Here is a 56444-nt window from a genome sequence, read left to right on the forward strand (position 1 = left end):
CGCCGCGCTGCTCATCCAGGTCGCCTACGGCGGCGGTGCCGGTCCGACGGTCGGTTTCGCGCTCGCCCGCGACTGACTGCGGCTTCGCCCTCGGGTCGGGAAACGCGCCACCCTGGCCGTATGGTGGACGGGTGTCGTGCGTGCCGTGTCCGGCAGGACGGACGCATCCGTTTAAACCCGAGGAGTTCTAGTGACCGTCACTCTGACCGCCGACAGCGCCGGATCGGTCAGCGACTTCAAGGTCGCCGACCTGTCCCTGGCGACCTTCGGTCGCAAGGAGATCGAGCTCGCCGAGCACGAGATGCCCGGGCTGATGGCACTGCGCCGTGAGTACGCCGCCCAGCAGCCGTTCAAGGGCCGCAAGATCGCCGGATCGCTGCACATGACTGTGCAGACGGCGGTGCTGATCGAGACGTTGACCGCGCTCGGGGCCGACGTGCGCTGGGTCTCCTGCAACATCTTCTCCACCCAGGACCAGGCCGCCGCGGCGGTCGTCGTGGGCCCGAACGGCACGGTCGACAACCCGCAGGGTGTCGCGGTGTACGCCTGGAAGGGTGAGACGCTCGACGAGTACTGGTGGTGCACCGAGCAGATGCTCACCTGGCCGGACGGCAGCGGACCGGACTCGATCGTCGACGACGGCGGCGACGTGACCCTGCTGATCCACCTCGGCAAGCAGTTCGAGGAGGCCGGCGCGGTGCCCTCCACCTCGGAAACCGACTCGGTCGAGTACGGCATCATCCTGGAGACGCTGCGCCGCTCGCTGGCCGCGAACCCGACCAAGTACACCGAGATGGCCAAGCCGATCATCGGGGTCTCCGAGGAGACCACCACCGGTGTGAACCGCCTCTACGAGCTGGCCCGCGAGGGCAACCTGCTCTTCCCGGCGATCAACGTCAACGACTCGGTCACCAAGAGCAAGTTCGACAACAAGTACGGCATCCGCCACTCGCTGGTCGACGGGATCAACCGGGGCACCGACGTGATGATCGCCGGCAAGCTCGCGGTGATCTGCGGCTACGGCGACGTCGGCAAGGGTGCCGTGGAGTCGCTGCGCGGCCAGGGGGCCCGGATCGTGGTGACCGAGATCGACCCGATCTGTGCGCTGCAGGCGGCGATGGACGGTCTCGACGTGGTGACCCTGGACGACGTCGTCGAGCGGGGTGACATCTTCATCACCACCACCGGTAACAAGGACATCATCCTGGCCGACCACATGGCGAGGATGAAGCACAACGCGATCGTCGGCAACGTCGGGCACTTCGACAACGAGATCGACATGGCCGGCCTGGCGAAGCTGCCGGGGATCGAGAAGGTCAACGTCAAGCCGCAGGTGGACGAGTGGCGTTTCCCGGACGGCCACTCGGTGATCGTGCTCTCCGAGGGGCGGCTGCTGAACCTCGGCAACGCGACCGGTCACCCGAGCTTCGTGATGTCGACGTCGTTCTCCAACCAGGTCATCGCCCAGGTTGAGCTGTACGCCAAGATCGGCGAGTACGGCAAGCAGGTGTACGTGCTGCCCAAGCACCTCGACGAGAAGGTGGCCCGGCTGCACCTGGACGCGTTCGGCGCCAAGCTGACCGTGCTCACCAAGGCCCAGGCGGACTACATTGGCGTCGACGTGGCCGGCCCGTACAAGCCGGAGCACTACCGCTACTGACCCACGGCCGTCGGAGCGCACCGCGAAACGGTGTGCTCCGACGGCGTACTCAGGCGGCCAGGCCGAGGGCCTCGGCGGCGGCCCGGCCATTGGCGTGACTCGCACCGTAGGTGGTGACGAAGGCACGCACCCCGGCCGGGCGCCAGGCCGATGGCCAGCCCATCTCCACCACCGCGACCGGGTGCCGGGCGGCCAGCCGTTCGATCAGGTCACCGGCACCGGGCACCCGGTGCAGGTGCCGGCCGACCAGCACCAACGGCCGGCCGTCGGCGGCCGTCGCGACCTGCTCGGCGGTCACCTCGGCCGGTGCCACCCGCAGCTGCCGGGCGTGGCCGAGGTGCGGTCCGAGGCCCCACGGCACCCGACCCTCGGCGATCGTCGAGCCGGCGGTCAGCTGCACCACCAGTGCGTCGGCCAGCCCGTCGAGGGTGCCTTCCACCCGGACGGCGCGGCGGGCGGCGGCGTACCCCAGGTCGGCCGGGCCGGCGGTTCCATCCGCCGCCGGCCGGACCACGGCGGCCAGCGCGGTCACCCGGTCGGCCGCCTGCTCGACCCGGCCGACCGGCAGTGTCCCGTCGCCGATCGCGGCGACGATGCCCGCCGCGACCCGTTCGACCAGTGCGTGGTCGACGCGGGCGCCGATGCAGAGCAGGTCGGCACCGGCGGCCAGGGCGGCGACCGCCGCCGGCACGATCCCACCGGCGGCCAGCGTGGCGCCGCGCATCTCCAGCGCGTCGGTGACGATCACCCCGGCGAAGCCGTACTCGTCGCGGAGCAGGCCGGTCAGCGCGGCCCGGCTGAAGGTGGCCGGCGCGTCGCCGGTCAACGCCGGGACCCGGATGTGCGCGGTCATGATCGCCGGGGTGCCGGCTTCGACCACGGCGGCGAACGGCGGCAGGTCCCGCCGGCGCAGCACCGCCATCGGTACGTCGACAGTGGGCAGTTCGAGGTGCGAGTCGGTGACCGTGGCGCCGTGGCCGGGGAAGTGCTTGGCGCAGCCGGCGACCCCGGCGTCGGCCAGCCCGGCGACGGCCGCCGCCGCATGCGTGGCGACCAGCGCCGGATCGGCCCCGAACGACCGGGTGCCGATGATCGGGTTGTCGTCGGCGGTGTTCACGTCGACGGTCGGTGCCAGATCGAGGTTCGCCCCGCAGGTGGCGAGCTCGTCGCCGATCGCCCGGTAGACCTGCCGGGTCAGCGCCGGGTCGTCGACCGCGCCGAGCGCCGCGTTGCCGGGGTACGGGCTGCCGGTGGCGTGCGCCAGCCGGGTCACGTCGCCGCCCTCCTCGTCGATGGCGACCAGCACGTCGGCCCGGGCGGCCCGCAGCGCGTCGGTGGCGGCCCGCAACTGCCCGGGTCGGTCCACGTTGCCGCCGAACAGGGTGTGTCCGGCGAGCCCGTCGCCGACCAGGTCCACCGCCCACTGCGGGACGGTGGTGCCGGGGTAGGCGGCGAGCAGGGTGCGCAGCGCCAGTCGCCGCAGAGCCTGGTCGTTCGGCATGTTCTCCCCCTCCGTGGCGTCTCCGCGGTCCGAGTGACGCACCGGGGAGGCACTGTTCGTTGCCGGTGAGTGCCGGGTCGTCCGACCGCCGAGGGTGTCACCGGCGACTACGCTACGGCTACTTCCGTTGCGGATGCCAAGATAATAGTTAACTTTCCTAAATGCTAGAGGACGACCACATGGGTTCCCCGCGCCTGCCCGGCACACCCCGGCTGCTGCGAGCGCTCAACGACCGGGCGGCGCTGGAGCTGCTCATCGCCCGCGGACCACTCACCCGGGCGCAACTCGGCGAGCTGACCGGACTGTCCAAAGTGACGGCGTCGCAGCTGGTCGAGCGACTGGAAGGGCGCGGGCTGGTCACCCGGGTCGGCGAGCAGGCCGGAGGCCGGGGCCCCAACGCCCAGCTGTACGCCGTACAGCCGGCCAGCGCGCACGTCGTCGGAGTCGACGTCGGACCGGACCGGGTGGTGGCCGCCTGCGCCGACATCACCGGATCGGTGATCGGCCGGGTCGAACAGTCCACCAGGGACACCGACGACCCGGTCGGTGTGGTGCACAACGCGGTCGTGCAGGCCGCCAGCAGCGCCGAGACCCAGCTGGCCAGCGTACGGCGGGTGGTGCTGGGCACCCCCGGCCTGGTCGACCCGGCCAACGGCGACATCACCTTCGCGTACAACCTGCCGCGCTGGCACCGCGGCCTGCTCGCCGCCCTGCGCGAGGACCTGGACACCACCGTCGTGTTCGAAAACGACGTCAACCTCGCCGCAGTCGCCGAGGCACACGCCGGCGCCGCCCGCGACGTGCCCGACTTCGTGCTGGTCTGGGCCGGCGTCGGGGTCGGCCTGGCGATCATGCTCGGCGGCCGGCTGCACCACGGCAGCACCGGCGCGGCCGGTGAGATCGGCTACCTGCCGGTGCCCGGCGCACCGATCACGCGCGACGTCTCCCGCCGCGCCAAGCCGGCCTTCCAGCAGCTCGCCGGTGCCGACGCGGTCCGGGCGGTGGCCCGCGAACACGGGTTCCGGGCGGCCAGCGCGGGCGACACGGTGCGGGCCGCGATCGCCGCCGGCACCCGGGGCGGGCCGTTGCTCGACGAGCTGGCCCGCCGGCTCGCGCTCGGCGTCGCCAGCAGCTGCGTGGTGCTCGACCCGCCGCTGGTCGTGCTGACCGGCGAGGTCGGCCAGGCCGGTGGCAGCGCCCTGGCCGAACGGGTGCAGCACGAAGTCGCCGCGATCACCCTGGTCGCCCCCCGGGTCGTGGTCACCGAGCTGACCGAGGAGCCGGTGCTGCAGGGTGCCCTGCGGACCGCCCTCGACGCCGCCCGCGACGAGGTCTTCGGATCCACCGTGGCCTGACCCCGGGGACACCCGTCGGGTGGTGCCGGCCACCCCGGCACGGCCAGGTGGGGCGGCACCACCCACGGCGTGATTGGATGGTCCGGTGCCTACCGTTGCTGACGACCTGGTGATCGAGCTCGACTCAGTGGGCGTGACCCGCTCCGGCACGGCCCTGCTGCAGGACATCACCCTGCGGGTGCAGCCCGACCAGCGGTGGGTGGTGCTCGGCCCGAACGGTGCCGGCAAGACCACCCTGCTCAGCCTCGCCGCCGGCCGGCTGCACCCGACGACCGGCACCGTCCGGGTCCTCGACGAGCAGTTGGGGCGCACCGACCTGGCGGAGCTGCGGACCCGGATCGGGCTGACCACCGCCGCGCTCGCCGAGCGGATCCCCGGCACCGAGCGGGTGCTCGACGTGGTGCTGACCGCCGCCTGGTCGGTGGTCGGCCGGTGGCGGGAGCGCTACGACGAGCTCGACGTGGGCCGGGCGCAGGAGCTGCTCGGCCAGTTCGGCGTGGCCGGGCTGGCGCAGCGCGAGTACGGGACCCTCTCCGAAGGCGAACGCAAGCGGGTGCAGATCGCCCGGGCGCTGATGACCGATCCGGAGCTGCTGCTGCTCGACGAGCCGGCGGCCGGGCTCGACCTCGGTGCCCGCGAGGAGCTGGTCGGCCGGCTCGGGGTCCTCGCCCAGGACCCGGATTCCCCGGCGTTGATGCTCGTCACCCACCACGTGGAGGAGATCCCGCCGGGCTTCACCCACGCCCTGCTGCTGCGCGGCGGCACCGTCGTCGCGGCCGGCGAGTTGGCGGCCACGATCACCGGCGAACACCTGTCGGAGACGTTCGGTGTGCAGCTGGTCGTCGAGCGGGCGGGCCAGCGGTTCACCGCCCGGGCCGGCTGAGCGGAGGACGTGGTGACAGCGCCGCGGATCGCGGTGGTGGGCAGCGCGAACATGGACCTGGTCGCGACCGCGCCGAGACTGCCGTCGCCGGGGGAGACTCTGCTCGGCACCGACTTCGTCACGGTGCCCGGCGGCAAGGGCGCCAACCAGGCGATCGCGGCGGCCCGCGCCGGTGGCGACTGCGTGTTCCTCGGCGCGGTCGGCTCGGACGCGTTCGGCGTCACCCTGACCGGCCGGATCGCCCGGTCCGGGGTGGACACGAGCCAGCTGCGGGTGGTGTACGGGCCGTCCGGCGTCGCGGTCGTGATGGTCAACGCGGCCGGCGAGAACGCGATCGTCGTCACCCCGGGCGCCAACGCGGCGTTCCGTGGGCTCACCGAGCCGGAGCTGGCGGCGGTGCGCGACGCCGACGTGCTGGTGGCGCAGTTGGAGATCCCGCTGGAGACGGTGCTGGCCGCCGCGGCGGCGGCTCGCGGTGCGGGCACCAGGGTGATCCTCAACGCCGCCCCGGCGCGCGAGCTGCCGGCCGAACTGCTCGACGCGGTGGATCTGCTGGTGGTCAACGATGCCGAGGCGCGGGCGGTCGTCGGCGCCGGGCGGGAGGACCCGGCGGCGCTGCTGACGGTGGTCCGTCGGGCGGTGCTCACCCTGGGTGCCGAGGGTGCCTGGTTCGCCGACCGCGACGGTACGGTGCACCACGTGCCGGCCTTCCCGGTCGAGACGGTGGACTCCACCGCCGCCGGTGACGCGTTCACCGGCGCGCTCGCGGTCGCCTGGGGCGAGGGGCGGGACCTGGTGTCCGCGGTCCGGTGGGCGTCGGCGGCCGGTGCGGCCTGCGTACGCCGGTTGGGGGCCTCGGTGTCGTTGCCGCAGCGCGCCGAGATCGACGCCCTGGCCGGCTGACCGCCCGCCCGCCCGGCCACGCCTGGTCGGTCTACCAACAGACCGCTGATCACGAACCGCCGGTGCCGGGTGGCGCGGATGCGGGATCATCGAGACATGCGAGTCATTCTCAACCTGCTCTGGCTCATCTTCGGCGGCGGCATCGTGCTCGGCCTCGGGTACGCGGTGGCAGCCCTCGTCTGCTTCGTGCTGATCGTCACGATCCCGTTCGGGGTGGCGTCGCTGCGGTTGGCCTACTACTCCCTCTGGCCGTTCGGCCGGACGCTGGTCGCGAAGCCGGGGGCGGGGATCGGCTCCGGGCTGGCGAACATCCTCTGGGTGGTGCTGGCCGGCTGGTGGCTGGCGCTCACCCACATCGTCACCGGCGTGACGCTCTGTCTGACGATCATCGGCATTCCGTTCGGCATCGCCAACTTCAAGCTGGTGCCGGCGGCGTTCTGGCCGCTGGGCCGGGAGGTCGTCGACGTCGAGGACCTGCGTCGACCGGTGCTGGTCCACGCCTGACCCAGCCGGCCAGCGAGTCCCTGCCCGGTGCCGGTCAGGCGATCGGCACCGGCGCTGACCCGCACTGATCAGTCGGCTTCGCCGGCCGGACCGCTGCGTCCGGCGAGTCGTTCGTAGCGCTGCCGGGCAGCCTGCGCGGTGCCCAGGCCGAGCCCGAAGGCGATCGCCTGCCAGGTGAGTCCCCGGCTCCGGGCGGCCTCCAGCAGGCCCAGTTCGACGGCGTCGAGGTCGGCGCGGACCGGGGCGACCAGGGTCAGTGCCGCGATCAGGTCGCTGACGTCCAGCTCCGGCTCGTCCGGGTCGGCCTTGGCGCCGCCACTGGCCAGGCTGAGTGCCAGCCGTACCGCCTCGTACGGGTCGACCACCTGCGGGTGCAGATGGCGGTGCCGCCGCGCGGTGGTGTCGGCGTGCCGCTCAGCGATCCGGAGCAGGGCAGCGTGCCGGCGGTGCGCCCGCGACTGCGCCGCGTCGGGCGGGGTGAACAGGTCGTCGGTGGTCACAGTGTCGACTCAAGCACGCCAACGCACCGATGTCAACTCAACGTTTTCAACAGAACGTTTAGCAATCGTGTTGCTCCGGTCAGGGGGTCGGGCGGCCGGTCAGGACCCGGGGACCGGACGGTGTGATGGCGACGGTGTGTTCGGAGTGGGCGGTACGGGAGCCGTCAGCGGAGCGGATCGTCCAGCCGTCCTCGTCGTACCTGATCTTGTTGGTGGAGTGGCAGAACCAGGGCTCGATCGCGATGGTCAGGCCGGGGTCGAGCCGCATACCACGGCCGGCGCGGCCGGTGTTGGCGACGTGCGGGTCCTCGTGCATCGTGCGGCCGATGCCGTGACCGCCGAACTCGCCGTTGACGCCGTAGCCGTACGAACCGGCGACGTCGCCGATCGCGGCGCAGACGTCGCCGAGCCGGCCGCCGGGCTGGGCGGCGGCGATCGCCGCCGCGAGGGCGACCTCGGTCGCCTCGATCAGCCGCAGATCGGCCGGATCGGGGGTGCCGGCGATGACGGAGACCGCGGAGTCGGCCACCCAGCCGTCGATGCCGACCGCCATGTCGATGCTGAGCAGGTCACCGTCGCGCAGCACGTAGTCGTGCGGGAGGCCGTGCAGCACCGCGTCGTTGACCGACAGGCACAGCACGTTGCGGAACGGACCGCGGCCGAACGACGGGGCGTAGTCCCAGTAGCAGGACTCGGCGCCGCGTTCGGCGATCCGCCGCCGGGCGTGGTGTTCGATGTCCATCAGGTTGACGCCGACTGCGGCGACACCGCTCAGCTCGGCGAGCAGTTCGCCGACGAACTGGCCGGTGATCGCCATCCGGTCGATCTCCTGGGCGGACTTGAGCTCGATCACGACAGACTCCCTCTCCCTCTGTGGTATTTTTATACCACGCCGAATCGAGGGCGCTCCGGAGGGCTATCCTGCTGGGCATGGTTCGCCAACCACTCACCGCCGAACAGATCGCCGCAGGCCAGCGACTCGGCGCCGCGCTGCGGGTCGCGCGGGCCGGCCGCAGCCTCGTCGAGGTGGCGCTGGCGGCCGGGATCTCCCCCGAGACGCTGCGCAAGATCGAAGCGGGCCGGCTTCCGGCACCGGCGTTCGGCACCGTGGTCCGGCTCAGCCAGGCCCTCGACGTCCCCCTCGGTGACCTGGCCGACGTCTGGCTGGCCGAGATGCCCGTCCGCCAGGCGTCCTAGCGCTGGCCTGGCGCTCACTCACCCGACGGCAGGGCCTCGTCCTCACCGAGCCGGTCCGCTCCCCGGCGGCGCAACATCCGCAGACCTGGGATGCCGGCCACCGCCAACTTCAGGTCCCGGGTCACCTCCAGCAGGTCGTGGATGTCCGGCCCGACCCGGTCCAGGGTGGCCAGGATCGGCAGCACGTCGGCCTTGAGGTGCTGGGTCAGCCGGGGCAGCTCGTCGACCAGCCGGACCGCCGCGTCCACCTCGTCCTCGCTCAACTGCTCGACGAAGTGCCGGGCCATCGGGGCACCCCGGCGCAGCGCCGGCTCGTACTCGCCGATCAGCTCGACCGACCGGTCGGCGATCTCCTCGCTGCGCCCCACCACCCGACTGGCCCCCACCGCTACCCGGTCGGCATCGGTGAGCAGCGTCTGCGCGGCGGCCGCCACCCGGGTCGCGGCCGCCACCGCGTCGGTCGCCGCCGTGGCGATCGCCTCCACCCGTAGCGTCGCCTCCTCCGCCTCCGCGACCACCCGCTCACTGCGGTCGAGCAGCACCTCGACCCGGTCGACCACGGTGCCGACCCGTTGCACCAGAGCCTCGATCTCATCCAGTACGGCGAACGCGCGCGACGGCACGGCGGCGTACTCGGAGGTGAGCCGGCCCATCCAGGTCGCCACCTCACCGGCCTGGCCGGTGGCCCGTCCGGCCGCGCCGGTCACCGCACCGGCGACCTGCCCGACGGTGGATCTGGTCAGTGCGATGAGACTCGCCGGAGACGGCAGCGGGAGCGGCATCTCCCTATTGTGCGGTGCGCCGGCCACCACCGCTGGCGCGCCGGTCGGCACCGCCGGGCGTGGGCCGGGGTAGCGCCCGGCGGGCCGGAGCGGCCCGGACCGGAGCAGGCGCTTGCGACGCCAGTGCGGCCTCGACCGCACGGCGCAGCGCGCGATGGATGCGTCCCACCCGCAGCGCGTCCCGGTCGGACACCAGCAGCACCGGAGCGCCCCGTACGTCGGCCCAGAGTTCGAGCAGGTGCGCGCCCCGGTCGTAGGAGTCGTCGAGCAGCCCGAGCAGCAGGTCCGCGATCGGGATGATGACCAGCCCGACCAGGATCGATCCGCCGATCAGCGCGATGGTGACGGTCGGCGAGGCGTCGATGGTCAGCGCGGTGACCAGGCCGAGGAGCGCGGTCGCCACCGGGGCCAGGAAGGCGACGCCGACCATGCCCCGGCCGGCCAGGGCGCTCCACGAGCGGGCACCCCGCCGCTGCCAGATCCGGTGCACCTGGGTGAGCGGATGTCGGTGCTGGTCCACCCGGATCTCTGTGGAGGTGATCCGTACGGATTTGTCATCGTAGTAGGTGGTCATCCGCCTGCCCTCCCTCACGTTGTGGATCACGTTACCCACTCTCCGGTGTTCCCCGTAGGCTGTCCCAGAACGCGACGTCGATGGGGAGGTCCGCCGTGCCGGAGTTGGTGCTGGTCGAGGTCGAGCAGGGGATTGCCACCATCCGGCTGGCCCGGCCGCCGATGAACGCGCTCAACGCGGCGGTGCAGGAGGAGTTGCGCGAGGCCGCGCGTACCGTCGCCGACGACGAGCGGGTGCGCGCCGTCGTGGTCTACGGCGGTGAGAAGGTCTTCGCCGCCGGGGCCGACATCAAAGAGATGGCCGACATGTCGTACGTGGACATGGCGGCCCGCGCGGCGCAGCTGTCCAGCGCGTTCGACGCGGTCGCCCGGATCCCGAAACCGGTGGTCGCCGCGATCACCGGCTACGCCCTCGGCGGCGGCTGTGAGCTGGCCCTGGCCTGCGACTGGCGGGTGGTCGCCGAGGACGCCAAACTCGGCCAGCCGGAGATCAAGCTGGGGGTCATCCCCGGTGCCGGCGGCACCCAGCGGTTGGCTCGGCTGGTCGGCCCGGCCCGCGCCAAGGACATCATCCTGTCCGGACGGATGGTCGCCGCCGCGGAGGCCGAGCGGATCGGCCTGGCCGACCGCGTCGTCCCGGCCGACCAGGTGTACATGGCGGCACTCGACATGGTGCGACCGTTCGTCACCGGCCCGGCCCAGGCTGTCAGGGCGGCCAAGCTGGCCATCGACGGGGGCCTGGAGATGGACCTCGCCTCCGGCCTGGCCTGGGAGAGCCAGCTGTTCGCCGGCCTGTTCGCCACCGACGACCGCACCGAGGGGATGGCGGCGTTCGTCGCCAAGCGCAAGCCCGACTTCACCGGTCGCTAGCCCGTACCGGCCCTCGACCGACCCCTCCGCCGTACCCCGACCGGCTTGGTGTCGGCGGTGCCGGACGCGCGTGGGTGCCGGGCTAAGTGACTGAGCGGTAACCTGCTCGGGGGTGCGCCGGCCGGGCGGGCCCGGGGCGACGGGAGGCATCGACGATGGTGGAACGGATCGAGGGACACGGCGGGACGTTGGCACTGGCCGCCGCGCAGGCGTACGGCGTACGTGAGCTGTTCACCCTCTCCGGTGGCCACATCTTCCCGCTGTACGACGCCGCGCACGCCGCCGACTTCCCGATCTACGACGTACGGCACGAGCAGACCGCCGTCTTCGCCGCCGAGGCGGTGGCGAAACTGCAGCGCCGCCCCGGGCTCGCCGCACTCACCGCGGGCCCCGGCGTCACCAACGGCATCTCCGGTCTGACCAGCGCCTTCTTCAACGCCGCGCCGGTGTTGGTGCTCGGTGGCCGGGCACCGGCGTTCCGCTGGGGGTCGGGCAGCCTGCAGGAGATCGACCACGTACCGCTGGTCGCCCCGGTCACCAAGCACGCCGCCACGGTCGCCGCGACGGACGACGTACCGGCCGCGGTCGGTGCCGCGCTGTCCGCCGCGCTCGCCCCGCACCGCGGCCCGGCCTTTCTCGACCTGCCGCTGGAGGTGATCTTCTCGACCGCCGAGGTGACCGCGCCGACCGCCGCCGCGGTGCCGGTGGTCGAGCCCGACCCGGACGAGGTCGCCCGCGCGGCCCGGCTGATCGCCGCCGCCGACCGTCCGGTGATCGTCGCCGGCTCCGACGTGTACGCCGGGGACGCCGTCGCGGCGTTGCGGGAGGCCGCCGAGGCGCTGCAGGTGCCGGTCTTCACCAACGGCATGGGGCGTGGGTCGCTGCCGCCGGGGCACCCGCTGGCCTTCGCGAAGGCGCGGCGGGTCGCGTTCGGCCGGGCCGACGTGGTGGTCGTGATCGGCACCCCGCTGGACTTCCGGCTCAGTTTCGGTGACTTCGGCACCGCCCAGGTGGTGCACGTCGTCGACGCGCCGGGCCAGCGGGCGACCCACGTGCAGCCGGCCGTTTCGCCCGCCGGTGACCTGCGGCTGATCCTGTCCGCGTTCGCCGACCACACCGGCGACCGGGCCGACCACACCGGCTGGCTGGCCGACCTGCGCGCCGCCGAGGAGCAGGCCCGGGCGCGGGACGCGGCCGAGCTCGCCGCCGGGTCCGACCCGATCCGCCCGTCGCGGATCTACGGCGAGCTGCGGGCGGTGCTCGACCCGGACGCCGTGACCATCGGCGACGGTGGTGACTTCGTCTCGTACGCCGGCCGTTACCTGGAGCCGTCGGTGCCGGGCAGCTGGCTCGACCCCGGCCCGTACGGCTGCCTGGGCACCGGGATGGGCTACGCGATGGGTGCTCGGCTCACCTACCCGGACCGGCAGGTCTGCGTGCTGATGGGCGACGGTGCAGCCGGCTTCTCGCTGATGGACGTCGAGTCGCTGGCCCGGCAGAAGTTGCCGGTGGTGATCGTGGTCGGTAACAACGGCATCTGGGGGCTGGAGAAGCACCCGATGCGCGCCATGTACGGCTACGATGTCGCCGCCGACCTGCAGCCGGGGCTGCGCTACGACGAGATAGTCGGGGCGCTGGGCGGCGCGGGGGAGACGGTGACCAAGGCCGGCGACATCGGTCCGGCGCTGCGCCGGGCCTTCGACGCCGGGGTGCCGTACCTGGTCAATGTGGTGACCGACCCGGAGGACGCCTATCCGCGTTCGTCGAACCTGGCCTGACCCCTGGTCGGAGTTGGCCTGAGCGCTGGTCGGACCTGGCTCTGAGAGGTCGCCGACCCCGGTCTGGTCGGCAAATGCTTGGCGGAATGTCGGTCCTGTCGTTCATTGTGGGTCTGCAGACAAACGACAGGAGTGAGGATGTCGCACGCGATCTGGGCCGAGGGCCTGGTCAAGCGGTTCGGCGCGACGACCGCGTTGGCCGGGGTGGATCTCGCGGTCCGTACCGGCACCGTGTTCGGCCTGCTCGGTCCGAACGGTGCCGGCAAGACGACTGCGGTCCGGGTGCTCGCGACCCTGCTGCGGCCGGACGCCGGGCACGCCCGGGTACTGGGCTTCGATGTGGTCGGCCGGGCTCACCAGGTCCGTCAGTCGATCGGACTGACCGGGCAGTACGCCTCGGTCGACGAGACGCTGACCGGCGTGGAAAACCTGATCATGATCGGTCGGTTGCTGGGGTCGTCCCGGCGGGACGCGCGCTCCCGTGCCCGGCAACTGCTGGCCGAGTTCCAACTCACCGACGCCGCCGATCGCGCGGCCAAGACCTATTCGGGCGGTATGCGCCGCCGGCTCGACCTGGCGGCCAGCCTGGTGGGACGGCCACAGGTGCTGTTCCTCGACGAACCGACCACCGGGCTGGACCCGCGCAGCCGCAACGAGCTGTGGGAGCTGGTCCGTGGGCTGGTCGCCGGTGGCGTGACGGTGCTGCTCACCACCCAGTACCTGGAGGAGGCCGACCAGCTGGCCGACGAGTTGGCCGTGGTCGACCACGGTCGGGTGATCGCCGGCGGTACGCCGGAGGAGCTGAAGGCCAAGACCGGTGCCCAGGTCCTCGCGGTGCGCCCGACCGATCCGAAACAGTTGCCGACGGTGCTGACCGCGCTGCGGGAGCTGTCCGGCAACGAGCCGTCGTTGGCTCAGACCACGGTGACGGTGAGCACCGCCGATGCGGACCTGCTGCCGGCGGTGGTCCGCCGACTCGACGAGTCCGGGGTGAAGGTGGGTGAGCTGGCGTTGCGCAGCTCAAGCCTGGACGAGGTCTTCCTGTCGCTCACCGGCCACCGGGCCGATCCGGGCTCCGGCGGATCGCCGACCGGCACCGGTTCTGCGACCGGCCCCGGCGGCTCGGAGACCGGCTCCGGCGAGCGCCCGACACCGGCGACCGGGCCGGCCGGTACGGGAGCACAGCCGACCGCCGACACCATGGAGGGAATCCGTTGACCGCCACCACCGCCACCACGTCCGAGCTGTCCGGGCGGCACCAGTGGGTCAGCCCGGTGGCCGGGCTGCGGCACACCCGCACCCTGGCCTGGCGGAGCCTGGTGCAGATCAAGCACAATCCATTGGAGCTGCTCGATCTCAGCGTCCAGCCGCTGATGTTCCTGCTGCTGTTCACTTACGTGTTCGGCGGCGCGATCGCCGGCACGCCGGGGGACTATCTGACCTTCGCGTTGCCGGGAATCATCGTGCAGAACGCCCTTTTCGCGACGATGACCACGGGGTTCGGGCTGAACACCGACCTCACCAAGGGGGTGTTCGACCGGTTGCGGTCGTTGCCGATCGCCCGGTGGGCGCCGCTGGCCGGGCGGATCCTGGCCGACACCGTCAAGCAGGCCTGGTCGGTGCTGCTGCTGCTGGGTGTCGGGATGATCCTCGGCTACCGGGTCGAAGGTGGTCCGGTCGGCCTGCTCGGCGCGTTCGCGCTGATCCTGGCCTTCACCCTGGCCGCGTCGTGGATCTCGGTGCTGGTCGGGGTGATGGTCAGCGAGCCGGAGAAGGTGCAGATCTTCGGCTTCATGGTGATCTTTCCGCTGACCTTCACCAGTAACGCATTCGTGCCGACCGAGACTATGCCGGGCTGGCTTCAGGCCTGGGTCGAGGTCAACCCGGTGACGATCCTCGCCGACGGCCTGCGTGGCCTGCTCAGTGGCGCGCCCGCCGCCGGCCCGGTCGGCTTCTCGCTGCTCTGGGCAGCCGGCATCGCGGCGGTGTTCGCGCCGCTGGCGCTCGCCCGGTTCAAGCGCCGGGTCTGACCTGACCACCCTCCGGGCGGGCCGCTCGGGTTGCCCGGGTCAGGCGCCTGACTCGGGCCGGCGGTCCTCCCGGGGGTCTGCGGCGTCCCGGCGGCGCAGGTCGTCCTCCCGGCGGCGCAGGTCCTCCTCCCACCGTTCGAAGAGCTCGCGATCCTGCTTCGACCTTTCGGCGTCGAGCGCGCGCAGGAACTCGGGATCGTCGTCGGGGGCCGTCGGACGGTTGCGCGGTGGCGGGGTACCGGTCGGTCTGGGGACGCCGCCGAGCGGTGACGGGCTGCCGAAGCCGGGCCGGCGGCTGAGGAACCAGGCGGCCGGCCCGAGGAGTGGGATGACGATGATGACCGGCACCCAGAGCAGGCGCGGCAGGGCGCGGACGTCACCTTTCTCCGCTGAGAGGCAGCTGATCAGCGCCACCGCCATGAGCACGACGTGGAGCATGAAGAGCAGGATGAACACGCGGGCCATCCCGCAATGATGCCCCGCCTGGCGGGCTCAGCCTAGTCAGCTGAGGATCAGGATGGCGCCGAGCGCCGCGTAACCGGCGGTGACCAGCCCCAGCAGGGGCACCTCCGTGCTGATCTGTCCGGCTGCCGGACGTCGTGGGCCGCTGGCGTGCCGGTAGGCGTGGCCGATCAGCCCGGCCCAACCGATCACCGCGAACAGACCGAGCAGCGTGGCGGCTCCGCCCCGCTCGACGGCCAGCCGCATGGTGAGCGCCACCACCAGGGTGAGCGCCAGAGCCGACCGCCGCCAGGCCAGCCGGGTCCGTTCGGGCTGCAGACCGGGGTCCCGGGCCGGCGGTCCGTGCTCGCGGGCCGGCGGGTCGGTGGGATCAGCCACTGGCCGCCTCGACCAGCACGACGATGGTCAACGCGGTGGCACCGACACCGACACACATCGCGAGGAACGCCGGAAACCGGGACGCCGGTAGGTCGGTGCCCAACCGCATGGCCCGCTCGGTACGGGACCAGTGGTCGACCGCCCGCAGCGCGACGGTCCCGCCGAGCAGCAGCAGGGTCACCGCCAGCCCTTCCCGAAGGTGGGCCACGGACAGCTCAGGCAGGAACTGCGCGATGGCCAGCCCGCCGGCGACCAACGCCAGGGCGGTCCGGATCCAGGCCAGGAAGGTCCGCTCGTTCGCCAGCGAGAACCGGTAGTCGGGCGCGGTGCCGACCCGGCGCAGCTGCTGGGGATCGAACCACCGGCGCAGCGCACTCCACACGTGGATCATTATCGCCGACTAGACTCACCGTCTGTGGCCGAGCTGACCGATGACGAGCGCAGCACACTGAAGACCGGTGCTTTCGGTGCCGTCTACCTGGTGTCGGCTGCGGACCCGGGGCTGGTGTCGATGGTCCGGGAGAGCTTCGCTGCCTCGGACGTGTTCGCCGGGACGTCGGGTCTGGTGAACGACGTGCTGACCAGCGGCGAGTTGCCCAAGTTGGCACGGGACACGCCGGAGGCGGTGGAGCAGTTGGTGCTGCCGGCGCTGCGGCAGTCGGTGGCGGTGCTCACCGCGAAGGCCCCGCACGACCTGGAGCACTACCGGTCGGCGGTGACCGAGGCGGTCGACCGGGTAGCGCGGGCCGCGTCCGGGGTCGACCCGGCGGAGACGGCGATGATCTCCAAGATCAGGCAGGCGTTGGCCACTCCCTCCTGACCGGTCCGTCCCCCTGCTGACCAGGGCGGTCGTACGGTCCGGCCGGCCCGTCGGTGGGGCCGTTTGGCCCTTGGCTACTTGCGGGTAACATGGCGGGTGGGGCATTCCACAGCGGTGCTCGGTTGACCGATCGTTAAGGAAAGCGGCAGGCTGCGCCGAGAGTGGTAGAGCAGCACCACCTACAGGAGGGGTGTCGAAGCGCGATGAACATCGTCGTACTCGTCAAGCAGGTGCCCGATTCCGGCGCGGAACGCGCCCTGCGCGGTGACGACAACACCGTCGACCGCGGGTCGGCCAACAACGTGATCAATGAGATGGACGAGTACGCGATCGAGGAGGCGCTGCGGCTGCGGGAGGCCAACGGCGGTGAGGTGACCATCCTCACCATGGGCCCGGACCGCGCGGCCGAGTCGATCCGCAAGGCGCTGTCGATGGGGCCGGACAAGGCGGTGCACGTCGTCGACGACGCCCTGCACGGCTCCTGCGCGGTCGCCACCTCCAAGGTCCTCGCCGCGGCGCTCGGCACCCTCGGGGCGGATCTGATCCTCTGCGGTGCCGAGTCCACCGACGGGCGGGTGCAGGTGATGCCGCACATGCTCGCCGAACGGCTCGGCATCGCCGCCCTGACTGGCGCCCGCAAGCTGACCGTCGACGGCGGCACGCTCACCGTCGAACGGCAGAGCGAAGAGGGCTACGAGGTGGTCAGCGCCGCCACCCCGGCGGTGGTCTCGGTGTGGGACACCATCAACGAGCCGCGCTACCCCTCGTTCAAGGGGATCATGGCGGCGAAGAAGAAGCCGGTGCAGAGCCTGTCCCTGGCCGATCTGGGGGTGGCCGCCAGCGAGGTCGGCTTCGACGGGGCGACCAGTGAGGTCGTCGAGCACCACAAGCGCCCACCACGGTCGGCGGGGCAGAAGGTCGTCGACGACGGCGAGGCCGGCGTACGGCTGGTCGAGTTCCTGGCGTCCGAGAAGTTCGTGTGAGCGGGGAGGTTGACATGGCTGAGGTTCTCGTTGTCGTCGAGGCCACCGGTGAGTTCGGCGTCAAGAAGGTCACCCTGGAACTGCTGACCCTGGCCCGTAAGCTGGGCGGCGAGGTGTCCGCGGTGGTGCTCGGCGGGCCGGGTGCGGCCGCCGCGATGACCGACAAGCTCGGTGAGTACGGCGCCAGCAAGGTGTACGCCGCCGAGAGCGAGGAGATCGACGGCTACCTGGTCGCTCCGAAGGTGACCGTGCTGGCCGAGCTGATCGGCCGGGTGCAGCCCGGCGCGGTGCTGCTCGCCTCCTCGCAGGAGGGCAAGGAGATCGCCGGTCGGCTCGCCGTACGGCTGGACAACGGCCTGCTGACCGACGTGGTCGACCTGGCCGCCGACGGCACGGCGACCCAGATCGCGTTCGCCGGCGCCACCATCGTCACTTCCCGGGTCACCCGGGGCCTGCCGTTGGTGACGCTGCGGCCCAACTCGGTGGCGCCCGAGCCGGCCCCGGCCACCCCGCAGGTGGAGCAGGTGCAGGTGCAGGTCGCCGACTCCGACAAGCTGGCCAAGGTGGTCGAGCGGGTCGCCGAGCAGTCCGGCTCCCGGCCGGAGCTCACCGAGGCGTCCGTGGTCGTCTCGGGCGGGCGCGGTGTCGGCAGCGGCGACAACTTCAAACTGGTCGAGGAGCTCGCCGACCTGCTCGGCGGCGCGGTGGGCGCCTCCCGGGCCGCGGTCGACTCCGGGTTCTATCCGCATCAGTTCCAGGTGGGGCAGACCGGCAAGACCGTCTCCCCACAGCTGTACGTGGCGCTGGGCATCTCCGGGGCGATCCAGCACCGGGCCGGGATGCAGACCGCGAAGACCATCGTGGCGGTCAACAAGGACGGTGAGGCGCCGATCTTCGAGCTCGCCGACTTCGGTGTGGTTGGTGACCTGAACAAGGTGGTCCCGCAGGCGGCCGAGGAGATCCGCAAGCGCAAGTGAGGTGACCGTCCCGCAGGGCGTCGCGGCCACCGCCGTACCGACCTGACTGATCGGGTCCGGCCGCCTATCCGCCGGACCCGACCCGGCGGATAGGCTTGCTGGTGATGGCTTATCTCGACCACGCCGCGACCACGCCGATGCTCGACGAGGCGGTGGAGACCTACGTCGCCACCGCCCGCCGGGTCGGTAACGCGTCGTCACTGCACGCCGCCGGACGGGCGGCCCGGCGTACGGTCGAGGAGGCCCGGGAGCGGGTCGCCGCCGCCCTCGGCGCCCGGCCGTCCGAGGTGATCTTTACCGCCGGCGGCACGGAGAGCGACAACCTCGCGGTCAAGGGAATCTTCTGGGCACGTTCGGCGGCGGATCCTGCCCGGCGGCGGATCCTGGCCAGCACCGTCGAGCACCACGCCGTGCTCGACGCCGTGCAGTGGCTCGCCGAGCACGGGCAGGCCCAGGTGACCTGGCTGCCGGTGGACGCTACCGGTCGGGTCGACGACGCCACCGTGCAGGCCGAGCTGGACGCCGCCGCCGACGAGCTGGCCCTGGTCACCGTCATGTGGGCGAACAACGAGGTCGGCACAGTGCAACCGGTCGCCGCCGTCGCGGCAATGGCCGCGCGGGCCGGCGTACCGCTGCACACCGACGCGGTCCAGGCGGTCGGTCAGGTTCCGGTCGACTTCGCCGCCAGTGGCGCCGCCGCGCTGACCGTCAGCGGTCACAAGCTCGGCGGCCCCGCCGGCGTGGGCGCCCTGCTGCTCGGCCGGGACGTCACTTGCACCCCGCTGCTGCACGGTGGTGGCCAGGAGCGCGACGTCCGCTCCGGCACGGTCGACACCGCCGGGATCGCCGCGTTCGCGGTCGCCGTGGAGGTGGCGGTGAAACGCCAGGCCGAGCACGCGGCGCGGGTCGGTGCGCTCCGCGACGACCTGGTCCGACGGGTACGCCAGGTGGTACCGGACGTGATCTACAACGGTGACCCGGCCGACCGGCTCCCGGGCAACGCGCACTTCTCGTTCCCCGGCTGCGAAGGCGACGCACTGTTGCTGCTGCTCGACGCCCAGGGCATCGCCTGTTCGACCGGCTCGGCCTGTTCGGCCGGGGTCGCGCAGCCGTCGCACGTGCTGCTGGCGATGGCCGACGACGACGAGCGAGCCCGCTCGTCCCTGCGGTTCAGCCTGGGCCACGACTCCACCCGGGCCGAGGTCGACGCGCTGGTGGCGGCCCTGCCCGGTGCGGTCGAGCGGGCCCGCCGGGCCGGCGCGGTCCGCGGCACGAAGGCGACGCCGCCCGCCGCCGGCTGACCCGGGGCCGCTGCGGGACGATTACCCTCGAACCGAGGCGACGATCAGGCAGGAGATGGGTACGGTGCGAGTGCTGGCGGCGATGTCCGGCGGGGTCGACTCGGCGGTGGCGGCGGCTCGGGCGGTGGCCGCCGGGCACGACGTGACCGGTGTGCACCTGGCGCTGTCGCGCAACCCGCAGACGTACCGCACCGGGGCCCGTGGCTGCTGCACCGTCGAGGACGCCCGGGACGCCCGGCGGGCCGCCGACGTGATCGGCATCCCGTTCTACGTCTGGGACATGGCCGAGCAGTTCCACAGCGACGTGGTGGACGACTTCGTCGCCGAGTACGCCGCCGGGCGTACCCCCAATCCGTGCCTGCGCTGCAACGAGAAGATCAAGTTCGCGGCGGTGCTGGACCGCGCGGTGGCGTTGGGGTTCGACGCGGTGGTCACCGGCCACCACGCCCGGCTCGGCCCCGACGGTCTGCTGCGGCGCAGCGTCGACCTGGCCAAGGACCAGTCGTACGTGCTCGCCGTGCTCAACCGGGCCCAGCTGGACCGGGCGATGTTCCCGCTCGGCGACTCGACCAAGGCGCAGGTCCGGGCCGAGGCGGCGCGGTACGGGCTCGCGGTGGCCGACAAGCCCGACTCACACGACATCTGCTTCATCGCCGACGGCGACACCCGTGGATTCCTCGCCGACCGGCTCGGCAACGTCCCGGGCGACGTGATCGACGCGACGACCGGCGCGGTTGTCGGCCGCCACGACGGGGCGTACGCGTTCACCGTCGGCCAGCGGCGTGGCCTGGGCATCGGGGTGCCCGCGCCGGACGGTCGACCCCGCTACGTGCTGTCGATCACACCGACGAGCAACACGGTGACCGTAGGCCCGGCCGAGGCGCTGGACGTCGACGCGGTGACCGGTGTCCGCCCGGTGTGGATCGGCGGGGACCGGCCAACCGGTCCGGTCGAGGCGATGCTCCAGGTGCGCGCGCACGGGTCGACCACCCCGGCGGTGGTCGAGCTGACCGATGCCGGCATGCACGCCCAGCTGCACCGGCCGGTCCGGGGGGTCGCCGCCGGCCAGGCGATGGTCGCCTACCGGCCCGATCCGGCCGGCGACGTGGTGCTCGGCTCGGCGACCATCGCCGGCTGACCGGTAGAGTCGGCGGACGTGACCGACGCGAGTGACCTGACGTGACCGACCCGCGTAGTCCGTCCAGCCCGGAGCCGGCCGTCCCTGCGACGGACTCACCGTGGCCCTGGCCGCCAGGTGCCGCCAGCGGGATCGGTTCGCTGCCCGGCACCGACGTCGCCGAGGCGCAACGGATCGTCCTCGGTGAACTGCCGGGCCTGCCGCACCTGCCCGAACTGCCGGCCCGGGGGCCGGGGGCAGAGATGATCGGACGCGGCGCCACCTTCCTGGTGGACCTGCCGGTCGAGCTGTACGCCGGTCGGTGGCGGGTCGCCGCCCGACCCGGCCGGGACCTGCGCCGCGCACTCGACCTGCGGGAACGGGACCTCGACCAGCTGACCGAGCAGGCCGACGGCTACACCGGGCCGGTCAAGCTGCAGGCCGCCGGGGTGTGGACGCTGGCCGCCGCTCTCGACGTCGGCCTCGGTGGGCGGCTGGTCCGCGACCACGGCGCCGTACGTGACCTCGCCGCGTCGCTCACCGAAGGCCTGCGGGAGCACGTCGCGGAGGTGTCACGCCGGGTGCCGGGCGCGCGGCTGCTGCTCCAACTCGACGAGCCCTCGCTGCCCGCCGTGCTGGCCGGGACGCTGCGCACCGACAGCGGTCTGCACACCTACCGGGCGGTCGTCGCCGGCACCGTCCGGGACCTGCTCGCCGAGGTGATCTCCGGAGTCGGCGTGCCGGTAGTGGTGCACTGCTGCGCCCCCGGTGTACCGGTGGGTCTGCTGCGGGCCGCCGGAGCCGTCGCGATCGCCGCCGACCTGGAGCTGCTCACCGACCTGGACCCGGTCGGTGAGGCGATCGACGCCGGGATGGGGCTGTTCGCCGGGGTGGTGCCGGCGACCGGGGAAGCGACCGGCGCGGCGGCACCGGCCTCGGCGCGGGCGGCGGGACAGGTCCGTACCCTCTGGTCGAAGCTGGGGTTCCCGGCGGAGCGGGCCGCCGCCCAGGTGGTGGTGACCCCGGCGTGCGGGCTGGCCGGGGCGGCCGTGCCGTACGCCCGGGCCGCGCTGGCCGCCTGCCGCGACGCTGGCCGGCGGCTGGCCGAGGGCTGAACCCGGCCGGCGGCCGGCGGTGGAGTGCGGTGGGGTCCGGCCGGTGGAACAGTGCCGCCCGGGGTGTGCCTACGGTTACCGTTGGCGGCGATGAGCTACCACGGTGACAGCGACGGTGACCCGGCCGCCGGTCGGCGCGGCTGGTGGCGGGTGTACCGCGGGTTGATCGTCGCCGTGCTGGTGGTGGTCTCCGTGCTGTGCTTCCTGTGGTGCGCCGGGGTGGCCGTGTTCAACCTCGTCCAAGGCGAGTGACCGGGCCGCCACGCGAGTGACCGGGTCGGTCCGCCAGGCGGGTGACTGCGGTCGGTCCGTCGGCCGGTATCCGCGAATGTCGGTGCCGACCGATACGGTGCGCAGGTAGATCCGAACACGGAGGTCAGCCGGTGTCCGAGGAAGTCGTTCCGCAGCAGGTCAGCGCCGCCGGGCAGGCGCAGGCCGGTGAGGAGCCCGACGCGGCCGCCCGGGAGCGGCACGCCACGCTCGCCGAGGAGATCGATCGCCACCAGTTCCGCTATCACGTCCTCGACGCGCCGGAGATCTCCGACGGGCAGTACGACCTGCTGATCCGGGAGCTGAACCAGCTGGAGGAGCGACACCCGTCGCTGCGCACACCGGATTCGCCCAGCCAGCGGGTGGGCTACGCCTACGCCACCCAGTTCGCCCCGGTGAACCACGCCGAGCGGATGATGAGCCTGGACAACGCCTTCGACGACGACGAGCTCACCGCCTGGGTCGACCGGGTCGAGCGCGACGCCGGTGGCCCGGTCAACTACCTGTGCGAGCTGAAGGTCGACGGCCTCGCGGTCAACCTCACCTACGAGCGGGGCGTGCTGACCCGGGCGGCCACCCGGGGCGACGGCCGGGTCGGCGAGGACATCACCCCCAACGTGCGAACCATCCGGCAGATCCCGGAGCGGCTGGCCGGCGAGGCGCCCGAGCTGCTGGAGGTCCGTGGCGAGATCTACTTCCCGGTGGCGGCGTTCGACGAGCTCAACGCCAGCCTGGTCGCCCAGGAGAAGGCGCCGTTCGCCAACCCGCGCAACGCCGCCGCCGGCTCCCTGCGGCAGAAGGACCCCCGGATCACCGCCGGGCGCGGGCTGCGCATGGTGGTGCACGGTCTGGGGGCGCGCAAGGGCTTCGAGCCGGTACGCCAGTCCGACGCGTACCGGCAGCTGGCCGACTGGGGGCTGCCGATCAGCCAACGCTGGCAGGTGGTCGGCGACCGCGACGGGGTGCGTGAGTTCATCGCCCACTTCGCCTCGCACCGCCACGAGGTGGAGCACGAGATCGACGGCGTGGTGGTCAAGATCGACGAGGTGTCGGTCCAGCGCCGTCTCGGCTCCACCAGCCGCGCCCCGCGCTGGGCGATCGCCTACAAGTACCCGCCGGAGGAGGTCAACACCCGGCTGCTCGACATCAAGGTCAACGTCGGGCGGACCGGGCGGGTCACCCCGTACGCGGTGCTCGACCCGGTCAAGGTGGCCGGTTCGACGGTCGGCTTCGCCACCCTGCACAACGCCGGAGAGGTGGCCCGCAAAGGGGTGCTGATCGGCGACATGGTGGTCCTGCGGAAAGCGGGCGACGTCATTCCCGAAGTGGTCAGCCCGGTCGTCGATCTGCGGACCGGCACCGAGCGCGAGTTCGTGATGCCGACCGAGTGCCCGGAGTGCGGCACCGAGCTGCGCTACGAAAAAGAAGGGGACGCCGATATCCGGTGTCCGAATCTCGACTGCCCGGCGCAGTTGACCCGCAAGCTGGAGTACATTGCCGGCCGCAGCGTTCTCGACATCGAGGCGCTGGGTGAGCGGTCCGCGATCGCCCTGGTCGATTCCGGTGCCGTGCAGAGCATCGGCGACCTTTTCGATCTTGACGCCGACCGGTTGTCCGGAGTCAAGTTCTTCTGCAACCAGAGCGGTGAGCTGACCGAGAACGCGAAGAAACTGTTGGCCAACCTCGCCGAGGCCAGGCAACGGCCGCTGTGGCGGATCATCGTCGCGTTCTCCATCCGGCACGTCGGCCCGGTCGCCGCCCAGGCGCTGGCCCGCGAGTTCCGCTCGATCGACGCGATCGCCGCCGCGAGTCAGGAGCAGCTGGTCGACGTCGACGGGGTCGGCCCGGTGATCGCCGCGGCCGCCGCCGACTGGCTCGCCGCCGGGCACGCTCAGGAGGTGGTTCGGCGCTGGCGCGCGGCGGGCGTACGGATGGTCGAGGAAGCCGGTGACGACCAGGCGCCGCGCCCGTTGGCTGGCGTCACCGTCGTGATCACCGGTTCACTCACCGGCTACTCCCGTGACGAGGCGGCCGAGGCGGTGCAGTCCCGCGGCGGCAAAGTCAGCGGGTCGGTGTCGAAGAAGACCGGCTTCGTGGTGGTCGGCGACAGCCCGGGATCGAAGTACGACAAGGCCATCGCACTGCGTGTCCCGGTGCTCGACGAGGCAGGCTTCGGCGCGCTTCTCGAGGAGGGGCAGGACGCGGCCCGGGCGGTCGCCGTCAACGAACCGGACCAGCCGGCCGAGTCCGCCGGTACCGCCGATCCTGTCCAGCCTGCCGATACGGCCGAGCCCGCCGCCGCCAGCTAGCGGCGACCCGGCGTCGGTCGACCCGGACCCTCGCCGGAGCCCCGACAATTGGCGGACGCCATTTCCCGACGCGGTCAGGAATCCCGCGTGGGGCATTCGCCGACCGCGTCTCAAATCAGTCACGACCGCGCTTCGCTCCTGACCTGCGGGCCGTCCGTCCTTAAGGTGTAGGACGTCGGCGGGACGCCCGGCTCATGCCGAGCCGGCGAAGCGGGCCACGGGAGCGCGACGGGAGGGCAGATGGAGGCCGCGGCATTGCGGAACTCCGTTCCTTCGGAACGCGCCCCTGGGTTCTTCGGCTTTGTCGGCGGCGTGACCGCCGCCGCGCTCGCCGTCTGTGCCGTACCGTTGCTGGACCTGCCCGCCCAGATTCTCGACCTGCCGGCGGCATTCTGGCTGATGGCCCTGCTCGCGGTGGTCGGCGACGCCCGACCGTTCACCCCACCGGGCCGGCGGCGCCGGTCCGAAGTCTTTCCGTCGGTCTGTTTCACCTTCGCCATCCTGCTCGCCTGGGGCCTCGGCCCGGCGGTCGCGGTGCAGGCCGTCGCGGTGGCGGTCTTCGCCTGGCGGGCCCGGCACGTGCCGTGGCGGGCCCTGTTCAACAGTTCGCAGTACGCGCTGGCGCTCGCCGCCGCAGCGGCGGTGGCCGGGCTGGCCGGGCCGGGCGCCTTCGCCGGCACCGCGGAGCTGGCCTGGAGCGACGTCGCAGTGGCGGTCGGCGCGGCGGCGGCCTGGTCGGCGGTCAACTACGGCACGGTCACCCTGGCGATCCGGCTGCGCTTCGGCGGCCGGTGGTGGCGGTCAGCCCGCCGTGGCATCGGCTTCGAGCTGTCCTCCACCGGATCGCTGCTGCTGCTCGGGCCGGTGCTGGTGGTCGCCGCACAGGTCGACCCGGCGCTGATCCCCCTCGTGCTGGTGCCGCTGTACGCGGTCTACCGGATGGCCGCGCTGGCCAGCGAGCAGGAACGGTCGGCCCGGCTGGACCCGTTGACCGGGCTGGCCAACCGCAAGGCGCTGATCGTCGAGATCGCTGACCAGGTGCCGGCACACGCCGACGCGCTGCGGCGCGGAGCGCCGGACTCCCGGATGGCGCTGCTGCTGCTTGACCTGGACCGGTTCAAACGGGTCAACGACGCACTCGGGCATCTGGTCGGCGACCGGCTGCTGGTCGAGGTGGGGCTGCGGCTGGCCATGGTGGTCCGGCCGCAGGACCTGGTGGTCCGGCTCGGCGGCGACGAGTTCGCCATCCTGGCCACCCGGCTCACCGGCGCGGACGAGGCGCGGGAGATCGCCGATCAGGTGGTGACCGCGCTCGCCGAGCCGGTCGCCCTGGACGGGCTGCCGCTGGACGTCGGCGGCTCGGTGGGCATCGCCCTCTACCCCGAGCACGGTGGGGATTTCGCCACCCTGCTGCAGCACGCCGACGTCGCGATGTACGACGCCAAGGACACCGGTGACGGCACCGCCGTCTACGCGGCCGAGTCGGACCACAACACGCCGGAACGGCTCAGCCTCCTCGCCGACCTGCGTCGCGTACTCGACGTCAACGGCGCGCACGCGGCCGACTCCGGTCGGGAGGTCGACGACGTCGGCGAGATCACCATGTACTACCAGCCGCAGGTGGAGATCGCGACCGGCGAGGTGGTCGGGGTGGAGGCGCTGCTGCGCTGGCGGCATCCGCGCCGGGGCATGGTCGACCCGGAAGAGTTGATCAAGGTCGCCGAGCAGAGCGCCGTGATGCGCCTGCTCACCCGCCGGGTCGTCGACGACGTCGTCGAGCAGATCGCCAAGTGGGCCGCCGCCGGGATCACCCTGCGGGCAGCGGTCAACGTCAGCGTCCGGGACCTGCACACCGGCGAGATCGCCGAGCAGATCTCCGACCGGCTCACCCGCTTCAACCTGTCACCGGAGCAACTCCAGTTGGAGATCACCGAGGGGGCGCTGATGGCCGACCCCCGGCGGGTGCTGGCTACCATCTCCCGGCTGGACGCGATCGGGGTGGCGATCGCCTTGGACGACTTCGGCACCGGCTACTCGTCCATGCAGCACCTGCGCCGGCTGCCGCTGTCCGAAGTCAAGATCGACCGCTCGTTCGTCCTCGGCATGGCCGCCGACACCGACGACGCGGCCATCGTCCGCTCGGTGATCGAGCTGGCCCGGGCGCTCGGGCTGCGGGTCGTCGCCGAAGGCGTCGAGGACGACGCGTCCTGGCGACGGTTGTCCGCGCTCGGCTGCCACGTCGCCCAGGGCTGGTTCTACGCCCGGCCGATGCCCGCCGACGAGCTGGTCAGCTGGCTGGCCCGGTACCGTCCACTGGTCCCCGGCCCGCGCGCCGTCCCGGCCGGCGTGCCCGATGACTCGGCTGACCCGCCGGAGAAATAGACTCGTCGGGTCCGGCCCGCTGAGCCACGCTGAGCGAGGATCCCGGGCCAACCGTTCGATCACCGTACGAAGGGGGCGCAGATGGCCGCCATCTCCCGCGAAGAGGTCGCGCACCTGGCGCGACTGTCGCGGCTGGCCGTGACCGAGGACGAACTGGCGACGTTCGCCGGCCAGCTCGACGTCATCCTGCAGTCCGTGGCCCGGATCGGCGAGGTCGCCGCCGACGACATCCCGCCCACCTCGCACTCGGTGCCGCTGACCAACGTGCTGCGCGACGACGTCGTCATCCCCGGCCTGGACCGCGACGCCGCGCTCGCCGCCGCCCCGGACGCCGAGGACGGCCGGTTCCGGGTGCCGCGCATCCTGGACGAGGAGGTCTGAACCATGTCCGAACTCACCGGGATGACCGCCGCGCAGCTGGCCGGGCTGATCGCCGCCGGCGACACCAGCGCCGTCGAAGTGACCCGCGCCCACCTGGACCGGATCGCCGGCGTCGACGAGCGGGTGCACGCCTACCTGCACGTCGACGCCGACGGGGCGCTCGCCGCCGCGCAGGCCGTCGACACCGCCCGCGCCGCCGGGCAGCCGCTCGGCCCGCTGGCCGGCGTACCGATCGCGGTCAAGGACGTCGTCACCACCAAGGGCGTACCGACCACCGCCGGGTCGAAGATCCTCGACGGCTGGCGGCCACCGTACGACGCGACGATCGTCGCCCGGCTGCGCGCCGCCGGCATGCCGATCCTCGGCAAGACCAACATGGACGAGTTCGCGATGGGCTCGTCGACCGAGTACTCGGCGTACGGGCCGACGTACAACCCGTGGGACCTGACCCGGATCCCGGGCGGATCCGGCGGTGGCAGCGCGGCCGCGGTCGCCGGGTACGAAGCTCCACTGGCGATCGGCACCGACACCGGCGGCTCGATCCGCCAACCGGGCGCGGTCACCGGCACCGTCGGCGCCAAGCCGACCTACGGCGGCACCTCCCGGTACGGGCTGATCGCCTTCTCCTCCTCGCTGGACACCCCTGGCCCGTGCGCCCGGACGGTGCTCGACGCGGCGCTGCTGCACGAGGCGATCGCCGGCCACGACCCGCATGACTCCACCTCGATCCCGGCCGCCGTGCCGCCGGTCGTCGAGGCGGCCCGTGCCGGTGCCTCCGGTGACCTGACCGGGGTGCGCCTCGGCCTGGTCACCCAGTTCGCCACCGGCGAGGGCGTCGAGCCGGGCGTCCTGGCCGCGTTCCGCGACGCGGTCGACGCGCTGACCAAGCTCGGGGCCGAGGTCGTCGAGGTCTCCTGCCCGCACTTCGACTACGCGCTACCGGCGTACTACCTGATCGCGCCGAGCGAATGCTCGTCCAACCTGGCCCGCTACGACGGCGTCCGGTACGGGCTGCGCAGCGGCGACGACGGCAACCGGTCGCTGGAAGAGGTCATGTCGCTGACCCGCGACCAGGGCTTCGGGCCGGAGGTCAAGCGGCGGATCATGCTCGGCACCTACGCGCTGTCCAGCGGCTACTACGACGCCTACTACGGGCAGGCGCAGAAGGTCCGTACCTTGATCACCCGCGACTTCACCGCCGCGTTCGAGCAGGTCGACGTGCTGATCTCGCCGACCACGCCGTTCGTGGCGTTCCCACTCGGGGCGCGCACCGCCGACCCGTACCAGATGTACCTGGCCGACCTGTTCACCATCCCGACCAACCTGTACGGCGGCCCGGCCATCTCGGTGCCGTGCGGGCTGGCCGACGGGCTGCCGGTCGGGTTGCAGATGATGGCGCCCACGATGGCCGACGACCGGATGTACCGGGTCGCGGCGGCCCTGGAGTCGGCGGTCGGCACCCTCACCCCGCCGGAGCTCTGAGCCGCGACGTGCTGACCCGGATCGAGATCGACGGCTTCAAGTCGTTCCGCGACTTCACGCTGGACGTGCCGCCGTTTCTCGTGATCATCGGGCGGAACGCGGCCGGCAAGTCGAACCTGTTCGACGCGATCCAGTTCCTGTCCCGGCTCGCCGATGATGGGCTGCTGGAGGCCGCTCAGCAGATGCGCGGGGAAGTACCCGATCTGTTCCATCGGCACACCGACGGCACCCAGATGCCGGTGATGACCTTCGCCGTCGAGGTGCTGCTGGGGTCGTCGGTGACCGACGCATTCGGTGATACGGCCGAAGTGAATCACTCTCGGCTGCGTTACGAGCTTGCGGTCGAGCTACGACTCACCAGCAGCAGCGGGACCCGTCGGCCGTACGTGGTACGGGAGGCGGCGTACCGGATCCCTAAGTCCGACGACGCTGCGTTGCGGGCACTGATCCCGCGATGGAAGCAGGTAACCAGCTATCGCGGGGGCGGTCGGGAACTGCTGGAGACCGAGCGCGATGAGCAGGGGCGTGCGATTTTCAGCATCCGGCAGCAGGGCAACCAGGGCCGCAAACGGAAACTGCCGGCGACAGCGGCGACCGCAACCGTGCTGTCCAGCCTGACCACCGCCACGGACTTCCCGCTGCTGTACGCGCTCAAGCGGGAGCTTCAGTCGTGGCGACTGCTGCACCTCGATCCCAGCGCGCTGCGTACCCCGGATTCCTATGACGACCCGGACAGCCTCGCGCCCAACGGTGCCCACCTGGCCAACACGCTGCGTTACCTGGCCGCCGCGACGGGCACCGAGGACCGGCCGGAGGGCGCGTTGAACGACCTTTCCGCCGACGTATCCGAAGTGATACCGGGAGTGGTCCGGGTCCGGCTCGCCGAGGACGAGGCACGCCGGCAGCGGCAGGTCGAGGTCGTCACCCGCGACGAGGCACCGTTCTCGGCCCGGGTCGCGTCCGACGGGACGCTGCGCGCGATCGCGTTGCTCGCAGCACTCTACGACCCCCGTGGTGCCGGGCTGATCTGCTTCGAGGAGCCGGAGAACGGCATCTTCCCGCAACGGCTCGCCCAGTTCGTGCGGTACCTGCGGGCCCTGGTCGAACGGTCGTTGGAGTCGCGCGACGAAGCAGACGGCAATCGATTGACCCAGTTGATCCTGAGCAGCCACTCGCCTGCGATCTTGCGGGCGTTGGAACGCGGCGAGGACGGGGGACGGCTCCATGCGGTCTACCTGGACGTGGTGACCCGGGTGCGCAGGGGCGAACCGCGCAGCCGGATCACCCGTAGCCGCCTGATCGGTGGTGATCAGCTTGCGTTGGATCTCGAAGATCCCAGCGGTGTGGTCACCAAGGCAGAGATTGCCGAATTCGAGGTCCTGGAGACGCTGGATCGCTGATGCGCTACCTCTCGACCGCACTGATCTCCGAAGGCCTCAGCGATGACCGCTTCCTGCCCCGGCTGCTGGCACGCTCACTGGAAGGACTGTGCCTGACCGAGTTCGATGAAACGGTGTACGTAGCCGACGTACAACCGTTGCGGGCCCGGTCCGGCCCGGCAGGTATCGGTGATGTGATCAGCTTGGCCGACCGCAGCGACGGCGCCTTCACGATTGTCTTCTTTCACCGAGACCAGGGTGCGAACGCTGAACGGGTACACCGGGAGTGGCTGGAACCGCTCCGGAAGCGTTGGGCCGACCGCCGGGAGCAACTCGTCGCGGTCGTCCCGGTCCGGGAGACCGAGGCCTGGCTGCTCGCCGACGGGCAGGCACTGCGCAACGCCCTCGGTGTCCAGTGGACCGATGTCGAGATGGGGCTCCCCGGGAGCCCTCGTCAGGTGGAGCAGATCGCCGACCCGAAGAAAGTGCTCAACGACGTGACGCGCCGGGTCAGCCGGTCAGTCGGGGACCACCTCGGCCAGCTTGGCGAGCTGGTGGATCTGGAAAGGCTGCAGCAGGTACCGGCGTACCGGCGGTGGTGGGACGACACCCGGCAGGCTCTCGTGGCACTCGGTTACCGGCCGGGTCGATGAGCGGAACCCAGGTGGACACTAGGCTGGTGCGGTCGGTGCCGCGCCGAGAGTTGGAGCTGTGAGATGAGCACGACCGCGTTGCCCACGTACGAGGATGTCGTCGCCCGCTACGAGCCGGTGATCGGCCTGGAGACGCACGTCGAGCTGGGCACCAACACGAAGATGTTCTGCGGCTGCCCGACCGGGTTCGGCGCCGAGCCGAACACCCAGGTCTGCCCGGTCTGCCTGGGCCTGCCCGGCTCGTTGCCGGTGGCGAACAAGGCGGCGATCGAGGCGACGATCCGCATAGGGCTGGCACTGAACTGCTCGATCGCCGACTGGTGCCGGTTCGCCCGGAAGAACTACTTCTACCCGGACATGCCGAAGAACTACCAGATCAGCCAGTACGACGAGCCGCTGTGCGTGGACGGCTGGCTCGACGTCGAGGTCGACGGCGAGCTGGTGCGGATCGGCATCGAGCGGGTGCATCTGGAGGAGGACACCGGCAAGACGCTGCACGTCGGCGGCGCGACCGGGCGCATTCACGGTGCGACCGAGTCGCTTGTCGACTACAACCGGGCGGGTATCCCGCTGGTGGAGATCGTCACCAAGCCGATCCCCGGCACCGGGGACCGGGCACCGCAAGTGGCCCGCGCGTACGTCACCGAGCTGCGGGACGTGATCCGCTCGTTGGGCGTGTCCGACGTACGGATGGAGCAGGGTTCGCTGCGCTGCGACGTGAACACCTCGCTGACCCCGGTCGGGCAGACCGAGTGGGGCACCCGCACCGAGACCAAGAACGTCAACTCGCTGCGGTCGGTGGAGCGGGCGGTACGCGCGGAGATGCTGCGCCAGGCGTCGGTGCTCGACGCCGGTGGCCGGATCGTGCAGGAGACCCGGCACTTCCACGAGGACAGCGGCGACACCACGTCCGGCCGGTCCAAGGAGACCGCCACCGACTACCGCTACTTCCCGGAGCCGGACCTGGTGCCGCTCGCCCCGGACGCCGCCTGGGTGGCCGAGCTGAAGGCGGCCCTGCCGGAGCTGCCCCGGGTGCACCGCAAGCGGCTGCAGGAGCAGTGGGGGCTGACCGACCACGACATGCAGTCGGTGGTCAACGCCGGGGCGGTCGAGCTGATCGAGCAGACCATCGCCGCCGGCACCACCCCGGCCGGCGCCCGCAAGTGGTGGCTGGGTGAGCTGGCCCGCCGGGCCAACGAGTCCGGTGTGGAGCTGGCCGCGCTCGGGGTTACCCCGGCGCACGTGGCCGAACTGCAGGGGCTGGTCGACTCGGGCAAGCTCAACGACAAGCTGGCCCGTACCGTCCTGGAGGCGGTGGCCGCCGGGGAAGGCACGCCGACCGAGGTGATGACCGCGCGCGGCCTGGAGGTGGTCTCCGACACCGGTGCGTTGACCGCCGCCGTCGACGAGGCGATCGCCGCCAACCCGGACATCGCGGCGAAGGTCCGCGACGGCAAGGTCGCGGCGGCCGGTGCGCTGGTCGGCGCGGTGATGAAGACGACCCGGGGCCAGGCGGACGCGCGTACCGTCCGGGAGCTGATCCTGTCCCGCCTCGGCGCACAGGGCTGAGGCAGGTGCGCGGCCAACCACAGCGGACGAGCCGTGTCGGGCACTGCCCGACGCGGCTCGCGTCATCTACCGCTGATGGTGGTCGACGAAGGTCCGCCAGGCGGTGGGGGAGAAGGTGAGGGTGCCGCCGGTGCGGTCCTTGCTGTCGCGGACCAGGACCCGGCCGGGCAGGTTGTCGGCGACTTCGACACAGGCGCCGCCGGTGCCGTTGCTGCGGCTGCTGGTCCGCCAGGCCGGTCGAGGATCGGTCGTCATGCCCATCTGTCGGCTGCCTCCTGCATCAACGCCACGGACTGCTCGCTGGGCAGAGCGTACTCCCGCAGCGACTCCCAGGCATGCTCCAGTCTGGTCAGATCGGCCTCCAACTCGATGGTCTGGCCCTCCAACGGCCCGTCTACGAAGCCGGCCGCCCGGCCGTCCAGGCTGGCCAGAATGAACGGGCCGTTCAGCCCCGGGTAGGCACCGACCCCGGCCGGCACCACCTGGATCGAGACGTTGGGCCGGTCGCAGGCGGCGATCAGCGCCAGGACCTGCTCACGCATCACCGCCGGGCCGCCGACCGCCCGGGTCAGCACCGCCTCGTCGATCACCCCGACGAAGCGGCACGGCCGCTCGGCCCGGTGCAGGATCTCCTGCCGGCCGAGCCGGTCGCCGACGGTGGTGTCGACGTCGTCGATCGCCACTCCGGCATGGGTGAGGACGACGCGGGCGTACGCCTCGGTCTGCAGCAGGCCGGGCACCAGCAGCGGCTCGTACCAGCGCAGCATGATCGCCTCCCGCTCGTGCTCCAGCCACGGGCGCAGCCAGACCGGGGCCCGCTCGGTGCGCAGCAGCAGCTCCCAGAGGGTCGAGTAGTCGCAGTTGAAGACCCGGTCGATGGTGGCCAGGTAGTCGAGCCGGATCGGCCGGGCACCGCGCTCGACCGCGCTGACGTGCTGGGCCGACCAGTGCAGGGCGGCGCCCCACTGCTCCTGGGTGAGCCCGGCCAACTCGCGGCGGCGGCGGAGCTCCGCTATCAGATATGCGCTCGCTGCTCCAGACATTCGTTTCCTCCAGCTCTCTACAGAATTGCTTTGTGGTGGGCAGAGGTTGCCCCGTGACGGATGTTGCTGCTACGAGGACAAAGCCCATCTTCCATATGTGAGGCGGGGAAGTCCAGGGTGGAGGAGTGGGAAATTCGAGAAGGCGTCCATTGTTGTCCCGATGGGGGACGCATGGCGCAAAAATGAATGAGAAAGATCAATTGCGCCGGCACGGCGTACTCGGCTGGATGTCGGTGCCGACCGGCAGCGCCGTGCCCGGCTACGTCAACCACCCGGTGATCGCCCGCGCCCGGCACCTGGCCGCGATGCACCTGCCCGACCCGGTGACCGGGTGTCCGCGCTGCGGCACGATCGTCTGTCCGGGGCTGCGGCTCGCGGTGGCCTACCTGGACCGGTACGACGGTGACGCCGCCCGGACCATTCGTCGGCTGCTCGCCTCGGTCGGCATCTGGCTCACCGCTGACCCGACCACCGGGGCAGGTGGCGATGACTGAGTCGACAAGATCGCCGCTGGTGCAGCCGTGGGACGTCATCGAGATCGGCGGGTCCGACTATCTCAACGGAGACGGAGCGCTGCGGCTGCGGGTCATCCACGTCCGCGCCGAGGCCGCCCACCCGAACATCGAATGGATTCACCTGCTCGGCATCCGACTGCACGGCAACCGGGACGGCCAGATGATGATGGTGATGGTCCGCGCGGCGGCGCTGCGCCGCCCCGGCGCGGTCATCCGGCCAGGGCCGGCTCCCGGGACCAAGGTGCCCTTTCACGACCTGATGCCACAGGTGCACCAAGATGCACCTCCGGCATCAAGCTCCACTGGTACCTCAGCCTCGATCCACCGATGAAGGTCGGACCGGCAGGACCCCGGCTATAGAAAGTGCCCTCTGAACTGGAAGGATAGGAGTTCTGACGCTTCTATCGCTCGGTTCGAGAGGGCACCTCGCAGGTGAGAATACGCCAGGACGCGCCGGTGGTGCGCGCGACGTTCGACGATCCGAATCTGGTGTCGTGTGCCGGTCTCGTTCCGGTGATGCGCCTGGCCGAGCAGGCCGGTCTGCATGACGCGGTCGCCGACCGGGTGCGGCTGCCGACGGACAAGGGCGCGAACCCCGCCGGGAAGGTCGCCACGGTCGTGGCGGGGATGCTCGCGGGCGCGGACAGCATCGACGACCTCGACATCGCCCGGCACGGTGGCATGCGGTCGCTGTTCGGCAGCGTGTACGCGCCGTCGACGCTCGGGTCGTTCCTGCGTACGTTCACCCACGGGCACGTACGGCAGTTACAGGCCGCCGCCCGCGACACCCTGATCGGTCTGACCGGCCGGGCACCGATCCTGACCGGCGCCGACACCCTGTGCTTCGTGGACATCGACTCCATGCTGCGGCGGGTGTACGGCAAGCAGAAGCAGGGCATCGGGTTCGGCCACGCCAAGGTCGGCGGCTACAACGTCTACCTGCGCGGCTACAACCCCCTGGTCGCGACGCTGTCCACCCCGCTGTCCGCGCCGGTGATCGCCGCCACGAGGCTGCGGTCGGGTAACGCCGGCTCGTCCCGGGGCGCCGCCACCATGATCGCCGAGGCCATCACGACCGCCCGGGCATGCGGCGCTTCGGGGGAGATCATGGTGCGAGCGGACTCGGCGTTCTACGCCAAGACGGTGATCAGCGGCTGCCGGCGTCGTGGCGTGCGGTTCTCGGTCACCTGCCGCATCGACCCGAAGATCCGCGCCGCGTGCGACGGCATCGCCGCCGACCAGTGGGTCGACATCACCTATCCGCAGGCCGTCCGGGACGAAGACGCCGGCCGGTGGATCTCCGACGCGCAGATCGCCGAAACCACGTACACCGCGTTCGCCGGCACCCGACACGAGGCGACCGCCCGGCTGATCGTGCGCCGCGTCCGCCGCGACGACCCGCAACAGATCCCCGGCCAGGACGAACTCCTACCGACCTACCGGTACCACGCCGTGTTCACCGACAGCCCGTACACCCTCGTACAGGCCGAAGCCCAGCACCGGCAACACGCGATCATCGAGCAGGTCAACGCCGACCTGATCGCCGGCCCCCTCGCCCACCTGCCCTCCGGACACTTCAGCGCCAACGACGCCTGGCTGACCTGCGCCGCGATCACGCACAACCTCACCCGCGCCGCCGGACACCTCGCCGCGGGCACCTGGTCGACCGCCAGACCCGCCACCATCCGGACCCGGATCATCACCGTCGCAGCCCGCCTCGCCCACCGGGCCCGCACCATCCACCTACACCTGCCCGAGTACTGGCCCTGGCAGGCGGCGTTCGACAACCTGTTCACCGCCGTCCAGCCGGCACCCGGCTGACCACACCCCACCAGCCGAAACCAGGCGGCCCGACCACAGGCCACAATCCCGTTCCACCCCGAACACTCACCCTCGGAGCAAGCCGATCACGTGATCGGCGACTCCCTCACGCCCGCCGCACCACCCAATACAGAAATGATCGACCAACATTCAGCGGCAACCGCGTCGGTGGATCGAGGCTCAGGCCCAAACGAATAGGCCGCGCGATCCTGGCTGGCGGCGCGGGCCGGGGTGCCGGTGAGGCTCTGCCGGGGGTGGGCGCGGGCTCAGGACGGGCTGGGTGCCGGGGTCGCGGACTGAGTGGTAGTCGGGGTCGCGGACGGACCGGCGGTAGGAATCGGCGATGGCGACGGGTCTGGCTCCGGTTCCGGGCCGGCGATGACGTGCCGTTCCAGGGTGACCTGGGCCTGGCCGGTGCCCCCGATCCGGATGTCGTCGTGCGCCTGCAACTGGTGTTCGGCGTCGAAGTACAGCACCGTCATCGCCAGTGGCGTCGGCTCCTCGCCCTCCAGGCCGCGCAGTCCGGCTCCGCCGGTCGAACCCTCCACCATCAGGCGGGTCGGCTGCTCCCCGGGAATCTCGGCGAGCATCCGGACCTCCCGGTTGTGGGTGTGCCCGGCCAGCACCAGCGGCGTGGTGCCGGACAGCGGCCCGGCGGACACCGGGTCGTGCACCAGGGCGATGTCGACCGGCTCGTCGGTGCCCCGGATCGTCGCGGCAAGTTGCTCGCCGACCCCGATGACCTGGTCGGTGGCCGGCTTGGACAGGCCGCCCTCGGCCGGGCTGGTCTGCTTGTCCGGGGTGAACCGGGGGTCGCCGATACCGGCGATGGTCAGCCCAGCGACCTCGGTGACCTCGTTGTCCAGCACGACCGCGTTCGGCTGGCTGGCCACCGCCTCCTGGGTGCGGACTGAGTCGTGGTTGCCGCGGATGAACACGTACGGCACCTCCAGCAGCCCGATCGAGGCGACGTAGTTCGCCTCCGGCTCGCTGCCCCAGTCGGTGATGTCCCCGGTGTCGATCACCACGTCGATGTCGAACTGCTCGACCACGGTACGGATCACCGACCAGCCGGTCGGGTTGAGGTGCATGTCCGACACGTGCAGCACCCGGGTGGTGCCCTCGGCCGCCTGGTAGACGGGCAGCGTCGACACGGTGGTGTAGATCCGGCTGACGTTGCTGACGATGTGCTGCAGCTGTTCGGCGTACTGGCTGTAGTTGGTGGCGATCCGCTGCACGTCACCGACCACCGCCGGGGCGTTGACCAGCAGACCCTCGTACCGAGGCTCCTCGATCGACTCCGGCCGGATGGTCGCCGCCGCGACGCCGATGCTGCCGCCGGTGATCAGCAGCGCCAGAGTGCCGGACCAGGCGACCCGGCGGGTGTCGCGGAAGACCAGCGCGGCGAGGATCAAGGTGGTGAGCACGGCGACCGCGATGGTACGGATACCGAGCCGCAGCACCCCCTCGGTGACGTCGCCGACCACGGTCTGACTGGCCCGGGTGATCGCGTTCGGGTCGTCGAGCAGGGCGAGGGTGCGGACCTGGTCGAGGGAGCCGAGCCGGATGGAGAGCTGGACCGGCCCTTCGTGGCTGTCCACGTGCAGCGCGCCGAGCGGCGGGATGGCCATGGTGGTGCCGCCGTCCACCGCCGGGGTCACCGACATCTCGGCCCGGAACGGGCCGATGTCGACGTCGGCGCGGGCCCCGAGCAGGACGCCGATGACGACCCCGGCCAGACTGACCGCGACGACCGCGAGCGCCACGCCGATCCGCCGGGTCGCCCGGGACCGCGCGGCCCGCCCGAATCCGCGACCAGCGGTACGGCTGACCGAGCCGAGCCGCCGCCCGGCGCGCGCCAGCCGTCGCCCGGGGCGGCCCGGCTGCTGATCCGGACGGCCCGGCTGCTGGCCGGGACGGCTCCGGTCGGCCGTCTGCTCGTCGCTCATGGTGAGATGATGCCTGTCTGATCGAGGGTGGGGAGGCGGGTAAGTCAGCTGCGCCCGGCTCCGCCGTCGGCGAAGACCAGCCGAAGGATACGGTCATCCTCCGGGGCCGGTTCGCCCCGGCCGTCCTGGTTCGAGGTGGTCACCCAGACCGAGCCGTCCGGTGCCTGCACGACGGTGCGTAGTCGACCGTACTCTCCGGTGAGCAACGCGCGGGGCTGGCCGAAGACCGTACCGGACTCGGTCAGCTCAACCAGCCATAGCCGTTCGCCGCGCAGACAGGCGGCGGCGAGGATCCGGTCCACCACGGCCGCCCCTGAGCAGGAGGACTCCTCGGTCGGCCAGACGACCAGCGGGTCGACGAATTGTCCGTCCCCGCCTTCACCCTCGACCTGTGGCCAACCGTAGTTTTCGCCCGGCTCGATCAGGTTGATCTCGTCCCAGGAGTTCTGGCCGAACTCGGTGGCGTACAGCCGGTCCTGAGCGTCCCAGGCGATGCCCTGCACGTTGCGGTGGCCCAGAGACCAGACCAGCGAGTCGGGGAACGGGTTGTCGGGGGCCGGCTCGCCGTCCGTTGTCATCCGCAGAATCTTGCCGCCGAGGCTCTCCTGGTCCTGGGACAGGCCGGTGTCCGAGGCGTCACCGGTGGTGGCGTACAGGAAGCCGTCCGGCCCGAAGGCGAGCCGGCCGCCGTTGTGGATGCCGGAGAGCGGAATGCCGGTGACGATCGGTTCCGGTTCGCCGCCCAGGGTCAGCCGGGCGATCCGGTTGTCCTCGGCGGTGGAGTAGTAGATGAACACCGTCTCGTCGGTGGCGTACTCGGGGGAGACGGTGATGCCGAGTAGCCCGCCCTCACCGCCGCCGTCGACCTGGTCGATGATCTGCACCTCGGTGACGTCCAGCCCGTCCGGGGTCGAACCGGGCCCGACCTGCAGAATCCTGGCGCTGTCCCGTTCGGTGACCAGCGCGGCACCGTCCGGCAGGAACGTCACCCCCCACGGCACCGCCAGTCCGCTGGCCAGCACGGTGACGGCCACCTGCTGATCGACGCCGCCGCCGGTCGGTGTCTCGGTCGGGGCGGGGAAAGTTGGGGGCGCGCCGGCCTGGTCCGGCTCCGGCTCGCCGAACGCGCAGCCGCCGGCGAGCAGCAGGGCGGTCAGGCTGGCGGCGGCGGTCGCTGTGGTCGCGGCGGTAGGGCGGCGCGACGAGCGGCGGTACGGCGGGCAAGCGTTCACCCGCACCAGACTAGCCCGCTGCCGGACATCCGCATCCGACGGCATCCCCGGAGCACTTAGGTAAGGGTAGCCAAATGGCATCGGGCGGTGTTAGGTAAGGGTTTCCAAAATTGCGAGAATTGAATACGCGCCATATATTCTGTCGTAGTGGACTACAGTTCTCCACAGTGACGACGACGCCACTGCCGGATGCTGCCGAGCTAGGAGGACCACCATGACCGCGATGATGGAGATGCCCCGGGTGCAGGAGTGCACCGCCGTGGAGTGCGCGTACAACCAGCACGAGGGCTGTCACGCCTTCGCCATCACGATCGGCACCGAGGCGGACAGCGCCAGCTGCACCACCTTTTTCGACATCTCGTCCAAGGGTGGCCTCGACGCGGTGATCGCCCAGGTTGGCGCCTGCAAGCGTGCCGACTGCCGGTTCAATGCCGAGCTGGAGTGTCGGGCGCCGGCGATCCGGGTCGGGCCGAGCCGGGAGACGGCCGACTGCATGACCTACGAACCGGCCTGACCGCCGTGCCACTTTCCTGCCCATTCACCCGTGCCGTCGTAAGGCGTGCATCCGGGAGCCAGGATTCGAACAAGAACATTGAACGATGTGGTCTGATCGACAAGGCGGCGTCGAACGAGTAACATACTCGCAAGTAGTGAGCCGCTGCCTTGCGGGGCCTCGTACCGGATGATCATGTGATGTCCGGCCTGGGCGGGCCGGACCCGGAAGGCCCGCTATCGTCGGACCGGTGAAAGTCTGGATCCCCCACGCACACGGCCGACAACTACTCGGCCGGCTGCCTGACGAGGTGACCGTCGAGGTCGCCGCCGACATCACTCAGCTGCCGTCCGACCCCGCCGGCGTGCGGTTCTGGGTGCCTCCGTTCCTGGCCCGGCCCGGAGCGGCGGAGCTGGCCGGCAAGATGCCGGACCTTCAGGTGGTGCAGTTGCTGTCCGCGGGTGCCGATGCCTGGGTGGGGCGGCTGCCGCAGCATTTGACGCTCTGCGACGCGCGCGGGGTGCACGACTCGTCGACGGCGGAGTGGATTGCCGCCGCGATCCTCACCCACGTCCGCGACTTCGCCGGCTTCATCCGGGCCCAGACCCGAGGGGAATGGTCGTACGAGCGGTTCGCCCCGACCGACGAGCTGGCCGGCAAGCGGGTCCTCATCGTCGGTGCCGGATCGATCGGTGCCGCGCTGCGCGCCCGACTGACCCCGTTCGAGGTGGAGTTCACACTGGTGGCTCGTACCGCCCGGCCGGCGGAACAGGTGCACGGCGTCGACGAGCTGCCAGCCCTGTTGCCGTACGCCGACATCGTGGTGCTGATCGTTCCGCTGACCGACCGGACCCGGGGGATGGTCGACGCGGCCACGCTGGCCGCGATGCGTGACGGTGCGCTGCTCGTCAACGCCGCCCGTGGCCCGGTGGTCGACACCACGGCGCTCACCGCCGAGCTGTCGACCGGCCGGATCTGCGCGGTACTCGACGTGACGGACCCCGAACCGCTGCCCGCAGACCATCCGCTATGGAGGTTTCCGAACGTGGTGATCAGTCCACACATCGCCGGGTCGGTACGCGGTCTGCTGCCCCGCGCGTACGCCCTGGCAGGTCGGCAGGTCACCCGGCTGGTCGCGGGCGAGCCGCTGGACAACGTGGTGGTGGACGGCTATTGAGTCGGCGTGGCCGGTTCGTCGGTCGGTGGTGCCGCTGGCGGTGGTGTCGCCGGGGCCAGCGGTTGTCCGCTGGCAGCGATCAGCCGGGGCAGGTCGGCTGCCCGCACAGCGGGCAGCCGTACCTGCTCGCCGTCGGTGAGCAGGGCCACCGCCCGGCCTTGCGGGTCGGGCGCGAGCTCGGCCACCCGCGACCAGCCGATCCGGCGCTGGCCGATCAGTGCCCGCACCCGGAGCCCGGCCGGGTCGGCATCGGTTCCGGAGCGGACCGCCCAGATCGCGATCGCCAGCGGCAGCAGCAGGACCGGCAGCAGATACCAGCGGGCACCGGCCAGCGGCAGCGACCCGACGAACGCGATCACCGCCGCCAGCATGATCGCCTGGTGCGGCCGGAACCGGACAGTTACCCTGCGACTCATCCGACAATCCTGGCATCCTGCCGGTGAGTGTCGGCTGCCGGGTAGGCCAGGTGGCACCGGCGGGTGCGCGCCGCGAGACCCGGCCGGGTACACCGGGGCGGAAATCCGACGGAAATCTTCGGTGACCGCCCCGTAACCCGGCGCCAGGCTGGTTCGTTGTGACCGGCACAGAGGGCCGACCCGGCCCAGCTGTGCCCCGACCCCTTCCGTGGAGGCGACGGCCACCGTGCCTGAGGCGTTCCCCGAACCACCCCGTACCCGTCCCCGCCCCCACCGGGCCGAACCCCCCGGCTGGACCCTGCCCGCACAGGTCGGCGCCGCCGCGCTGCTGCTGACCGCAGGCACCGTTGGCCTGCTGACCGTCCCGGTCGCGGTGCTCGGCGCGGTGCTGTTCGGCGTCGGCATGCCCGGTTGGCGGCTGTCGCGGATGGCCGTCACCGCGCACGCCCGTACCGGGGAATACCGGGACTGTCGCGGAACCGGCCTGCTCGCCGTGACCAGCGTCGGCGGCGCCACCGCAGTCTGCGTCGCCGCCTTCAGCCCGCCGGCGGCCCGGACCGGCCTGGCGCTCAGCGGGCTCATCCTCGCCCTGGCCGGTCACCTCGCGGCGATTCTGCTGCTGCCGGGCATCGCCGAGACCTGGCGGCTGCGCCTTCGGCGGGTGGTCGACGGGCTGAGCCTGGGGATCAGTCTGATCTTCGCCGGATGGCTGCTGTCGCCGGTCGACACCGTGCCGTCGGCCGTGCTCTTCGTCGAGCTGAGCGTGATCGGGGCCGGATCGATCATCGCGGTCACCGCCCTGGCGGTATGGCGGCAACGCCCGGCGGTGCTGTACTGCGGCGGCGGCTCCGGCGCGGTGCTCATCGGACTGGCCGCCCCGACGGTCTGTTTCGCGTACGGCACCGCGGGCTGGCTCTGGTGCCTGGCGATGGCCCCGGCGCTCGGCGGCATGCTGCTGCTGGTCATCGGGGCGCAGCGGGCGCAGCGCGCGGGTTCGCGGCCGGTCACCCCGGTGCGCGGCCGGCTCACCGCGTATCCACTGGTGACAGTTCCGGCGGTGGTGGCCGCGCTGGCGGCCGTATACCACGTGGCGGCCCAGGGGTCGTTCGACCGTACGTCGGTCCTGCTCGGCCTCGCGGTGATCCCGACGCTGGTGATCCGGGAGATGATGGCCGCGGCCGACGTGCGGTCCTACGCCCGGCGACTGAGCATCCAGGAGGCGCACTTCCGGTCGTTGGTCTCCGGCGGCAACGATCTCACCCTGACCCTCGGCGACGACCTGCGGGTGCGGTGGCAGTCACCGGCCGCCGCCCGGCTGTTCGGGCTGGCCGACGCGCAGGTGCTCGGCCGACCATTCATCGAGCTGATGCATCCCGAGGACGTCCCCGAGGTGATCATGGTGCTGACCGGGGTGGTGACCGGCCGGCTGGTACCGACCGGCCGGACCCCGCTGGTCACCGCCCGGCTACGGGACGGCCACGGCCGGTGGCGGGACACCGAGTCCACCGTGTCCGATCAGCGGACGGTGCCTGAGGTCGGAGCGCTCGTGGTGCACGTACGCGACGTGGGGGAGCGGGTGCACCTGGAGCGGCGGCTGTACAAGCTCGGCTTCACCGACCAGTTGACCGGGTTGGCGAACCGCCGGGAGCTGATGCGCCAGATCGCCAACCAGCGGGACCTGCCCGGCCACCCCGGTGCGTTGCTGATCATCGACCTGCACGGCCTGGTCGGCGTCAACGAGCAGTACGGGCGGGAGGCCAGCGACGCGGTGCTGGTCGAGGTGGGGCGGCGGCTGCGGGACACAGTGGAGCCGGACGATGTGGTCGCCCGGCTCAGCGGCGACGAGTTCGCGGTGATCACCGTCGCCGGCCCGATGCTGGCGTACGGCACCGGGGCGCGGCTGGTCGCGGCGCTGCGCGAGCCGTGCCAGCTGCCCGGCGCGGTGGTTGCGCTGCAGACCAGCATCGGCATGGCCGAGGTGGCCGGCGGCGCCGGGGCGGACGATGTGCTGCGCCGGGCGGATCTGGCTCGCCGCCGGGCCCGCCAGCTCGGTCGCAACCGGGTCGAGTGGTACGACTCCTACCTGGAGCAACAGCTCGTTCGGCGGCTGGATCTGGAGCGGGAGCTGCCGGGTGCGGCCGAGCGGGGCGAGTTGGACGTGGTGTACCAGCCGGTGGTGGACCTGGTCGACGGCAAACCGGTGGGGGTCGAGGCGCTGCTGCGCTGGCGCAGCCCGGTGCTCGGCACGGTGCTGCCGGCCGAGCTGCTCGCCGTGGCCCGGGAACTGTCGCTGCTGGGCCACATCGGCCGGTGGGCGCGGGCTACCGCCTGCCGGCAGTTGGCGTCCTGGTCACGGGAGGGGCACGGGCTGTGGCTGTCGGTCAACGTCGCCCCGGCCGAGATGGCCGCGACCACCTTCGTAGCCGACCTGTTGGCCATGCTGGCCGCACAGGGTGTCGGGCCGGAGCGGCTCGTCGTCGAGGTGGCCGAGTCGCTGGTCGCCGAGGAGTTGGCGGCCGCCGAGAATCCGCAGATCCTCGCGCAGTTGGCGAACCTGCGGGCGCACGGGGTGCGGATCGCGTTGGACGACTTCGGCGCCGGTCAGGCGTCGATCGCCCAACTGCGGCGGCTGCCGCTGGACGTCGTCAAGATCGACCGGTCGCTGGTCGCCGGCGCCGGTGCCGGCCCGGACAGCGTCCACCCGATGCTGGAGGCGGTGGCTGGGCTCGGCCGGCGGTTCGGGCTGGAAATCGTTGCTGAAGGGCTGGAGACGGACGGGCAGGTGAGCCAGGCGCAGGTGGCCGGCTGCCGGTTCGGTCAGGGGTACGCCCTGGCCCGCCCCGCACCTGCGGAGCGGACCGAGGCGTACATCGCCGACTTCCCCACCCCGTCGCACTGACCCGATCGGCGCAGGTCAGACGCGGATGGGCGCAGGTCAGGCCGCGTAGCCGGGCATCGGGTAGCCGGCGAGCAGGTCGGCGACCTCCCCGGCGATCCGGTCGAGGGCGGCGCCGTCGTCCTTGACCGCCGCGGTCACCGCGTCGTCCAGCCAGGAGGCGACCTGCGGCATCTGCACCTCGGTCAGACCGCGGGTGGTCAGCGCGGCGGTGCCCAGCCGGATGCCGGACGGGTCGAACGGCTTGCGCGGGTCGTACGGCACCGTGTTGTAGTTCAGCTCGATCCCGGCCCGGTCCAGCGCCTGCGCGGCCGGCTTGCCGGCGACGCCCTTGCCGGTCAGGTCGGCCAGGATCAGATGGTTGTCGGTGCCGCCGGAGATCAGTTCGAAGCCCCGGTCGACCAGCGCGGCGGCCAGCGCCTTCGCGTTGGCGACCACCTGGTGGGCGTACCGGCGGAAGTCGTCGGTGTCGGCCTCGCGCAACGCGACGGCGATGCCGGCGGTGGTGTGGTTGTGCGGGCCGCCCTGCAGGCCCGGGAAGACTGCCTTGTCGATCGCGGCGGCGTGCTGTTCGGTGGTGAGGATCATCGCGCCGCGCGGGCCGCGCAGCGTCTTGTGGGTGGTGGTGGTGACCACGTCGGCGTGGCCGATCGGCGAGGGGTGCGCGCCGCCGGCGACCAGGCCGGCGATGTGCGCGATGTCCGCGACGAGCACCGCGCCGATCTCCCGGGCGATCTCGGCGAAGGCCGGGAAGTCGATGGTCCGCGGCACCGCCGTACCGCCGCAGAAGATCACCTTCGGCCGTTCGCGGCGGGCCAGGTCACGTACCTCGTCGAAGTCGATCCGGCCGGTGTCGCGGGAGACGTTGTAGCGGACCGAGTTGAACCACTTGCCGGTGGCCGACACCGACCAGCCGTGGGTGAGGTGCCCGCCCATCGGCAGCGACATCCCCAGCACGGTGTCGCCGGGGGAGAGGAAGGCGAGGTACACGGCGAGGTTGGCGGGGGAGCCCGAGTACGGCTGGACGTTGGCGTGGGCCGCCCCGAACAGCGTCCTGGCCCGCTCGACGGCGAGCGTCTCGATCGGGTCGACGAACTGCTGGCCCTCGTAGTAGCGCCGGCCCGGGTAGCCCTCGGAGTACTTGTTGGTCAGCACCGTGCCGCTGGCCTCCAGCACGGCGGCGGAGACGTAGTTCTCCGAGGCGATCATGCGCAGCTTGTCGTGCTGGCGGCGGGCCTCACCCTCGACGAGGGCGGCGAGCTCGGGGTCGGTGGCGGTCAGTTGCGGGATCTGCGGTACGTGCACGACGTGCCCTCCTGGGGTCGGGCGGCTCCGCCGGCCGGGGCGACCCGGGCATGACGGTGCCGTCGACGGTGCACCCAGGCGCGCGGCGCACGTCGGTGGTCGCTCCCCGGTGGTCGGTTCCACCTTCGCTGCGCCAGTCGCGTGACCGGTCCGAGCATAACCCGCGGTGGTCGGCGGGTCGGGCAGACCCTGACGGTACGCGGCGAGATCTGTTGGTGTTTGCGCCGTCAAGGTTTCGGAAACTTAACCGGTTCACTGTCCGTTACGTGGCGGTGCGGTGCTGCCCCGCGGGGTCAGGTGCGGCGTCTCGTCCTGGTACGCCTGCGTCGGCTCACCGGCGATCGTCGCCAGCAGTTGCCGCGCGGCGTGTGCACCGTACGCCGGGATGTCGCGGCCAAGCGCGGTCAGCGGCGGATGCACCAGCCGGCACAGCGGCGAGTCGTCCCAGGCCACGATCGACAGGTCACCCGGCACGGCCAGCCCCATCTCCTGGGCCACCGCCAGGCCGGCGATCGCCATCACGTCGTTGTCGTAGATCATCGCGGTGGGGCGGGCCGCGGTGCTGAGCAGCCGCCGGGTCGCCCGCGCGCCCTCCTCTCCGGTGTAGTCGGACGGCACCGTGACGCACTGGTTCAGGCCGAGTCGGCGGCAGACGTCGGTGAACGCGTCCGCGCGGATCTCGGTGTGCAGTAGTCCGGGCAGGCCGCCGACCCGGGCGATCCGGCGGTGCCCCATCGCGACCAGGTACTCGACCGTCTCGACCAGGGCCGACGCGTCGTCGGACCAGATGCTCGGCAGCGAGCCGGTGTGGTCGGGGCCGCCGATCACCACCGCTGGCAGTTGCAGCGTCTCCAGTGCCGGCACCCGGTCGTCGTCGACCCGAAGGTCGCAGAGGAACACGCCGTCCACCCGGCGCTCACCCCACCAGCGCCGGTAGACCGCGATCTCGGCCTCGGTGTCGGCTACCACCTGCAGGGTCAGCGCGTACGACCGGGCGGACAACTCGGCCTCGACACCGCTGATCAGCTCCATGAAGAACGGCTCGATACCGAGGATCCGGGCCGGGCGGCTCAGCGCCAGGCCGACTGCGTTGGCGGTGGCTCCGGACAGGGCGCGGGCGGCGCTGTTGGGGTTGAACCCGATCTCGGCGGCGATGGCGAGGATCCGCTGCCGGGTCGCCTCGGACACTCCCGGCTGGCCGTTGAGCGCGTAGGAGACGGCGCCCTTCGAGACGCCTGCTCGGCGGGCGATGTCGGCGATGGTCGGCCGTTTCACCGGCGGCGCTCCTTCGGGGTTCGTTTCGGCTGGCCTTGCCCGGTTAAGTCTGCTGCCCGAAACGATATCCGGTGTCGGCCGGGCCCAGCGGCCACCCCGTCCGAGGGCACCGAGGTTACGGGTTGGCTACGGCGTTAACCAGCCATTGACATGCGTTGACGTCGCTCGTACCGTGGCCTAACTTACCCGGTTCAGTCGATGCTCCTCGATGTCTGGAGCGTCTCCAAGTGTGTTCGGAGGATGGGATGAAGCGGCGTTGGGCCCCTTGGACACGTACGGCGGCGGTCGGCGCCGCCGGCGCGTTGCTGATCGCCGGCTGCAGCGGCGAACCCGGTGGCGGCAGCGACGACGGCGGCACCACCCTGACCATCGCGTTCTGGGGCGACTTCGGCCTCGACGACCTCAAGGCCGCGTACGAGGCGGAGAACCCGGGCGTGCGGATCAACCTCAACTCCGGTGAGTACAACGCCCAGCACGAGGACCTGCAGAAGAAGCTGATCGCCGGGTCCGGCGCCGCCGACATCGCCGCCATCGACGAAGGGTTCGTCGTCCAGTTCCGCGAGCAGGCCGACAAGTTCGTCAACCTGCTGGACAAGGGCGCCGGCCAGTACGAGGAGCGCTACCTCGACTGGAAGTGGCAGCAGACCCTGTCCGCCGACGGAACCACCCAGATCGGCCTCGGCACCGACGTCGGCGGGTTGGCCATGTGCTACCGCACCGACCTGTTCGCGGCGGCCGGGCTGCCGACCGAACGGGACGAGGTCTCCGCCCTGTGGCCCGACTGGGAGTCGTTCGTCGCCACCGGTGAGGAGTACGTCGCGGCCAGCGGCAAGAAGTTCGTCGACTCGGCCACCAACATCTTCAACCCGGTGCTCGGCCAGCAGCCGGTCGGCCTCTTCGACACCGGCGACAACCTGGCCATGCAAGGCGGTCCGAAGGTCGCCTTCGACACCGCCGCCGCCGTCGTCGGCGCCGGGCTGTCGGCCAACCTCGCCGCCTTCTCCCCGGAGTGGAACAACGGCTTCGTCAACGGCGACTTCGCCGTGCTGGCCTGCCCGGCGTGGATGATGGGCCACATCCAGAACACCGCCCCCGACACCGCCGGCACGTGGGACGTGGCGGCCATCCCCGGTGGCGGCGGCAACTGGGGCGGCTCGTTCCTGACCATCCCAGCGCAGGGCGGCAACGTCGACGAGGCGTACAAGTTCCTGGAGTGGCTGATCCAGCCCGAGCAGCAGATCGAGATCTTCAAGAAGGTCGGCAACCTGCCGTCACAGCCGGCGCTCTACGAGGACCCGGCGATCGTCGAGTTCTCCAACCCGTTCTTTAACGACGCGCCGGTCGGCCAGATCTTCTCCGCCACCGCCGCCAACCTCACCCCGCAGTACCTCGGCCGTAAGAACGGCCCCGTCCGGGTCGCGGTGGAGAACGTCCTCAACCGGCTGCAGAGCGGTGACCTGGAAGGCAAGCCCGACGAGGCGTGGACGGAAGCCATCGCGGAAGCCGAAAAGGCGGCGAACGCGTAACCGCTCGCAGGCCGCGAGCCGCGCGTGCGGCTGAACCTGGAGGCAAACCATGTCCGCAACCCGCGCCGCACCACCAGCGCCACCACCCGAGCCGACCTGGCGCAACCGGATGCACCGCTTCGACATGCGGTACATGCCGTACATCCTGATCTCCCCGTTCTTTCTCCTCTTCATCGCCTTCGGGCTCTTCCCGATCATCTTCAACGGCGTGGTGGCGCTGCGGCACTGGCGGCTGGACAACGCCGACCTGACCGGCTGGGCCGGGCTGGAGAACTTCCGGCGGCTGTTCACCGACGACAGCTTCTGGAACGCGCTGTACAACACGTTCGGCATCTTCCTGCTCTCCACTGTGCCGCAGCTGTTCCTGGCCCTGATCATCGCGTCGCTGCTGAACCGCAAGCTGCGGGCGCAGACCTGGTTCCGGGTCGGCATCCTGCTGCCGTACATCACCCCGATCACCGCGTCGACGCTGCTGTTCGCGGTCTTCTTCGCCCGCGACTTCGGCATCGCGAACTGGGTGCTCGACGTGCTGAACCTGCGCGGCGAGGCACCGATCGACTGGCGGTCCAGCAAGGCCGCGTCGTGGGTCGCCATCGCCACCATGGTCAACTGGAAGTGGATCGGCTACAACGCGCTCATCTACCTGGCCGCGATGCAGTCGATCCCGCGCGACATCTACGAGGCGGCGGCGGTCGACGGCGCCGGCCCGTGGCGGCAGCTCTGGCGGATCACCGTGCCGATGATCCGGCCGGTGGTGGTCTTCACCGTGATCCTGTCCACCATCGGCGGGCTGCAACTGTTCACCGAGCCGATGCTGTTCGAGCAGAACTCGCAGGCCGCCACCGGCGGGTCCAACGGCCAGTTCCAGACCATCGCCCAGCTGATCTACAAGGTCGGCTGGAAGGACCTCAACCTCGGGTACGCCGCCGCGATGTCCTGGGCACTGTTCCTGATCATCGTGATCATCGCGGTCGTCAACGCGCTGGTCGCCAACCGGCTGGGCGGAGGCCGTAGATGAGCGCCAGCAACGTCGGCCGAGCCCCGGCCAGTACGCCGGGCAGCTTCTGGAACTACCTGTTCCTCAGCCTCGTCATCCTGTTCTCCGCGTTCCCGCTCTACTGGATGGTGGTGATCGCCAGCGGCACCGACGCCGACCTGGCGAAGATCCCGCCGCAGCTGCTGCCCGGCGGACAGCTGCTCACCAACCTCAACGAGGTCTTCACCCTCAAGAACGTCTACTTCGCGCAGTCGCTGGGCAACAGCTTCATCGTCTCGTCGGTCGTGACGTTCTCGGTGCTGTTCTTCTGTTCGCTGGCCGGCTTCGCCTTCGCCAAGCTGCGGTTCGCCGGCCGCAACGCGCTGATGGTCGTCGTGGTGCTCACCCTCACCGTGCCCAATCAGCTCGGCGTCGTCGCCCTCTACATCCTGATGGGCGAACTCGGCTGGAACGGCACCCTGGTCGCGGTCATCGTGCCCGGCCTGGTCACCGCGTTCGGCGTGTTCTACATGCGGCAGTTCATCCTCGAAGCGGTGCCCGACGAGCTGATCGAGGCCGGCCGGATCGACGGTGCCACCACGCTGCGGATCTACTGGAGCGTGGTGCTGCCGGCGGTCCGCCCGGCGATGGCCGTGCTCGGCCTGCTCACCTTCGTGGCCACCTGGAACGACTTCCAGTGGCCGCTGATCACCCTCGGCGGCACCTACTACCCGACGTCGATGGTGGCCCTGTCCGACCTGGCCAGCGGCAACTACGTGCTGTACCGGCGGGTGCTCGCCGGTGCGTTCGTGGCGACCATCCCGCTGTTGATCATGCTCTTCATCGGTGGTCGGCAGATCGTCCGGGGGATCATGGAAGGCGCCGTCAAGAACTGACCCGGCGAGCACCCGTACCGTGGCCCAGTCCCGATCCAGCACTAGTGAGGTATGGCATGAACACCGTACGACCGCTCCACGAGGGCTGGACCGTACGACCGGCCGACGGGTCCGACGTACCCGACGGCGTCGGCGACCACAGCGTCCCCGCAGCCGTACCGGGCTGCGTCCACACCGACCTGCTCGCCGCCGGCCTGATCCCCGACCCCTACCTCGACGACAACGAGACCCGGCTGTCGTGGATCGGCCGGACAGACTGGGTCTACGAGACCACGTTCGACTGGGTCGACCCGGGCGATCCCCGGGTCGACCTGGTCTGCGCTGGCCTCGACACCGTCGCCACCGTCACCCTCAACGACGTCGAGCTGGGCCGCACCGCCAACATGCACCGCGGCTACCGGTTCGACGTCCGTACGGCACTGCGCCCCGGGCGCAACACCCTGCGGGTACGGTTCGACTCCGCGTACCGGCACGCCGAAGCGGTCCGCGACCGGCTCGGCGACCGGCCCAACGCCTACCCGGAACCGTTCAACTTCATCCGCAAGATGGCCTGCAACTTCGGCTGGGACTGGGGCCCGAACCTGGTCACCGCCGGCATCTGGCAGGAGATCGGCCTGCACGCCTGGAGCGTCGCCCGGCTGGCCACCGTCCGCCCCCTGGTCACCGTCGACCACACCGGCGGCCCGATCGGCGAGGCGCAGGGCCGGGTTGAGGTGCACGTCGACGTCGACCGCGCCGACGGTGCCGACGCCCCGCTGACCGTGGTCGCCGCCGTCGCAGGGGCCCGCGCCGAAGCGGTCGTCCCCGCCGGGCAGCGCAGCGCCGTCGTAACCCTCACCGTCGCCGAGCCCGAGCTGTGGTGGCCCCGAGGGTACGGCGAACCCGCCCGCCATGCCCTCGACGTCACCCTGCACCGGGCCGACGGCAGCACACTCGACACCTGGCAGCGACTGATCGGCTTCCGGTCGGTCCGCCTCGACACCACCGCCGACGCCGCCGGCAGCGCGTTCACCCTGGTCGTCAACGAGATGCCGGTCTTCGTCCGGGGCGTCAACTGGATCCCCGACGACGCGTTCCCCACCCGGGTCGACCGGGCCCGCTACGCCCACCGGTTCGCCCAGGCGGCCGACGCCGGCGTCAACTTCCTGCGGATCTGGGGCGGCGGCCGCTACGAATCCGAGGACTTCTACGACCTCGCCGACGAGCAGGGTCTGCTCGTGGGGCAGGACTTCCTGTTCGCCTGCGCCGCGTACCCGGAGGAGGAGCCGATCGCGGGTGAAGTGGCCGCCGAGGCCCGCTACCAGGTCGCCCGGCTCACCCCGCACCCCAGCCTGGTGCTGTGGACCGGCAACAACGAGAACATCTGGGGCTGGCACGACTGGGGCTGGCAGGAGATCCTCGACGGACGCACCTGGGGGCTCGGCTACTACCTCGATGTGCTGCCCGGCATCGTCGCCGAACTCGACCCGACCCGTCCGTACTGGCCGGGCAGCCCGTACTCCGGCCGCGACGACCTGCACCCCAACGACCCGGCGCACGGCACCATGCACATCTGGGACGTGTGGAACACCGACGACTACCTTAAGTACCGGCAGTATGTGCCCCGGTTCCTCGCCGAGTTCGGCTACCAGGGGCCACCCGTGTACGCCACCCTGCGCCGGGCGATCAGTGATGACCCGCTCGCCCCCGACTCACCCGGCATGGCCCACCACCAGAAGGCCGCCGACGGCGACCTGAAACTTCAACGCGGCCTCGACGCACACCTGCCCGCTCCGCGTGACTTCGACGACTGGCACTACCTGACCCAGGTCAACCAGGCCCGCGCGATCGCCGTCGGGGTGCGGCACTTCCGCTCCCACCGGGGCGTCTGCATGGGCACCATCCTGTGGCAGCTCAACGACTGCTGGCCGGTCACCTCGTGGGCCGCCGTCGACGGCGACGGCCGCCGCAAACCCCTGTGGTACGCGCTGCGCGACGCCTACGCCGACCGGCTGCTCACCATCGAACCCCGCGACGGTGGGCTCGCCCTGGTGGCGGTCAACGACACCGGGGCCGACTGGCACCCGCAGACCGACGTCACCCGGCTCACCCTGGCCGGCGAGCCACTGGCCAAGATCGGCTACCAGCTGGCCGTACCGGCCCATTCGGCGGTCACCGTGCCGCTCTACCCAGACCTGGCCACCACCGGCGACCCACGCAGCGAGCTGCTGCTCGCCGACGCGGCCGGGCAGCGGGCCTGGTGGTTCTTCGCCGAGGACAACGAGATCGACTACCCGGCGGCCGGGTACGACGCGACGGCCGCACCGGTCGACGGCGGGCTGCGGGTCACCGTCACCGCCCGGACCGTCCTGCGTGACCTGACCCTCTACCCGGACCGGCTCGACCCGGCCGCCGAAGTGGACCGGGCACTGGTCACCCTGCTGCCCGGCGAGTCGACGGAGTTCGTGGTGCGCACCGGGGTCGAGCTGGATCCGGCGGCGCTGACCCGCCGGCCGGTGCTGCGCTGCGTCAACGACATCGTCAGCGACACCCCGGCGGCCGGCGCATGAGCGCCGGCCCGGCAGCGGTCGGTCCGGCGGCGGCCGACCGCGCCCCCGGCCCGGTTCTCGCGGTCGACGTCGGCGGCACCAAGCTGGCCGCCGCCGTCGTCGAACCCGACGGCACCATCGCCGTGCAGGGCGCGGTGCCGACCCCGGCCGGCGGGGACACCGCGACCGTCACCGCCGCCCTGCACCGGGTGGTCCGCCAGGTCGTCGGCGACGGGCACTGCATGGCGCTCGGCGAACACTGGCGCGGCGGCTACCCCGGCCGCGCCCTGCTCGGCATGGTGGTCTCCACCGGCGTCGGCGGCGGACTGGTCATCGACGGCCGGGTCCACCCGGGCGGCAGCGGCAACGCCGGACACATCGGACACATCGTGGTGGACATGACCGGCCCGGCCTGCCCGTGTGGCGGGCGCGGCTGCGTCGAGGCGATCGCCAGCGGTCCGGCGATGGTCCGCTGGGCCGTCAACCAGGGCTGGACGCCGGGGGAGCGGCCGGGCGACGCCCGTACCCTCGCCGAGGACGCCCGGGCCGGCGTACCGCTCGCCGTCGCCGCGTTCGGGCGGGGCGCGACCGCCCTGGCCGCCGCGGTGGTCTCCGCCACCGCGTTGGTCGACCTCGACGACGTCGTCATCGGCGGTGGGGTGGCCGCCGCCGGTGACCTGCTCTTCGCTCCGCTGCGCGCGGCCGTAGCGGAGCTTGCCGGACTCGACTTCGTCCGCCGGGTCCGGATCCACACCAGCAGCCTCGGCAACGACGCGGGACTGCTCGGTGCCGCCGCACTCGCCCTGGAGGCCGCAGCGCGTCAGTGACCTCCACCGCTCCACGGTCAGGAGAACCCCGTAATGCGCCCACGCTCCGCCGGCCTGCTGCTCGCACTGGCCGGGCTGCTGCTCACCGCAGCGGCAGTCCCGGTCCAGGCCGCACCGCCGGCCCGCCATCCCGGCCATCCCGGCCATCCCGGTACGCCTGGTACGCCGACCGCCGGGTTCGTCACCCGGCACGGCGACGACCTCAAACTCGACGGCCGGAAGTTCCGGTTCGCCGGCAGCAACAACTACTACCTGATGTACAAGTCGCCGACGATGGTCGACGACGTGTTCGCCGACGCCGAGGCAGCCGGGTTCACCGTGCTGCGTACCTGGGGGTTCCTCGACATCGGCAACGCCGACGGCTCCGACTCGGTCGCCGGCCCGGCCGACGGGGTCTACTTCCAGTACTTCGACGGCGAACGGCCGGCGTACAACGACGGCCCGGACGGCCTGCAACGCCTCGACTACGTCCTCGCCGCCGCCCGCGAAGCCGGCATCAAACTGGTGGTCCCGCTGACCAACAACTGGCGTGACTTCGGCGGCATGGACCAGTACGTGCGCTGGCGCGGCGGGCAGTACCACGACGACTTCTACACCGATCCGGTGATCCGCGGCTGGTACAAAGACTGGATCAGCCATGTGCTGAACCGCACCAACACCATCACCGGGGTGAGATACAAGGACGACCCGACGGTGATGACCTGGGAGCTGGGCAACGAGCCGCGCTGCAAGGGCTCCGGGGTCTACCCGCAGTCACCGGACTGCGCCACCGACACGCTGACCGCCTGGGCTGACGAGATGACCCGGCACGTCAAGTCGATCGCTCCCCGGCAGCTGGTCAGCGTCGGCGACGAGGGCTTCTTCTGTGACGATCCGACCAGCGCCGACTGGACCACCAACTGTGGTGAAGGCGTCGACAGCGTCGCGCTGAGCAGGTTGCCCGCCGTCGACGTCGTCTCCTACCACCTCTACCCGGACCACTGGGGCAAGGACGCCGCCTGGGGCACCGAGTGGATCACCCGGCACGCTCGCGAGGCAAAGAAGGTCCGCAAGCCGGTGATGCTCGGCGAGTTCGGCATCCACGACAAGTCGACCCGCAACGTCGTCTACCGCGAGTGGACCGACGCGGCGATCGCCGGCGGCACCAGCGGTTTCCTCTACTGGATCCTCTCCGGCGTGCAGGACGACGGCAGCCTCTACCCGGACTACGACGGTTACACCGTCTACTGCCCGAGCCCGGTCTGCACCACGCTGTCCAACGCCGGGGCGGCGGTGCGCGGCGACCGCCGGCCGTGGCCGCCGGTCGCCGACCACGACACCACCACCGTCGAGTTCGGCCAGGTCGCGACGCTGCGGCCGGCGGCCAACGACATCGCCCACCGGGGTACGGTCCGCGCCACCACGATCGACCTGGACCCGACGGTGCCCGGCCAGCAGAAGCAGGTGACCGTCGCCGGCGGCGAGTTCTCGCTCGGCGGCGACGGGGCGGTCACCTTCACCCCGGCGGACGGCTTCGCCGGTCGGGCCACCACCCACTACCAGGTGTGGGACCGGGCCTGGCGAGCCTCCAACGTCGCCGACCTGGTCGTCACGGTGAAACCCGACCCGGCCGGGGTGCAGACGCTGTTCTCGTTCGAGGCCGGCACCGACGGGTGGGGGCCGCCGTCGTGGGAGCCGGGCGTCGGCAGCGTCGCCCAGTCGGACGCGTTCGCCACCGACGGGGCGTACGGGCTGCGGGTCGACTCGGTCACCGGCGGCTGGTTCGGCACGTCGTTCCCCGAGCCGGTCGACCTGTCCGGCCGGGTCACCCTCAAGTACGACCTGCGTACCGACCCGTCGGTGGGGACCAATGCGGCGATCGCGGTGCAGACCGGTCCGTCCTACACCTGGTGCCAGTCAACGTTCACCTGGCTGAACCAGGACTGGACCGGCACCGCCGAGATCGACCTGCTGACCGAGATGTCGTGTGATGCCGAGGCGCTGGCCGACGTGCGGGAGTTCTACGTCTACGTCAACCCGGGCTCTGTCCACCTCGACAACATCCGGGTCGAGTAGGACGGCGCGGTCACCGGTACGCGTCGAGCCCCGGCCGCCGTCGGCGTGGGGCCGGGGCTCGTCACGTCGTTGCTGACCTGCTGATCCTACGGCTCAGCGGAGCGTGGGTGCCTCAGCGACGAAGGAGCGCCAGGCGGTCGGGCCGAAGGCGAGCGTGGGACCACCCTGGTCCTTGCTGTCGCGGACCAGGATGCGACCGGGAAGGTTGTCCGCCACCTCGACACAGTCGCTTCCGTTGCTGTTGCTGCGGCTGGACTTGCGCCACGCCGGCTCGGTCATAGTTCCTTCACCAACTTCAAGATCATGTCTCGCGACTGGTCGCGCGGCAACGCAACACCACTCAGAGCCTGCCAGGCCTGTTCGAGGGTGGCAACCCGCTTCGGATCGGTCACCAGGCGGCCCTCCAACTGGTCGTCGACATAGCCGACGGTGCCGCCGGTCTCGGCCATGCTGGCGAGCATGAACGGCCCGTTCTGCCCGGGATGCAAGCCGGCGGAAACCGGGGCCACCTGCACCAGCACCCGCGACCGGGTGCTCATCTCGGCGATGTGCTCCAATTGCTCCCGCATGATCACGGGGTCTCCCCGGCGAAGTCCGTCCTCGTCGATGATGAACTGACACACCGGCGGCTCCTCCCGCTCGAACACGGCGGCCTGTCGCGTCATCCTGAGAGCGAGGTACTCGTCGGCCTTAGCGGGAGTTAGCAGGCCGCTGTGCAGGATGGCCCGGGCGTACGCTTCCGTCTGGAGCAGTCCAGGGATGATCTGGCACTCGTACCGCCGAATTGCGGAGGCCTCCTGCTCCAACTCCGGTAGCGCCCGGAACCAGTCCGGTGGGATGCTCTTGCGGGCGTTCTCGGAGAGTCCCTTGATCAGCGGGGCGCTGCTGAACACCTGATCGATGTGGTCTGCCGTGTCGGGCATCGGTATCTGTCGACCGGTTTCGAACTTGGCGATCAACGACGTCGAGACGCTTAGTCGCTGCGCCAACTGCTCCTGTGTCATGCCGCCATTGAGTGAACGAAGAAACCTGAGCACCTGCGGAATGCCGTTGCTGCTCACTGCTGCTTGTCCGTAAGTAGTCCCAGTTCCCGTGGGTGACTTTGTGTAGTCGGACAGTTGGTGCGTGCTCCGGCAGCCGTGGTGGTGTTGATTTGCGGCCGTGACGGTCTCGGTTGGTGCTTCGGTGGAGGCGGATGCTGACGCGGGGTTGAGGTCTGCGCTGGCTCGGGTGGTGGAGGCCAACGAGCGGTGGGAGCGGTTGGCCGGGCAGTTGCGGGAGGAGAACGCGGCGCTGCGGGTGGAGAACGAGCGGTTGCGGGAACGTGATGTGCGGCGTGAGGCCGAGTTGGAGCGGGTGTCGGCGGAGTTGGCGGTGTTGCAGCGGTTGGTGTTCGGGCG

Annotated in this window: 55 protein-coding genes and 1 riboswitch (2 of these 56 cut by a window edge); of the genes, 38 read left to right on the forward strand and 17 right to left on the reverse strand. The window is 71.4% G+C overall.

The features are described from left to right. Positions 1-76 carry the end of an NADPH-dependent F420 reductase gene (locus tag O7610_RS00235; RefSeq protein ID WP_502959066.1) on the forward strand. It extends 557 nt beyond the left edge of the window, so 76 of the gene's 633 nt are visible here — the last part of the coding sequence; its start codon lies beyond the left edge, outside the window; its stop codon occupies positions 74-76. Positions 77-190: 114 nt separating this feature from the next. Beyond that, complete coding sequence (gene ahcY, locus O7610_RS00240; RefSeq protein ID WP_281553756.1) at positions 191-1660, forward strand: adenosylhomocysteinase; 1470 nt, start codon at positions 191-193, stop codon at positions 1658-1660. A 49-nt stretch (positions 1661-1709) separates the two neighbouring features. Here ahcY and O7610_RS00245 read toward each other — a convergent pair whose 3' ends face one another. Next, on the reverse strand, positions 1710-3161 hold the full coding sequence (locus O7610_RS00245; protein WP_289212417.1) for a glycoside hydrolase family 3 N-terminal domain-containing protein: 1452 nt from the start codon (positions 3159-3161) through the stop codon (positions 1710-1712). A gap of 179 nt (positions 3162-3340) precedes the next feature. Between O7610_RS00245 and O7610_RS00250 the strand changes: the two genes are divergently transcribed. The 4 genes from O7610_RS00250 (at position 3341) to O7610_RS00265 (ending at position 6806) form a co-directional block, all read left to right on the forward strand. After that, positions 3341-4516, forward strand: a complete 1176-nt coding sequence (locus tag O7610_RS00250; RefSeq protein ID WP_289212418.1) for an ROK family transcriptional regulator — start codon at positions 3341-3343, stop codon at positions 4514-4516. Between the two features lie 73 nt (positions 4517-4589). After that, a complete protein-coding gene (locus O7610_RS00255) occupies positions 4590-5399 on the forward strand; it encodes an ABC transporter ATP-binding protein (protein ID WP_502959067.1) in 810 nt (269 codons plus the stop codon). Positions 5400-5411: 12 nt separating this feature from the next. Then, on the forward strand, positions 5412-6302 hold the full coding sequence (locus O7610_RS00260) for a ribokinase (RefSeq protein WP_281553759.1): 891 nt from the start codon (positions 5412-5414) through the stop codon (positions 6300-6302). 96 nt (positions 6303-6398) lie between these two features. Next, positions 6399-6806 carry a YccF domain-containing protein gene (locus O7610_RS00265; RefSeq protein WP_289212419.1) on the forward strand — a complete coding sequence of 136 codons (408 nt, stop codon included), beginning with the start codon at positions 6399-6401 and terminating at the stop codon, positions 6804-6806. Between the two features lie 68 nt (positions 6807-6874). Here O7610_RS00265 and O7610_RS00270 read toward each other — a convergent pair whose 3' ends face one another. After that, on the reverse strand, positions 6875-7306 hold the full coding sequence (locus O7610_RS00270) for a DNA-binding protein (protein ID WP_281553761.1): 432 nt from the start codon (positions 7304-7306) through the stop codon (positions 6875-6877). A 79-nt stretch (positions 7307-7385) separates the two neighbouring features. Next, a complete protein-coding gene (gene map / locus O7610_RS00275; protein ID WP_289212420.1) occupies positions 7386-8159 on the reverse strand; it encodes a type I methionyl aminopeptidase in 774 nt (257 codons plus the stop codon). Positions 8160-8236: 77 nt separating this feature from the next. Between map and O7610_RS00280 the strand changes: the two genes are divergently transcribed. Then, entirely contained in the window at positions 8237-8503 is a 267-nt protein-coding gene (locus O7610_RS00280; RefSeq protein WP_123600369.1) for a helix-turn-helix domain-containing protein, read from the forward strand. 14 nt (positions 8504-8517) lie between these two features. Here O7610_RS00280 and O7610_RS00285 read toward each other — a convergent pair whose 3' ends face one another. Further along, entirely contained in the window at positions 8518-9285 is a 768-nt protein-coding gene (locus tag O7610_RS00285) for a hypothetical protein (protein ID WP_289212421.1), read from the reverse strand. 4 nt (positions 9286-9289) lie between these two features. Further along, positions 9290-9859, reverse strand: a complete 570-nt coding sequence (locus tag O7610_RS00290) for a DUF6232 family protein (RefSeq protein WP_281553764.1) — start codon at positions 9857-9859, stop codon at positions 9290-9292. A gap of 80 nt (positions 9860-9939) precedes the next feature. On the opposite strand from O7610_RS00290, the gene O7610_RS00295 reads away from it, so the two are divergent. The 4 genes from O7610_RS00295 (at position 9940) to O7610_RS00310 (ending at position 14536) form a co-directional block, all read left to right on the forward strand. Continuing rightward, complete coding sequence (locus tag O7610_RS00295) at positions 9940-10728, forward strand: enoyl-CoA hydratase-related protein (RefSeq protein WP_502959068.1); 789 nt, start codon at positions 9940-9942, stop codon at positions 10726-10728. 155 nt (positions 10729-10883) lie between these two features. Next, on the forward strand, positions 10884-12506 hold the full coding sequence (locus tag O7610_RS00300) for an acetolactate synthase (RefSeq protein ID WP_281553766.1): 1623 nt from the start codon (positions 10884-10886) through the stop codon (positions 12504-12506). Positions 12507-12644: 138 nt separating this feature from the next. Then, positions 12645-13724 carry an ATP-binding cassette domain-containing protein gene (locus O7610_RS00305; protein ID WP_289212422.1) on the forward strand — a complete coding sequence of 360 codons (1080 nt, stop codon included), beginning with the start codon at positions 12645-12647 and terminating at the stop codon, positions 13722-13724. Beyond that, a complete protein-coding gene (locus O7610_RS00310; protein ID WP_281553768.1) occupies positions 13721-14536 on the forward strand; it encodes an ABC transporter permease in 816 nt (271 codons plus the stop codon). The genes O7610_RS00305 and O7610_RS00310 overlap by 4 nt, the downstream gene beginning before the upstream one ends. 39 nt (positions 14537-14575) lie before the next feature. Here the strand turns inward: O7610_RS00310 and O7610_RS00315 are convergent, their stop codons facing one another. From O7610_RS00315 to O7610_RS00325, 3 genes are read right to left on the reverse strand one after another with little or no spacing between them, the layout of a single operon-like run. Next, positions 14576-15001, reverse strand: a complete 426-nt coding sequence (locus tag O7610_RS00315; RefSeq protein ID WP_281553769.1) for a PLD nuclease N-terminal domain-containing protein — start codon at positions 14999-15001, stop codon at positions 14576-14578. A gap of 36 nt (positions 15002-15037) precedes the next feature. Further along, positions 15038-15376: a DUF202 domain-containing protein gene (locus tag O7610_RS00320; protein ID WP_281553770.1), complete on the reverse strand. Its 339-nt coding sequence runs from the start codon at positions 15374-15376 to the stop codon at positions 15038-15040. Beyond that, positions 15369-15758, reverse strand: coding sequence for a YidH family protein (locus O7610_RS00325; protein ID WP_281553771.1), 390 nt, complete (start codon positions 15756-15758; stop codon positions 15369-15371). The genes O7610_RS00320 and O7610_RS00325 overlap by 8 nt, the downstream gene beginning before the upstream one ends. A gap of 33 nt (positions 15759-15791) precedes the next feature. On the opposite strand from O7610_RS00325, the gene O7610_RS00330 reads away from it, so the two are divergent. From O7610_RS00330 to gatB, 14 genes are all read left to right on the forward strand, one after another. Continuing rightward, complete coding sequence (locus tag O7610_RS00330; protein ID WP_278167647.1) at positions 15792-16196, forward strand: hypothetical protein; 405 nt, start codon at positions 15792-15794, stop codon at positions 16194-16196. A 203-nt stretch (positions 16197-16399) separates the two neighbouring features. Beyond that, the gene (locus tag O7610_RS00335) at positions 16400-17179 is read left to right on the forward strand and encodes an electron transfer flavoprotein subunit beta/FixA family protein (RefSeq protein WP_281553772.1); all 780 of its coding nucleotides are present in this window, start codon (positions 16400-16402) and stop codon (positions 17177-17179) included. Between the two features lie 14 nt (positions 17180-17193). Beyond that, positions 17194-18156, forward strand: coding sequence for an electron transfer flavoprotein subunit alpha/FixB family protein (locus O7610_RS00340; RefSeq protein ID WP_281553773.1), 963 nt, complete (start codon positions 17194-17196; stop codon positions 18154-18156). 104 nt (positions 18157-18260) lie between these two features. After that, on the forward strand, positions 18261-19457 hold the full coding sequence (locus O7610_RS00345; RefSeq protein WP_281553774.1) for a cysteine desulfurase family protein: 1197 nt from the start codon (positions 18261-18263) through the stop codon (positions 19455-19457). A gap of 64 nt (positions 19458-19521) precedes the next feature. Then, a complete protein-coding gene (gene mnmA, locus O7610_RS00350) occupies positions 19522-20595 on the forward strand; it encodes a tRNA 2-thiouridine(34) synthase MnmA (RefSeq protein WP_281555487.1) in 1074 nt (357 codons plus the stop codon). A gap of 41 nt (positions 20596-20636) precedes the next feature. Beyond that, positions 20637-21689, forward strand: coding sequence for a uroporphyrinogen decarboxylase/cobalamine-independent methonine synthase family protein (locus O7610_RS00355; protein ID WP_281553775.1), 1053 nt, complete (start codon positions 20637-20639; stop codon positions 21687-21689). A gap of 90 nt (positions 21690-21779) precedes the next feature. Next, on the forward strand, positions 21780-21941 hold the full coding sequence (locus tag O7610_RS00360) for a hypothetical protein (protein ID WP_281553776.1): 162 nt from the start codon (positions 21780-21782) through the stop codon (positions 21939-21941). A gap of 131 nt (positions 21942-22072) precedes the next feature. Beyond that, positions 22073-24268: an NAD-dependent DNA ligase LigA gene (ligA, locus tag O7610_RS00365; protein ID WP_289212423.1), complete on the forward strand. Its 2196-nt coding sequence runs from the start codon at positions 22073-22075 to the stop codon at positions 24266-24268. A gap of 240 nt (positions 24269-24508) precedes the next feature. Next, positions 24509-26650: a putative bifunctional diguanylate cyclase/phosphodiesterase gene (locus tag O7610_RS00370; RefSeq protein ID WP_281553778.1), complete on the forward strand. Its 2142-nt coding sequence runs from the start codon at positions 24509-24511 to the stop codon at positions 26648-26650. Positions 26651-26731: 81 nt separating this feature from the next. Then, positions 26732-27031 carry an Asp-tRNA(Asn)/Glu-tRNA(Gln) amidotransferase subunit GatC gene (gene gatC, locus O7610_RS00375; protein ID WP_281553779.1) on the forward strand — a complete coding sequence of 100 codons (300 nt, stop codon included), beginning with the start codon at positions 26732-26734 and terminating at the stop codon, positions 27029-27031. 3 nt (positions 27032-27034) lie between these two features. Continuing rightward, the gene (gene gatA / locus O7610_RS00380) at positions 27035-28513 is read left to right on the forward strand and encodes an Asp-tRNA(Asn)/Glu-tRNA(Gln) amidotransferase subunit GatA (RefSeq protein WP_281553780.1); all 1479 of its coding nucleotides are present in this window, start codon (positions 27035-27037) and stop codon (positions 28511-28513) included. 8 nt (positions 28514-28521) lie between these two features. After that, entirely contained in the window at positions 28522-29913 is a 1392-nt protein-coding gene (locus O7610_RS00385; protein ID WP_289212424.1) for an AAA family ATPase, read from the forward strand. Then, on the forward strand, positions 29913-30545 hold the full coding sequence (locus tag O7610_RS00390; RefSeq protein ID WP_281553782.1) for a DUF4276 family protein: 633 nt from the start codon (positions 29913-29915) through the stop codon (positions 30543-30545). Before O7610_RS00385 ends, O7610_RS00390 begins: the two co-directional genes overlap by 1 nt. A gap of 63 nt (positions 30546-30608) precedes the next feature. Next, positions 30609-32114, forward strand: a complete 1506-nt coding sequence (gene gatB / locus O7610_RS00395; RefSeq protein ID WP_281553783.1) for an Asp-tRNA(Asn)/Glu-tRNA(Gln) amidotransferase subunit GatB — start codon at positions 30609-30611, stop codon at positions 32112-32114. Positions 32115-32180: 66 nt separating this feature from the next. Here the strand turns inward: gatB and O7610_RS00400 are convergent, their stop codons facing one another. Both O7610_RS00400 and O7610_RS00405 read right to left on the reverse strand, forming a co-directional pair. Then, positions 32181-32375 (reverse strand): DUF397 domain-containing protein, encoded by a 195-nt coding sequence (locus tag O7610_RS00400; protein WP_281553784.1) that lies wholly within the window; start codon positions 32373-32375, stop codon positions 32181-32183. Then, positions 32366-33157, reverse strand: coding sequence for a helix-turn-helix domain-containing protein (locus O7610_RS00405; protein ID WP_281553785.1), 792 nt, complete (start codon positions 33155-33157; stop codon positions 32366-32368). Before O7610_RS00405 ends, O7610_RS00400 begins: the two co-directional genes overlap by 10 nt. Positions 33158-33339: 182 nt before the next feature. On the opposite strand from O7610_RS00405, the gene O7610_RS00410 reads away from it, so the two are divergent. The 3 genes from O7610_RS00410 to O7610_RS00420 all read left to right on the forward strand — a co-directional run bounded on the left by O7610_RS00410 (position 33340) and on the right by O7610_RS00420 (position 35493). Continuing rightward, positions 33340-33651: a hypothetical protein gene (locus tag O7610_RS00410; protein WP_289212425.1), complete on the forward strand. Its 312-nt coding sequence runs from the start codon at positions 33340-33342 to the stop codon at positions 33649-33651. After that, complete coding sequence (locus O7610_RS00415) at positions 33644-34003, forward strand: hypothetical protein (RefSeq protein WP_281553787.1); 360 nt, start codon at positions 33644-33646, stop codon at positions 34001-34003. Before O7610_RS00410 ends, O7610_RS00415 begins: the two co-directional genes overlap by 8 nt. Positions 34004-34104: 101 nt before the next feature. Continuing rightward, entirely contained in the window at positions 34105-35493 is a 1389-nt protein-coding gene (locus O7610_RS00420; protein ID WP_281550639.1) for an IS1380 family transposase, read from the forward strand. Positions 35494-35759: 266 nt separating this feature from the next. Here O7610_RS00420 and O7610_RS00425 read toward each other — a convergent pair whose 3' ends face one another. Together O7610_RS00425 and O7610_RS00430 are read right to left on the reverse strand one after the other, a co-directional pair. After that, a complete protein-coding gene (locus tag O7610_RS00425; RefSeq protein WP_289212426.1) occupies positions 35760-37442 on the reverse strand; it encodes a metallophosphoesterase family protein in 1683 nt (560 codons plus the stop codon). 44 nt (positions 37443-37486) lie between these two features. Then, positions 37487-38719 carry a PQQ-dependent sugar dehydrogenase gene (locus O7610_RS00430; RefSeq protein ID WP_502959069.1) on the reverse strand — a complete coding sequence of 411 codons (1233 nt, stop codon included), beginning with the start codon at positions 38717-38719 and terminating at the stop codon, positions 37487-37489. Between the two features lie 169 nt (positions 38720-38888). Between O7610_RS00430 and O7610_RS00435 the strand changes: the two genes are divergently transcribed. Together O7610_RS00435 and O7610_RS00440 are read left to right on the forward strand one after the other, a co-directional pair. Further along, a complete protein-coding gene (locus tag O7610_RS00435) occupies positions 38889-39188 on the forward strand; it encodes a DUF1540 domain-containing protein (RefSeq protein ID WP_123600394.1) in 300 nt (99 codons plus the stop codon). A gap of 229 nt (positions 39189-39417) precedes the next feature. Continuing rightward, positions 39418-40344: a 2-hydroxyacid dehydrogenase gene (locus tag O7610_RS00440; RefSeq protein WP_281553790.1), complete on the forward strand. Its 927-nt coding sequence runs from the start codon at positions 39418-39420 to the stop codon at positions 40342-40344. Here the strand turns inward: O7610_RS00440 and O7610_RS00445 are convergent. After that, complete coding sequence (locus tag O7610_RS00445; protein WP_281553791.1) at positions 40338-40760, reverse strand: PH domain-containing protein; 423 nt, start codon at positions 40758-40760, stop codon at positions 40338-40340. The two genes, O7610_RS00440 and O7610_RS00445, sit on opposite strands and share 7 nt — an antisense overlap. A gap of 226 nt (positions 40761-40986) precedes the next feature. Here O7610_RS00445 and O7610_RS00450 point away from each other — a divergent pair, with 226 nt between their 5' ends. Continuing rightward, positions 40987-43659, forward strand: coding sequence for a putative bifunctional diguanylate cyclase/phosphodiesterase (locus O7610_RS00450; RefSeq protein ID WP_289212428.1), 2673 nt, complete (start codon positions 40987-40989; stop codon positions 43657-43659). A gap of 36 nt (positions 43660-43695) precedes the next feature. Here the strand turns inward: O7610_RS00450 and glyA are convergent, their stop codons facing one another. Both glyA and O7610_RS00460 read right to left on the reverse strand, forming a co-directional pair. Beyond that, positions 43696-44961, reverse strand: a complete 1266-nt coding sequence (glyA, locus tag O7610_RS00455; RefSeq protein WP_281553793.1) for a serine hydroxymethyltransferase — start codon at positions 44959-44961, stop codon at positions 43696-43698. Positions 44962-45026: 65 nt separating this feature from the next. After that, positions 45027-45111: riboswitch (ZMP/ZTP riboswitch) on the reverse strand. A gap of 102 nt (positions 45112-45213) precedes the next feature. Next, a complete protein-coding gene (locus tag O7610_RS00460) occupies positions 45214-46236 on the reverse strand; it encodes a LacI family DNA-binding transcriptional regulator (RefSeq protein ID WP_281553794.1) in 1023 nt (340 codons plus the stop codon). A gap of 245 nt (positions 46237-46481) precedes the next feature. On the opposite strand from O7610_RS00460, the gene O7610_RS00465 reads away from it, so the two are divergent. Genes O7610_RS00465 through O7610_RS00490 form a run of 6 tightly spaced genes read left to right on the forward strand, consistent with a single transcriptional unit; the run spans position 46482 to position 55044 of the window. Next, the gene (locus O7610_RS00465) at positions 46482-47762 is read left to right on the forward strand and encodes an extracellular solute-binding protein (RefSeq protein WP_289212429.1); all 1281 of its coding nucleotides are present in this window, start codon (positions 46482-46484) and stop codon (positions 47760-47762) included. A 49-nt stretch (positions 47763-47811) separates the two neighbouring features. Next, positions 47812-48780, forward strand: a complete 969-nt coding sequence (locus O7610_RS00470; RefSeq protein WP_289212430.1) for a carbohydrate ABC transporter permease — start codon at positions 47812-47814, stop codon at positions 48778-48780. Then, positions 48777-49634, forward strand: coding sequence for a carbohydrate ABC transporter permease (locus O7610_RS00475; RefSeq protein WP_289212431.1), 858 nt, complete (start codon positions 48777-48779; stop codon positions 49632-49634). The genes O7610_RS00470 and O7610_RS00475 overlap by 4 nt, the downstream gene beginning before the upstream one ends. A 56-nt stretch (positions 49635-49690) precedes the next feature. Then, positions 49691-52183 (forward strand): glycoside hydrolase family 2 protein, encoded by a 2493-nt coding sequence (locus O7610_RS00480; RefSeq protein ID WP_289212432.1) that lies wholly within the window; start codon positions 49691-49693, stop codon positions 52181-52183. Then, positions 52180-52989, forward strand: a complete 810-nt coding sequence (locus tag O7610_RS00485; protein ID WP_289212433.1) for an ROK family protein — start codon at positions 52180-52182, stop codon at positions 52987-52989. Before O7610_RS00480 ends, O7610_RS00485 begins: the two co-directional genes overlap by 4 nt. A 33-nt stretch (positions 52990-53022) precedes the next feature. Beyond that, positions 53023-55044, forward strand: a complete 2022-nt coding sequence (locus O7610_RS00490) for a cellulase family glycosylhydrolase (protein ID WP_289212434.1) — start codon at positions 53023-53025, stop codon at positions 55042-55044. Between the two features lie 93 nt (positions 55045-55137). Here O7610_RS00490 and O7610_RS00495 read toward each other — a convergent pair whose 3' ends face one another. Beyond that, entirely contained in the window at positions 55138-55323 is a 186-nt protein-coding gene (locus O7610_RS00495) for a DUF397 domain-containing protein (RefSeq protein WP_278167694.1), read from the reverse strand. Next, positions 55320-56105, reverse strand: a complete 786-nt coding sequence (locus tag O7610_RS00500) for a helix-turn-helix domain-containing protein (RefSeq protein WP_289212435.1) — start codon at positions 56103-56105, stop codon at positions 55320-55322. Before O7610_RS00500 ends, O7610_RS00495 begins: the two co-directional genes overlap by 4 nt. Before the next feature lie 169 nt (positions 56106-56274). On the opposite strand from O7610_RS00500, the gene tnpC reads away from it, so the two are divergent. Further along, positions 56275-56444, forward strand: partial view of an IS66 family transposase gene (gene tnpC, locus O7610_RS00505; protein ID WP_289212436.1) — the start only. Its footprint extends 1486 nt past the window's final position; only the first 170 of its 1656 coding nucleotides appear in the window; its start codon is at positions 56275-56277; its stop codon lies beyond the right edge, outside the window.

It is taken from the genome of Solwaraspora sp. WMMA2065, from assembly GCF_030345075.1.
Classification (GTDB): domain Bacteria; phylum Actinomycetota; class Actinomycetes; order Mycobacteriales; family Micromonosporaceae; genus Micromonospora_E.

Coding starts and splice junctions, on each gene's coding strand:
- O7610_RS00390 (WP_281553782.1), top strand. CDS start 29,913: ATGCGCTACCTCTCGACCGCACTGATCTCCGAAGGCCTCAGCGATGAC.
- O7610_RS00265 (WP_289212419.1), top strand. CDS start 6,399: ATGCGAGTCATTCTCAACCTGCTCTGGCTCATCTTCGGCGGCGGCATC.
- gatC (WP_281553779.1), top strand. CDS start 26,732: ATGGCCGCCATCTCCCGCGAAGAGGTCGCGCACCTGGCGCGACTGTCG.
- O7610_RS00335 (WP_281553772.1), top strand. CDS start 16,400: ATGAACATCGTCGTACTCGTCAAGCAGGTGCCCGATTCCGGCGCGGAA.
- O7610_RS00495 (WP_278167694.1), bottom strand. CDS start 55,323: ATGACCGAGCCGGCGTGGCGCAAGTCCAGCCGCAGCAACAGCAACGGA.
- O7610_RS00410 (WP_289212425.1), top strand. CDS start 33,340: ATGAATGAGAAAGATCAATTGCGCCGGCACGGCGTACTCGGCTGGATG.
- O7610_RS00280 (WP_123600369.1), top strand. CDS start 8,237: ATGGTTCGCCAACCACTCACCGCCGAACAGATCGCCGCAGGCCAGCGA.
- O7610_RS00250 (WP_289212418.1), top strand. CDS start 3,341: ATGGGTTCCCCGCGCCTGCCCGGCACACCCCGGCTGCTGCGAGCGCTC.
- gatB (WP_281553783.1), top strand. CDS start 30,609: ATGAGCACGACCGCGTTGCCCACGTACGAGGATGTCGTCGCCCGCTAC.
- O7610_RS00415 (WP_281553787.1), top strand. CDS start 33,644: ATGACTGAGTCGACAAGATCGCCGCTGGTGCAGCCGTGGGACGTCATC.
- O7610_RS00480 (WP_289212432.1), top strand. CDS start 49,691: ATGAACACCGTACGACCGCTCCACGAGGGCTGGACCGTACGACCGGCC.
- O7610_RS00485 (WP_289212433.1), top strand. CDS start 52,180: ATGAGCGCCGGCCCGGCAGCGGTCGGTCCGGCGGCGGCCGACCGCGCC.
- O7610_RS00430 (WP_502959069.1), bottom strand. CDS start 38,719: ATGCCGTCGGATGCGGATGTCCGGCAGCGGGCTAGTCTGGTGCGGGTG.
- O7610_RS00400 (WP_281553784.1), bottom strand. CDS start 32,375: ATGGGCATGACGACCGATCCTCGACCGGCCTGGCGGACCAGCAGCCGC.
- O7610_RS00295 (WP_502959068.1), top strand. CDS start 9,940: ATGGGGAGGTCCGCCGTGCCGGAGTTGGTGCTGGTCGAGGTCGAGCAG.
- O7610_RS00245 (WP_289212417.1), bottom strand. CDS start 3,161: ATGCCGAACGACCAGGCTCTGCGGCGACTGGCGCTGCGCACCCTGCTC.
- O7610_RS00470 (WP_289212430.1), top strand. CDS start 47,812: ATGTCCGCAACCCGCGCCGCACCACCAGCGCCACCACCCGAGCCGACC.
- O7610_RS00315 (WP_281553769.1), bottom strand. CDS start 15,001: ATGGCCCGCGTGTTCATCCTGCTCTTCATGCTCCACGTCGTGCTCATG.
- O7610_RS00475 (WP_289212431.1), top strand. CDS start 48,777: ATGAGCGCCAGCAACGTCGGCCGAGCCCCGGCCAGTACGCCGGGCAGC.
- O7610_RS00305 (WP_289212422.1), top strand. CDS start 12,645: ATGTCGCACGCGATCTGGGCCGAGGGCCTGGTCAAGCGGTTCGGCGCG.
- O7610_RS00425 (WP_289212426.1), bottom strand. CDS start 37,442: ATGAGCGACGAGCAGACGGCCGACCGGAGCCGTCCCGGCCAGCAGCCG.
- O7610_RS00405 (WP_281553785.1), bottom strand. CDS start 33,157: ATGTCTGGAGCAGCGAGCGCATATCTGATAGCGGAGCTCCGCCGCCGC.
- O7610_RS00370 (WP_281553778.1), top strand. CDS start 24,509: ATGGAGGCCGCGGCATTGCGGAACTCCGTTCCTTCGGAACGCGCCCCT.
- O7610_RS00300 (WP_281553766.1), top strand. CDS start 10,884: ATGGTGGAACGGATCGAGGGACACGGCGGGACGTTGGCACTGGCCGCC.
- O7610_RS00490 (WP_289212434.1), top strand. CDS start 53,023: ATGCGCCCACGCTCCGCCGGCCTGCTGCTCGCACTGGCCGGGCTGCTG.
- O7610_RS00285 (WP_289212421.1), bottom strand. CDS start 9,285: ATGCCGCTCCCGCTGCCGTCTCCGGCGAGTCTCATCGCACTGACCAGA.
- O7610_RS00465 (WP_289212429.1), top strand. CDS start 46,482: ATGAAGCGGCGTTGGGCCCCTTGGACACGTACGGCGGCGGTCGGCGCC.
- O7610_RS00290 (WP_281553764.1), bottom strand. CDS start 9,859: ATGACCACCTACTACGATGACAAATCCGTACGGATCACCTCCACAGAG.
- O7610_RS00345 (WP_281553774.1), top strand. CDS start 18,261: ATGGCTTATCTCGACCACGCCGCGACCACGCCGATGCTCGACGAGGCG.
- O7610_RS00360 (WP_281553776.1), top strand. CDS start 21,780: ATGAGCTACCACGGTGACAGCGACGGTGACCCGGCCGCCGGTCGGCGC.
- O7610_RS00445 (WP_281553791.1), bottom strand. CDS start 40,760: ATGAGTCGCAGGGTAACTGTCCGGTTCCGGCCGCACCAGGCGATCATG.
- gatA (WP_281553780.1), top strand. CDS start 27,035: ATGTCCGAACTCACCGGGATGACCGCCGCGCAGCTGGCCGGGCTGATC.
- O7610_RS00340 (WP_281553773.1), top strand. CDS start 17,194: ATGGCTGAGGTTCTCGTTGTCGTCGAGGCCACCGGTGAGTTCGGCGTC.
- O7610_RS00435 (WP_123600394.1), top strand. CDS start 38,889: ATGACCGCGATGATGGAGATGCCCCGGGTGCAGGAGTGCACCGCCGTG.